The 57,671-nt window shown below is 58.9% G+C and carries 56 protein-coding genes and 1 tRNA gene (1 of these 57 running past the window's edge); 17 read left to right on the forward strand and 40 right to left on the reverse strand.

Annotated features, from left to right (window positions below; all coding sequences use genetic code 11):
• Positions 1-124: 124 nt before the first annotated feature.
• Entirely contained in the window at positions 125-853 is a 729-nt protein-coding gene (locus HY962_01240) for a hypothetical protein (GenBank protein ID MBI5645528.1), read from the reverse strand.
• Between the two features lie 469 nt (positions 854-1,322).
• Here HY962_01240 and bshC point away from each other — a divergent pair, with 469 nt between their 5' ends.
• Positions 1,323-2,951 (forward strand): bacillithiol biosynthesis cysteine-adding enzyme BshC, encoded by a 1,629-nt coding sequence (bshC, locus tag HY962_01245; protein MBI5645529.1) that lies wholly within the window; start codon positions 1,323-1,325, stop codon positions 2,949-2,951.
• Positions 2,952-3,053: 102 nt separating this feature from the next.
• Here the strand turns inward: bshC and HY962_01250 are convergent, their stop codons facing one another.
• The 10 genes from HY962_01250 to HY962_01295 form a co-directional block, all read right to left on the reverse strand.
• Positions 3,054-4,157: a glycosyltransferase gene (locus HY962_01250; protein MBI5645530.1), complete on the reverse strand. Its 1,104-nt coding sequence runs from the start codon at positions 4,155-4,157 to the stop codon at positions 3,054-3,056.
• A 5-nt stretch (positions 4,158-4,162) separates the two neighbouring features.
• Complete coding sequence (locus HY962_01255) at positions 4,163-4,810, reverse strand: polysaccharide deacetylase family protein (protein MBI5645531.1); 648 nt, start codon at positions 4,808-4,810, stop codon at positions 4,163-4,165.
• 70 nt (positions 4,811-4,880) lie between these two features.
• Positions 4,881-5,747, reverse strand: coding sequence for a DUF1207 domain-containing protein (locus HY962_01260; protein MBI5645532.1), 867 nt, complete (start codon positions 5,745-5,747; stop codon positions 4,881-4,883).
• The gene (locus tag HY962_01265; protein ID MBI5645533.1) at positions 5,747-6,004 is read right to left on the reverse strand and encodes a hypothetical protein; all 258 of its coding nucleotides are present in this window, start codon (positions 6,002-6,004) and stop codon (positions 5,747-5,749) included. Before HY962_01265 ends, HY962_01260 begins: the two co-directional genes overlap by 1 nt.
• Positions 6,005-6,103: 99 nt before the next feature.
• Positions 6,104-7,309, reverse strand: coding sequence for an ABC transporter permease (locus HY962_01270; GenBank protein ID MBI5645534.1), 1,206 nt, complete (start codon positions 7,307-7,309; stop codon positions 6,104-6,106).
• A gap of 32 nt (positions 7,310-7,341) precedes the next feature.
• Complete coding sequence (locus HY962_01275; protein ID MBI5645535.1) at positions 7,342-8,568, reverse strand: ABC transporter permease; 1,227 nt, start codon at positions 8,566-8,568, stop codon at positions 7,342-7,344.
• A gap of 12 nt (positions 8,569-8,580) precedes the next feature.
• Positions 8,581-9,315 carry an ABC transporter ATP-binding protein gene (locus HY962_01280; protein ID MBI5645536.1) on the reverse strand — a complete coding sequence of 245 codons (735 nt, stop codon included), beginning with the start codon at positions 9,313-9,315 and terminating at the stop codon, positions 8,581-8,583.
• Complete coding sequence (locus HY962_01285; protein ID MBI5645537.1) at positions 9,308-10,606, reverse strand: efflux RND transporter periplasmic adaptor subunit; 1,299 nt, start codon at positions 10,604-10,606, stop codon at positions 9,308-9,310. Before HY962_01285 ends, HY962_01280 begins: the two co-directional genes overlap by 8 nt.
• An 11-nt stretch (positions 10,607-10,617) precedes the next feature.
• Complete coding sequence (locus tag HY962_01290; protein ID MBI5645538.1) at positions 10,618-11,973, reverse strand: TolC family protein; 1,356 nt, start codon at positions 11,971-11,973, stop codon at positions 10,618-10,620.
• Positions 11,974-12,054: 81 nt separating this feature from the next.
• Complete coding sequence (locus HY962_01295; protein MBI5645539.1) at positions 12,055-13,542, reverse strand: HD domain-containing protein; 1,488 nt, start codon at positions 13,540-13,542, stop codon at positions 12,055-12,057.
• Positions 13,543-13,844: 302 nt separating this feature from the next.
• On the opposite strand from HY962_01295, the gene HY962_01300 reads away from it, so the two are divergent.
• The 3 genes from HY962_01300 to HY962_01310 all read left to right on the forward strand — a co-directional run bounded on the left by HY962_01300 (position 13,845) and on the right by HY962_01310 (position 16,545).
• Complete coding sequence (locus tag HY962_01300) at positions 13,845-14,282, forward strand: Hsp20/alpha crystallin family protein (protein ID MBI5645540.1); 438 nt, start codon at positions 13,845-13,847, stop codon at positions 14,280-14,282.
• A 52-nt stretch (positions 14,283-14,334) separates the two neighbouring features.
• Positions 14,335-16,230 (forward strand): molecular chaperone DnaK, encoded by a 1,896-nt coding sequence (dnaK, locus tag HY962_01305; protein MBI5645541.1) that lies wholly within the window; start codon positions 14,335-14,337, stop codon positions 16,228-16,230.
• 102 nt (positions 16,231-16,332) lie between these two features.
• A complete protein-coding gene (locus HY962_01310) occupies positions 16,333-16,545 on the forward strand; it encodes a hypothetical protein (protein MBI5645542.1) in 213 nt (70 codons plus the stop codon).
• Here HY962_01310 and HY962_01315 read toward each other — a convergent pair whose 3' ends face one another.
• The 5 genes from HY962_01315 to HY962_01335 form a co-directional block, all read right to left on the reverse strand.
• Positions 16,546-17,469, reverse strand: coding sequence for a transketolase family protein (locus HY962_01315; protein MBI5645543.1), 924 nt, complete (start codon positions 17,467-17,469; stop codon positions 16,546-16,548).
• Between the two features lie 7 nt (positions 17,470-17,476).
• Positions 17,477-18,319 carry a transketolase gene (locus HY962_01320; protein MBI5645544.1) on the reverse strand — a complete coding sequence of 281 codons (843 nt, stop codon included), beginning with the start codon at positions 18,317-18,319 and terminating at the stop codon, positions 17,477-17,479.
• A gap of 38 nt (positions 18,320-18,357) precedes the next feature.
• A complete protein-coding gene (locus HY962_01325; protein ID MBI5645545.1) occupies positions 18,358-18,705 on the reverse strand; it encodes a hypothetical protein in 348 nt (115 codons plus the stop codon).
• Positions 18,705-20,069 carry a DUF1446 domain-containing protein gene (locus HY962_01330; protein ID MBI5645546.1) on the reverse strand — a complete coding sequence of 455 codons (1,365 nt, stop codon included), beginning with the start codon at positions 20,067-20,069 and terminating at the stop codon, positions 18,705-18,707. Before HY962_01330 ends, HY962_01325 begins: the two co-directional genes overlap by 1 nt.
• 113 nt (positions 20,070-20,182) lie before the next feature.
• The gene (locus HY962_01335) at positions 20,183-20,623 is read right to left on the reverse strand and encodes a hypothetical protein (GenBank protein ID MBI5645547.1); all 441 of its coding nucleotides are present in this window, start codon (positions 20,621-20,623) and stop codon (positions 20,183-20,185) included.
• A 132-nt stretch (positions 20,624-20,755) separates the two neighbouring features.
• On the opposite strand from HY962_01335, the gene HY962_01340 reads away from it, so the two are divergent.
• Positions 20,756-22,168 carry an MFS transporter gene (locus tag HY962_01340; GenBank protein MBI5645548.1) on the forward strand — a complete coding sequence of 471 codons (1,413 nt, stop codon included), beginning with the start codon at positions 20,756-20,758 and terminating at the stop codon, positions 22,166-22,168.
• 33 nt (positions 22,169-22,201) lie between these two features.
• The gene (gene bfr, locus HY962_01345; protein MBI5645549.1) at positions 22,202-22,666 is read left to right on the forward strand and encodes a bacterioferritin; all 465 of its coding nucleotides are present in this window, start codon (positions 22,202-22,204) and stop codon (positions 22,664-22,666) included.
• A 67-nt stretch (positions 22,667-22,733) separates the two neighbouring features.
• Here bfr and HY962_01350 read toward each other — a convergent pair whose 3' ends face one another.
• The gene (locus tag HY962_01350) at positions 22,734-25,256 is read right to left on the reverse strand and encodes a T9SS type A sorting domain-containing protein (GenBank protein ID MBI5645550.1); all 2,523 of its coding nucleotides are present in this window, start codon (positions 25,254-25,256) and stop codon (positions 22,734-22,736) included.
• Between the two features lie 56 nt (positions 25,257-25,312).
• On the reverse strand, positions 25,313-27,931 hold the full coding sequence (locus HY962_01355) for a T9SS type A sorting domain-containing protein (GenBank protein MBI5645551.1): 2,619 nt from the start codon (positions 27,929-27,931) through the stop codon (positions 25,313-25,315).
• A 151-nt stretch (positions 27,932-28,082) separates the two neighbouring features.
• Here HY962_01355 and amrA point away from each other — a divergent pair, with 151 nt between their 5' ends.
• The 3 genes from amrA to HY962_01370 are packed head-to-tail and all read left to right on the forward strand — an operon-like array spanning position 28,083 to position 30,397.
• Complete coding sequence (gene amrA, locus HY962_01360) at positions 28,083-28,658, forward strand: AmmeMemoRadiSam system protein A (GenBank protein MBI5645552.1); 576 nt, start codon at positions 28,083-28,085, stop codon at positions 28,656-28,658.
• A gap of 16 nt (positions 28,659-28,674) precedes the next feature.
• Complete coding sequence (gene amrB, locus HY962_01365) at positions 28,675-29,511, forward strand: AmmeMemoRadiSam system protein B (GenBank protein ID MBI5645553.1); 837 nt, start codon at positions 28,675-28,677, stop codon at positions 29,509-29,511.
• Between the two features lie 4 nt (positions 29,512-29,515).
• Entirely contained in the window at positions 29,516-30,397 is an 882-nt protein-coding gene (locus HY962_01370) for a DUF2520 domain-containing protein (GenBank protein MBI5645554.1), read from the forward strand.
• 33 nt (positions 30,398-30,430) lie between these two features.
• Here HY962_01370 and HY962_01375 read toward each other — a convergent pair whose 3' ends face one another.
• From HY962_01375 to HY962_01405, 7 genes are all read right to left on the reverse strand, one after another.
• A complete protein-coding gene (locus HY962_01375; protein ID MBI5645555.1) occupies positions 30,431-31,558 on the reverse strand; it encodes a glycosyltransferase in 1,128 nt (375 codons plus the stop codon).
• Positions 31,559-31,570: 12 nt separating this feature from the next.
• Complete coding sequence (locus HY962_01380; GenBank protein ID MBI5645556.1) at positions 31,571-32,497, reverse strand: PorV/PorQ family protein; 927 nt, start codon at positions 32,495-32,497, stop codon at positions 31,571-31,573.
• A 1-nt stretch (position 32,498) separates the two neighbouring features.
• A complete protein-coding gene (locus tag HY962_01385; GenBank protein MBI5645557.1) occupies positions 32,499-33,539 on the reverse strand; it encodes a hypothetical protein in 1,041 nt (346 codons plus the stop codon).
• Positions 33,536-35,074, reverse strand: coding sequence for a hypothetical protein (locus HY962_01390; protein ID MBI5645558.1), 1,539 nt, complete (start codon positions 35,072-35,074; stop codon positions 33,536-33,538). The genes HY962_01385 and HY962_01390 overlap by 4 nt, the downstream gene beginning before the upstream one ends.
• Before the next feature lie 46 nt (positions 35,075-35,120).
• Complete coding sequence (locus HY962_01395) at positions 35,121-35,948, reverse strand: hypothetical protein (protein ID MBI5645559.1); 828 nt, start codon at positions 35,946-35,948, stop codon at positions 35,121-35,123.
• A 161-nt stretch (positions 35,949-36,109) separates the two neighbouring features.
• Positions 36,110-37,036, reverse strand: coding sequence for a site-2 protease family protein (locus tag HY962_01400; GenBank protein ID MBI5645560.1), 927 nt, complete (start codon positions 37,034-37,036; stop codon positions 36,110-36,112).
• Positions 37,037-37,232: 196 nt separating this feature from the next.
• On the reverse strand, positions 37,233-38,045 hold the full coding sequence (locus HY962_01405) for an HAD-IB family phosphatase (protein ID MBI5645561.1): 813 nt from the start codon (positions 38,043-38,045) through the stop codon (positions 37,233-37,235).
• On the opposite strand from HY962_01405, the gene HY962_01410 reads away from it, so the two are divergent.
• On the forward strand, positions 38,040-38,327 hold the full coding sequence (locus HY962_01410; GenBank protein MBI5645562.1) for a (2Fe-2S)-binding protein: 288 nt from the start codon (positions 38,040-38,042) through the stop codon (positions 38,325-38,327). The genes HY962_01405 and HY962_01410 overlap by 6 nt on opposite strands.
• 38 nt (positions 38,328-38,365) lie before the next feature.
• Here HY962_01410 and gatA read toward each other — a convergent pair whose 3' ends face one another.
• Genes gatA through HY962_01445 form a run of 7 tightly spaced genes read right to left on the reverse strand, consistent with a single transcriptional unit; the run spans position 38,366 to position 43,256 of the window.
• Positions 38,366-39,799 (reverse strand): Asp-tRNA(Asn)/Glu-tRNA(Gln) amidotransferase subunit GatA, encoded by a 1,434-nt coding sequence (gene gatA / locus HY962_01415; protein ID MBI5645563.1) that lies wholly within the window; start codon positions 39,797-39,799, stop codon positions 38,366-38,368.
• Between the two features lie 51 nt (positions 39,800-39,850).
• Positions 39,851-40,039, reverse strand: coding sequence for a twin-arginine translocase TatA/TatE family subunit (gene tatA, locus HY962_01420; protein ID MBI5645564.1), 189 nt, complete (start codon positions 40,037-40,039; stop codon positions 39,851-39,853).
• A 3-nt stretch (positions 40,040-40,042) separates the two neighbouring features.
• Entirely contained in the window at positions 40,043-40,768 is a 726-nt protein-coding gene (gene purQ / locus HY962_01425) for a phosphoribosylformylglycinamidine synthase subunit PurQ (protein MBI5645565.1), read from the reverse strand.
• Position 40,769: 1 nt separating this feature from the next.
• Positions 40,770-41,027, reverse strand: a complete 258-nt coding sequence (purS, locus tag HY962_01430) for a phosphoribosylformylglycinamidine synthase subunit PurS (protein ID MBI5645566.1) — start codon at positions 41,025-41,027, stop codon at positions 40,770-40,772.
• Between the two features lie 14 nt (positions 41,028-41,041).
• Positions 41,042-41,818, reverse strand: a complete 777-nt coding sequence (pssA, locus tag HY962_01435; protein ID MBI5645567.1) for a CDP-diacylglycerol--serine O-phosphatidyltransferase — start codon at positions 41,816-41,818, stop codon at positions 41,042-41,044.
• A gap of 37 nt (positions 41,819-41,855) precedes the next feature.
• Positions 41,856-42,518 (reverse strand): phosphatidylserine decarboxylase family protein, encoded by a 663-nt coding sequence (locus tag HY962_01440; GenBank protein MBI5645568.1) that lies wholly within the window; start codon positions 42,516-42,518, stop codon positions 41,856-41,858.
• 9 nt (positions 42,519-42,527) lie between these two features.
• On the reverse strand, positions 42,528-43,256 hold the full coding sequence (locus HY962_01445) for a phosphoribosylaminoimidazolesuccinocarboxamide synthase (protein MBI5645569.1): 729 nt from the start codon (positions 43,254-43,256) through the stop codon (positions 42,528-42,530).
• A gap of 176 nt (positions 43,257-43,432) precedes the next feature.
• On the opposite strand from HY962_01445, the gene HY962_01450 reads away from it, so the two are divergent.
• Together HY962_01450 and lpxB are read left to right on the forward strand one after the other, a co-directional pair.
• Complete coding sequence (locus tag HY962_01450; protein ID MBI5645570.1) at positions 43,433-44,008, forward strand: isoprenylcysteine carboxylmethyltransferase family protein; 576 nt, start codon at positions 43,433-43,435, stop codon at positions 44,006-44,008.
• A 2-nt stretch (positions 44,009-44,010) separates the two neighbouring features.
• Positions 44,011-45,132 carry a lipid-A-disaccharide synthase gene (gene lpxB / locus HY962_01455; GenBank protein MBI5645571.1) on the forward strand — a complete coding sequence of 374 codons (1,122 nt, stop codon included), beginning with the start codon at positions 44,011-44,013 and terminating at the stop codon, positions 45,130-45,132.
• Between the two features lie 211 nt (positions 45,133-45,343).
• Here the strand turns inward: lpxB and HY962_01460 are convergent, their stop codons facing one another.
• The 3 genes from HY962_01460 to def form a co-directional block, all read right to left on the reverse strand.
• A complete protein-coding gene (locus tag HY962_01460) occupies positions 45,344-46,087 on the reverse strand; it encodes a glycerophosphodiester phosphodiesterase (GenBank protein MBI5645572.1) in 744 nt (247 codons plus the stop codon).
• Positions 46,084-46,989 (reverse strand): methionyl-tRNA formyltransferase, encoded by a 906-nt coding sequence (locus HY962_01465; GenBank protein MBI5645573.1) that lies wholly within the window; start codon positions 46,987-46,989, stop codon positions 46,084-46,086. Before HY962_01465 ends, HY962_01460 begins: the two co-directional genes overlap by 4 nt.
• Positions 46,990-47,144: 155 nt before the next feature.
• Entirely contained in the window at positions 47,145-47,759 is a 615-nt protein-coding gene (gene def, locus HY962_01470; protein MBI5645574.1) for a peptide deformylase, read from the reverse strand.
• A gap of 101 nt (positions 47,760-47,860) precedes the next feature.
• Between def and HY962_01475 the strand changes: the two genes are divergently transcribed.
• The 4 genes from HY962_01475 (at position 47,861) to HY962_01490 (ending at position 51,380) form a co-directional block, all read left to right on the forward strand.
• Entirely contained in the window at positions 47,861-48,649 is a 789-nt protein-coding gene (locus tag HY962_01475) for an SDR family oxidoreductase (protein MBI5645575.1), read from the forward strand.
• 3 nt (positions 48,650-48,652) lie between these two features.
• The gene (locus HY962_01480) at positions 48,653-49,816 is read left to right on the forward strand and encodes a metallophosphoesterase (GenBank protein MBI5645576.1); all 1,164 of its coding nucleotides are present in this window, start codon (positions 48,653-48,655) and stop codon (positions 49,814-49,816) included.
• A 177-nt stretch (positions 49,817-49,993) separates the two neighbouring features.
• The gene (locus HY962_01485; protein ID MBI5645577.1) at positions 49,994-50,410 is read left to right on the forward strand and encodes a hypothetical protein; all 417 of its coding nucleotides are present in this window, start codon (positions 49,994-49,996) and stop codon (positions 50,408-50,410) included.
• A 235-nt stretch (positions 50,411-50,645) separates the two neighbouring features.
• Positions 50,646-51,380: a four helix bundle protein gene (locus HY962_01490; protein MBI5645578.1), complete on the forward strand. Its 735-nt coding sequence runs from the start codon at positions 50,646-50,648 to the stop codon at positions 51,378-51,380.
• A 113-nt stretch (positions 51,381-51,493) separates the two neighbouring features.
• Here HY962_01490 and HY962_01495 read toward each other — a convergent pair whose 3' ends face one another.
• From HY962_01495 to HY962_01515, 5 genes are all read right to left on the reverse strand, one after another.
• Complete coding sequence (locus HY962_01495; GenBank protein ID MBI5645579.1) at positions 51,494-52,522, reverse strand: WG repeat-containing protein; 1,029 nt, start codon at positions 52,520-52,522, stop codon at positions 51,494-51,496.
• Between the two features lie 194 nt (positions 52,523-52,716).
• A complete protein-coding gene (locus HY962_01500; GenBank protein MBI5645580.1) occupies positions 52,717-52,878 on the reverse strand; it encodes a GIY-YIG nuclease family protein in 162 nt (53 codons plus the stop codon).
• A 77-nt stretch (positions 52,879-52,955) separates the two neighbouring features.
• A tRNA-Met gene (locus tag HY962_01505) sits at positions 52,956-53,028 on the reverse strand.
• A 248-nt stretch (positions 53,029-53,276) separates the two neighbouring features.
• Positions 53,277-55,085 (reverse strand): S8 family serine peptidase, encoded by a 1,809-nt coding sequence (locus tag HY962_01510; GenBank protein ID MBI5645581.1) that lies wholly within the window; start codon positions 55,083-55,085, stop codon positions 53,277-53,279.
• A 252-nt stretch (positions 55,086-55,337) separates the two neighbouring features.
• The gene (locus HY962_01515; GenBank protein MBI5645582.1) at positions 55,338-57,350 is read right to left on the reverse strand and encodes a PAS domain S-box protein; all 2,013 of its coding nucleotides are present in this window, start codon (positions 57,348-57,350) and stop codon (positions 55,338-55,340) included.
• Positions 57,351-57,574: 224 nt separating this feature from the next.
• Between HY962_01515 and HY962_01520 the strand changes: the two genes are divergently transcribed.
• Positions 57,575-57,671, forward strand: partial view of a PLP-dependent cysteine synthase family protein gene (locus HY962_01520; GenBank protein ID MBI5645583.1) — the 5' portion only. 1,001 nt of this gene lie beyond the right edge of the window; the window shows 97 of its 1,098 coding nt (coding positions 1-97); the start codon lies at positions 57,575-57,577; its stop codon lies beyond the right edge, outside the window.

The raw sequence follows: 57,671 nt of genomic DNA on the forward strand, positions 1-57,671 counted from the left end.
GAGACGTTCCCGAGACGTTCTGCAAGACGGAGCAATCCGAGTTTGTTCCCGATGAGTTTCTGTTGCGTGGTCATCGTCACACGGTCCTTTCATGTGGTGGTTGATGATACGCGTCTGTCAGATATTATCCTAACTTGTACAACTCATCGGTTCGTAAGGAATCGTATTCCCATATCTCGTTAGGCGCATCGGCTGCCCAGTTCATCGCAATACAATCGTCTTCGGTGTAGTTCGTTTGACAACAATTACGGATGACACCTTGTCCGAATAATCTCTCGAGAATCGTACAGCGTGCATGATAACGATATGTCGTATCCGCAGGCGTTCCTAGCCAGGTCTGTTGACCAGTGACTTTGGTCAAAGTCACGTCTCGTACGCGTACTTTATAGATGCCGATAACACCATGCGAGATAAGTGCCGCCAAAGATGTGTCTTCCTCGGTCAAAGCGTGATACCGTTGTCCCACAAAACCAAGAGCGGTTGCAATGTTTGTCTTATAGGTTGGCCGCACTTCGGGAAAAAGTCCCGCCGTGGAATATTCATGACGCATTCTGAGATAGAGCAACGCGTCGTAGTCTATCGCGCGGGCCAGGTATTTGTAAAACAGTCGCAGGCTATCCAACGACGTCACCTTGTCGAGACTGTCTGCGATCTCCCATCGTGTCTTTGCCCTGCACGCGCTGTCGAGTGCCCAATAGAAGTACGACACATCAAGCGGGATTCCAGGCGAAACATACGTGAGTGGGCCTGTTGCGTAGAAATAGGCACATGTGTCTCCCGCAAAAATCTCCCCGTGCTGGGCAAACACCACCGGCGTTGCCAACAGCATAAGAAAAACACATAGTCGTTTCATGTGCACTTCCCACAGATTTGTGGCATCCCTCACTCCGGCAGCACTGTCACGAACTCCACAGTCAGATCTTCGCCCCCTTCCAGAGTCCGCCGAACTCGCCCGTGCGGGCGTCGTACACGGTCTGCAGCCAGGGATTGCGCATGAAGCCCACGCGGCGCACGCGGCTGCTGCGCATGCGCACCTGTCAGAAGCAAAACCGCGGCGCAGATCATTCCCACGCGGCGGCGGGCCGTGTAACGCGTGACTGGGAGGTCGATCATGGTATATCCCCTGCTGTGTGAACCACACTGTGTTTCCCGGACAGAAAAACGTGGCATGCGCCGCATGACACCAGACGAGCAAATGGCGCATATGGTACTCCGAACTTGTGGAATAGCCGGCGCAAAGTCAAACGTGACGGAATGGAAACCGGAGTGGGGAAGGCATCGATGTCCCCGCTTTCGTATATTGGGGTTTTCCCCCAGGCACGATGATTACACTTCCCTTTTCCTCGCTCCCCGGCACGACCGATCTCTTCAACGACTATTGCGCCGGCCTCCCCGAAACCCGCCGCTACTTCGTCGGGCACTTCACGGATCCTCTCGCTTACGAGACGCATCTTCAATTGCTCGAAAGGCGCACCTACTTCCGCGGAGAACTCGCGGACGCGCTCTATGAGCAGAACCGGACGTGGGGAGCCGGCGAAAGGACCATGCAGGCGATCGAACGCCTGAGAAACTCGAACACCGTATGTGTAGTGACGGGACAGCAGGTATCGCTGTTCACCGGTCCGCTGTACACCATTTACAAGGCCCTGACCGCCTGCAAGATGGCGCTATGGCTACGCGAACAGTTCCCCGCCTACGACGTCATCCCGGTGTTCTGGCTTGAATCCGAAGATCACGACCTCGATGAGGCGGGCACGACGGCGCTGATCGACCGTGAGAACGACTTCCGACGCCTGGTGTACGCGGAGCCCGACCCCGAAGGGCAGAAGAACACCGCACCCGTAGGATCCATGCCCTTGGGCGAGCGTATCGAGTCGCTGCTCGAGGAACTCTCCACGCTGCTCCCCTCCACGGACTTCACGGCCGATGTCGTGAACATGATGCGCGAGGCGTACAAACCCGGGAACACCTTCGCGACGGCCTTCGCGACGATGCTGCATGCGTTATATCCCGACGCCGGGCTCGTCTGTGTGGATCCCTCCGATCCGGAAATCAAGAAACTTCTCGCCCCCGTCGTTCTGCAGGAACTCGAAACGTTTCCGACCTCGGGCGAGGAAGTGATAAAACGCAGTGCGGAACTCGAGGAGCGGTACCACGCGCAGGTGAAACCACGCGCGGTGAATCTGTTCTACCTCCACAAGGGCGGACGCTACCCCATCGAGCCGAACGAGGACGGATTTTTCCTGCGCGGATCAAGGCAGCGCTTCACGTCGGAGGAATTGCTCGAGATCGCCAATGTGCAACCCGAGCTCTTCAGCCCGAATGTGCTGCTCCGGCCGATTTTTCAGGACTACCTCTTCCCCACCGCCGCCTACATCGCCGGGCCCGCCGAGGTCGCGTATTTCGCGCAGCTCCAACCCGTGTACGATCACTTCCAGATACCGATGCCCGTCATCGTGCCGCGCGCGAGCATCACGCTGGTCGAGCAGAAGATCACCAAACTATTCAACAAGTTTTCGCTGCAATACGCATCGATGTTCGACAGTCCCGAGGTCTTGTACAGGGATCTGCCCATTTCGTCGGAGAACGATACGCCGGGAGCCGGCTTCGCGGCCTTCAAAGCGGGGATGGCGGAACTGCTCGGTACATTGCCCGGAATCGCGGCCGACACACAGCAGCAGCTTGTCGATCCGGCCCGCGCAACAGTGCAGAATATCGAGAAGTACATCGCGCTGTTCGAGGAGAAGTTCACTACGGCACGCCGCGAGAAGGATTCGACACTTCTCCGTCAGCTCGAGAAATTACACGTGTACCTGGCCCCGGAGGGCAAGCCGCAGGAGCGCCAGTACAACATCACCACCTACCTCAATCGGTACGGCCGCGACATACTCTCGCGCATCGAGACGCATTGCCAGCCCTTCCCCGCGGAGCATCGGCTGCTCATGGTGTGAACGATGTAGCAACGTGGGAAAGTAGCAAAGTGGAAACCAACATTACGTCGTTGTATACTTTGTCACCTTGCTACTTTTCTACTTTGATACTTTCGCCATCCGTCAGAGTTTCCGCCCCTTCCACACTACCTTGCCCGTGAGGAACACCACAAAGGGCAGCAGGGTCACGTACACGAGGTAGTAGAGTTCAAAGACGGGGAAGTAGCGGAAGAGGCGCTGCTGGCCTAGCTGCTTCAAAGGGAACGACAGAAGAAACGCATCGCCGAGACACTTGCCGGCGAATGCCGCGCACCAAGCCCAGAACGGTATGCCGAAAAACGGGAGCACCAGCAGCGCGGCGTTCATGAAGAAGCCGATGCTCATGATCGCGAAACCGAGCGGGTGAATGTCCACTCCTCCGCGGCCCCAGCGTTTTTTCTGCCTGTAGAGTTCCTTCGCGTCCGCGCACGGTTCGCTCCAGACCAGCGTGCTCGCCCGCACCGGATATCGGATCTTCCAGTCCGATTTGTAGCCGATGCTTTTAAACAGGGCGAAGTCCTCCGTGACACTGAAACCTACGGCGGCATAGCCGCCCACGTCGGTATACGCGCGTTTCCTGAACGACATATTGTTGCCCACCGCGCTGAGCGGACGTAACCATCCCACACCCGCGGATGCGATGGTAAGCAGGTAGGCCCAATCCACCGCCTGCATGCCGGCGAACCAGTCCGCGCCGCGTATGAGAGTGAAACCGCACACGCAACCCACCTCGGGGGTATACTGGCGCACGGTTTCCAGGACCCATTCCTCGGGCACCGCACAGTCCGCGTCGGTGGTCAGTATCACCTCGCCGCGCGCGTGTTCTATGGCTTGCGCCACGGCATTGGCCTTTCCGCGCATGCCGTGTATGGTGCCTTCCGTTTGCAGGACGCGTAGGGACGGCATGCGGGTCTCCCAGACGCGCATACGCTGCAATGTGTCGTCGGTGGACTGATCGTCGATCACCAACACCTCGAGCAGGTCCGCGGGGTAGCGCAGGCGCGACAGCGATTCGATACACCGGTCGATGTTCCCCGATTCATTCCGCGCTGCAACGATCACGGTCACCGACAGTGATGTATCGGCTGCCGCGGGCCTGCTTGCCCTGCGGGCGCCGCTCCAGAAAAAGAGAATTTTCAGGAGGTACAGCGCGAGGAGTATGAAGGTTGCCGGAAGTATCCAATCCATGGTGCTTACTGCCAGATGGCGCGCGGTTCGGCTGTGCGAAGGTGCTTGAGATGCAGAATTTCGAAGAAGGCTGCGGTCAGTGCATCGAGACGTGAGTGAGTTCGGTCGTTTTCGTGTAACACCACGATGGCGCCGCCCTTTATGTGCCTGCGTAGGAATGTGCGCATCTCCGGCACGGAGCGTCTCTCGACAAAATCGTATGGCATGCAGTTCCATGCAACGGGATGTAATCCGAGAGTTCGTGTGATGACACGCGCGCGCCGCGGAAACCGGCCATACGGCGCCCTCACGAGGTGCGGACGGCCGCTGTCCAAATCGTTGAGCAGCGCTTCTGTCGCCTCGATCGATTCCCGTATCTCGGACGCGGAAAGTCCCGACCACCGCGTGTGCCGGTAGCCGTGGTTCGCGACCACGTGCCCCGCATCGACGATGGCACGGGCCTCGGCGGCATAACGGACTATAAGTTCTCCGTTCAGAAAAAACACGGCGTGCGCGGAATGCGAGGCAAGTATGTCGAGAAGCAAGGGCGTCGTACGCGGATGCGGACCGTCGTCGAACGTGAGCAGAACCTCGTCCCGTCTGCCAATCCGTCGCGTCCCGATATTCACAAATACGGGCGCCAGCGATCCAAGGCTCGCAGTGATGCAGCGCACGGTCCGAAAGTGGTTCAATCGCGAACAGAAAGTCGCGGTTGCCCGCGGATGCGCGCTTGCGGGATCCACGTCAGAACGTCACGGTGAAACCATAGCCCCACGTTGTCCAACGGAGGTCATGGTATTCGCCGTGTTCACTGTTGCCGCTGAACCAGCTCAGGAAAAGGTTCACTCCCCTGCCGCCCCAACGGCCGATACAGACACCCGCCTGTACGGAATGAGATGCAGCGTACGCGCCGATGTCCACGAGCCATCCGTCGTATGCGACGTACGGTGTCACATTTCCATCCGCGAAGGAGATGGGATACACCTCGATGCCACCGTGTGGCGCGAATCGTCCGAGATGTGGCGGATCAACATGCACGAGGTACTGTGCTCCCGCGTACACGCGGTAGGCGCTGTTGCGTTCGTACGCGACAACAAGGTCGAGAAACTCGCGGCTGTACACACGTGGCAGGCGTCCGTCACGCCAGGCGCCGTCGATCTTGTCGAAGCTGCCATCCACGAGATGCGCGCTGATGTGGCTGAAACGCAGCCGGCCTGTGAGAGCGGACTGCTCGTCGAACCGCGACACATGGCTGATGTTCACTCCAAAGAGATAGTCCACTGCGTCAACGGGAAAGTGGAAATCCGCCGCCTGGCGCAGTGATGTCCACGTAAAAAAGTCCGCGCCGAATGTCCACGCTTCCGCGTTGCCGTCCCTGTGTCGCAACGCAAGAAGATCCGCTGTGGCGCCGATGTCGAGACGCAGGCGGTGCTCATTGCGCAGAGTGTTCATGCCCATGCGGGCTTCGACCGTGTGTGCAATAAGCGGACGGAAAGCGGGTGACCCTTCGGCCCAATCGATATTCCATTCCTGCGCCGTCATTGCTGCCGGAAACAGGATCGTAAAGACCAATACGTGCCGCCACGCACGTGCTGCGCGACGGAGCGTCATTACAGGGCCTCGTCCTCGTCGAAGAGTGCGCTGCCTTCGCCGCCCGGTTTTGCGATGAAGAGCCGGGAACAGATGTCCCCGTCAAAATTTCCCGTCCGTTCACAATTCTGGAACCGTTCGCGCAAGGCGTCCACATTGTCGGCCTCACCGCTCGTGGCGACATCATCGATGTCGTCGCAGTTCATGCAGAATTTGACCTCCGTTTTTACGGGAAGATGCACGGAATGGTCCAGATCTATGTCACGCTTTTTGATCATGTGTACGCCTTTCGACTTATCCGAATATAGAACACAAACACGGAAACCATCAATCTTGTTTCCGATCGGACAAGAGAAAAACGAATTGCGCGACCTGCCCTATTCGTAGCGCAGTGCTTCTATCGGATCGAGATTCGAAGCCTTCCACGCGGGGTAGGTGCCGAAGACGATGCCGATGAACACGCAGGACGCCAGACCAAAGAGCACCCAGCCCGGCTGCACAATCGCCGGGATTTCGAGGGCGAAAGCGAGCGCGTTGCCCGCGCCCAGGCCGGCCGCAATGCCAAGCACACCACCTATCAGCGAAATTCCGACGGATTCATGAAGGAATTGTGTGACGATGGATCTGCGCGTTGCGCCGACGGCCTTGCGGATGCCGATCTCACGTGTGCGTTCCGTGACCGACACAAGCATAATGTTCATGATGCCGATGCCCGCCGCAAGCAACGCCACCGCGGCGACAGCCATGGTTCCGACACGGACGTACAGCGTCAACTGATTGAATTCCGTAATCACCGATTCGTTCGAAAAAATGGCGAAGTCGTTTTCTTCACCCGCGGGCACATTGCGGATTGCGCGCAGCGCGCCGGTCACATCGTCGAGCACCGCATCGTAGGTGTCGCGCGAAGGCGCCTGCACCATGATATGAATGCTCCGGTTTTTGCCGAAGGTTTCGAAGAACGTGGTGATGGGGATGATAAAGTAGGAATCGCGACTGCCGAAAAGTCCGCCCTGCGCCTTGAGCACGCCGATCACATGCCAGGGCTTCCCGAGCATGCGAACCGTCTGGCCTATCGGATCCATGCTCGGTGGAAAGAGTTTTCGCGCGAGACTTTCACCCAACACAACAACAGGACGGGTCAGGTCGAGATCGGATTGTGTCAGACCGCGTCCGAGTTCCACTTCCCACTGATTGGTTGGGAGGCCGTCGGGATTTTCGCCCGCGATTGCGATGTTCGGATCCGTCCGCGTATTGCGCCACGAGACCTCGTGTCCGAAGGTCCAGACCTCGAGCCCGATGCGCTGCGCGCCTGTACGCGCGTCGATGAGTGCGAGGCCTTGCGCGTAGGTCAGATCCTTCCGGTTGCGCTCGCGGTCGCGCCAGCCGGGCTCGCCACCCATGTTACGTCCGTGTTTCTGTATCTGGAAGGTGTTGGCTCCAAGCTGGCTCAGCCCCGATTCTATGCTTTGCTGCAACGCGCCAAGCGCGGTCATCACGGCGATGATCGAGAACACGCCGATGGAGACGCTCAGCACCGTCAATGCGGCGCGCAGCCGATTTGTCCGCAGTGTGCGAACAACCATGCGAATATTTTCCATCAGGGCCATGATGTCGCTCACTCGTAGCGCAACGCGTCGACGGGATTCATGCGCGCGGCGGTGTAGGCGGGAACGATGCCCGAGATGAGCCCCACGGTGATCGATATCGTGAGTGAGAGTCCGACGACCCACAAGGGCATGCTCGATGGCAGAACCTTGTCGATGATCAGACTGAGCGGATACGATAGCCCCAATCCGATAAGCCCGCCGATGAGGCACAACGCAGCCGCCTCGATGAGAAACTGCGTGAGAATGGTGCGACGTCGCGCACCGAGGGCCTTGCGTGTGCCTATTTCCTTTGTGCGTTCCTTCACCGATACGAACATGATGTTCATGATGCCGACACCGCCGACGAGCAGGCTCAGCGACGTGATAAGGAAACCGATGATGCCGATTGTGCTGACGACATTGTCGAAAATGGACTTGAGGAATTCCTGCGTATTGATGCCGAAGTCGTCTTCCTTCCAGGCGGGCACACGCCTGATCTTCCGGAAGGCGCCTATCAATTCCGTTCTCGCCTCCTCCTTGTCGATCCCCTCGAGCATCTTCACGTGTATGTCGAAACTCCGCTCGCCTCCGAACACGCGCAGGAAATTGTTGAGCGGGATGAAGGCCTGGGTATCTTTGCTGAACATGCTGGTGCCGAGGAAGTCACCCTCCTTCTCGAGCACACCGATGACGCGATAGGTGAATCCGCCGATCTTGATGAACTTGCCGATCGGGTCTTCTTTTTCGAAGAGATTATCCGCAACATCATGTCCGATCACGCAGACAGGCCTGCCGCTGTTGCTCTCGAGATCGTTGAAGAAACGTCCTTCCTGCGGCACGACACCGGAGGTCACGACGTATGCCTCCTCGGTTCCCAGCACATTGCCGCGCACGGAGCGGTTGCCGTACTTCATGGTCGCCTGCCACGTCTGCACGACGGGCACGACGGCCTCCGCGAGTGTGAATCGATCCTTGAGCTGCCGGGCTTCCAGCAGGGTGATGTCGCGGCGATTGCGCGACTTCCACCATTCGTCGCTGAACCAGTCCCACTTGCTCACATAATACACGTCGGCACCGAGCGACTTGATACTGTTGTCGAGCGCGGAACCGAGCCCCTCGATCACGGTCGCCATGAGGGTCACAACCACGATGCCGATGACAATGCCGAGCGTCGTGAGCACGGAACGCATCTTGTTGGCGACGATGGCGGCAAAGGCGATGCGCAGTCCTTCACCCAGTTCGAGAAGTCGATGCATGGCGGGCGCGATTTAGAGCTTCGAGGGATAACGCCGCGGATTCTCCACGTGCACGTCGCTTGCGATCTCTCCGTCGAAGAGCCGCACGATGCGATGCGCATGCGAGGCGATGTCCTCCTCGTGTGTGACGAGGATAAGCGTGTTGCCCTGCGTGTGAAGGTCGGAGAAGACCTGCATGATCTCCTCTCCGGTTTTCGAGTCGAGGTTGCCGGTTGGCTCATCCGCAAGGATGATGGAGGGATTGTTGACAAGCGCGCGCGCAATGGCCACGCGCTGACGCTGCCCGCCCGACAATTCATTCGGCTTGTGATTCATGCGGTCGGCGAGGCCCACCGCGGTCAACGACCGAGCGGCCCGTTCGCGACGTTCGGCTGTGCCGACACCGGCGTAGATCAGCGGAAGCTCCACGTTGTGCAGAGCCGTCGAACGCGCGAGGAGGTTGAAGGTCTGGAACACAAATCCGATCTGGCGGTTCCTGATCGAGGCCAGTTCATTGTCGTTCATCTCGCCGACATTCGAGCCGGTGAACATGTAGAGGCCCGACGACGGCGTGTCGAGGCACCCGATGATGTTCATCAGTGTGGACTTGCCCGAGCCCGATGGTCCCATGATCGCGACATATTCGTTCCGGTAGATGTCGACGGAGGCGTCACGGAGAGCATGCACTTTCTCGGCCCCCATGTCGTATGTCTTCGTGACATTCTTGATGTGGATGAGCGGCGTGTCTGCCGCGAGCGGACTATTCATCATTTGCCTTCACGGAAACGGCCTTGTTGTCGATCCTCACGCGTGAACTGTCGTTGAGTTCGCGGGAGATGGCCCTGTAACTGCCCTTCACGACAGACTCGCCTTCCTTGAGTCCGTCGGTTATCTCGATGTACTCGTCGCTGCTGATTCCCGTCTTGACCACGCGTTTGCGCGCGAGATTCTTGTCGACGATGAACACCACTTCGTCCGGTTTTTTCCGTTCCTTTTCCTTGGCCGGTTCCACGTTTGCCGCGGTCTCCTCGGCCTCGGGCGGGGTTTCCTGGTCCTGCTTCTTTCCTTCACGCGTGGTGACGCACTGCAGAGGCACCGCCAGCACATCCTTCTTTGTTTCAGTTTCTATCTTCGCGGAACACGACATGCCGGGACGGAATTCGACGTTCTTGTCGAGGAGCAGGAGGCGCACCTCGAAATTTGTCACCTCCTCCTGGGTTCCGAGCCCCTTGGTTTTTGCAGTGTTGGCGATCTGATACACGGTGGCCGCGAAGCTTCGGTTCGGGTAGGCGTCCACCTCCACGCGTGCGGTGTCGCCCAGGCTGATGAGTACAACGTCGTTCTCGTTCACCTCGACGCGGGCTTCCATCATGTTCAGATTGCTCACGGTCATGATCTCGGTGCCCTGCATGAAGCTGGATCCCGAAACACGCTCGCCGAGCTTGGAGATGAGTTGCGACACGACACCGTCGATGGGCGAGAAGATGGACGTCTTGTTCAGGTTCTCTTTCGAGCGGTCGAGGAAGGCCTGCGAGTTGTCGACCTCGTATTTTGCCGCGTCAACATTGGCCTTCGCCACATCGTACGTGTTTTTGATGGATTCGAGATCGGCTTCGCTGATGAGCCCCTTCTCGAACAATTGCTTCTGCCGCTTGAACTCCGATTCGATTTTCCGGAGGTCCGCCTCGCGCTGTTGCTGGAACGATTTTGCGCGATTCACGTTGGCGACGGCCTGCTGCCTGTCGGCGATGTATGTGTCGGGTTTGATGCGAACGAGAAGCTGCCCGCGTTTGACACGGTCGCCTTCCTTGATGGGAAGCTCGATGATTTCTCCCGACACCTCGGCGTTGATTTTCACCTGTGTCTGCGGCTCGATCTTGCCCGTCGCTTCGACGATCTGTGTGATGGTCATGCGTTTGACATTCTCGGTCTGCACAACCACGATGTTCTCGCTCTTCCCGCCGAAAATGATGACGAGCACGAGCACGATGACGATGAGCCCGATCCCCGAAAAAATGTACAGCTTCTTCCGGTTTTTCTTTTTCGCGTTGGTGGCCATTGGATGCCCTGTTATCGTTCAGTGGGAATGGGTGTGGTGCCGACCTGGTATTCAAGCGCCTTGCGCGCGATCCGGTAATCAAAGGTCGCGTTCACAACGTCGCTCTGCGCGGCGGTGAGATTCGTGTTTGCGACGATGAGATCCAGCAGTGTGCCCGCGCCAAGTGTATAGCGCTCGTTCGCGATACGCTGGTCCTCCTGCGCGGAGGTCAACGTGCGATTCGAGATCTCGAGATTTTTCTCCGCCAGCGTCACGGCGTTGTAGGCCTTCTGCACGCTGCCGGAAATGCTGCGCTGCAGTTCCAGCTTGTCTGTCTCGGCGTTCATTCGATCAACTTCGGCGAGTTGTACGGCCGATGACACGGCGAATCCGTTGAACAACGGAACGGAGAGCTGCAGGCCGTAGGAAAAGGTTCCGTAGTCCTCGCCTGTGAAGTTCTTCAACTCGATGTTGCTCCACGCATATCCTGCGGACGCGGTGAGTGAGGGATAATGTCCTGCACGCGCGATCGACACGCTCTTCTCCGTGCTCCTCACGGCCACGTCGGCCGCGAGAAAATCGCTGCGGGAGCGCATTGCCTCGAGCGCGAGTTTGTCCGTGCTTCCCAGTCCGCTTCTATACGAGGCTACCTCGCCCGCGTCCAGTGGAGCGGCGCTGTCGCCGGGATCGATGTCGAACTCCGCATCGGGTTTGACACCGAGAAGCGTCTGCAGATCGATAAGCGCGTCCTCGTACGAATTCTGCGCCTGCAAAAGACGAAGCTCGTCCTGTCCTACCTGTACCTGCTGCCTGTACACATCCGCAAGCGGCACGCTCCCCACCGCATTAAGTTCCTTGATACGCTCGAGCTGCTTCTTCGAACGCTCGTGGTTGCTCTGATTCACTTTCACGAGCTGTTGCAGTCGGAGCGCGTTGTAAAAATCCTGCTGCACGAGGAACACAGTGCTCTGCTTGCTCCGCGCAACACCCATCTCGGCCGACTGCATCCCGAGCACGCTTCTGTCGGCGGTGTGGATGTTTGCGAGACCGTCGAACAGTGTCAGGGATGATCCGATCGAATAGGAATACGAATCCTTCGACGTGAGTGTGGCCGTGGGTGAAATCGTGCGGACGGCTTCCTTCGATGATCGTGTCCAGGAGCCGTTCGCATTCAGCGAGGGGAGGAAGCCGCCGAAGGCCTGGCGCTTCACGGCGGCCGCGCGATCGATATTTTGGACGGACCGGCGCAGGCCCGCGTTGTTCGCGAGGCCGGTCTGTATGCATTGCTCGAGTGTGTACTGCTTCGCGGATTGTGCAATTGCCGCGGACGAAAGAACCGCCGTCAGCAGAATCGCCGATGCGAGATGTCGCGAGAATCGTCTTGCCATGGGATCGAAAACTCCAGGTGTGACCGGCTGTCTGCCGGATTGAGAGAACCGTGATTCAAACGGAATTGCTATGCAAAAGTTTCAGACTCGCAGCTCCGGTGGAAGCTCGGCGAGCATGCTTTTTCTCGACTTCGGTTTTTCCAGACGCGGCGCCGAGAGCACTTCATCCTGTATGTTGCGAAGATACTCGATTGCCGCGTCACGATCGTTGGGTATAAGGCCGTCGAGGATCGCGTCTTCAATGCGAGTTTTTAAAACCCCCACGACGATACCCGCCTGGACGCCGCACAGTCGCATGATGTCGTCGCCGCTGAGAGGCGGCTGCCACGATCGCAGCCGGTCCTTCTCCTCCACTTCCTTCAGCTTCTCGACGAGGGACTCGTAGTTGCGCAGATACTTCTGCACGAGCTTCGGATTCTTTGATGTGATGTCGGCGCGGCAGAGCTGTATCAGCGCGTCGATGTGTTCCCCTGCGTCGAAGAGCAGACGGCGCATGGCGGAATCCGTCACACCCTCATCCACCAACGCCATGGGACGCAGATGCAATGCGACTAGTTTTTCAATGAAGTGGATATCTTCGTGCGGAAGGCGCAGGTGCCGGAAAATCCGCTTCACGCGGCGTGCGCCGATTTCGGCGTGCCCGTGAAAGGACCAGCCGTGTTCGGGGCTGAACGACTTTGTCTGCGGTTTTGCGATGTCGTGCAGCAGCGCGCTCCACCGTAGCCGGAGATCGTCACTCACCTTGGCAACATTGTCCACAACACGGAGCGTGTGATAAAACACATCCTTGTGATGGAAGTTGCGCGTCCCGTCGGGATATTCTATGGATCGCTGGTCCACGCCCGCCAGTGCGTGCAGATCGGGAAGGAAGTGGCGCAGCAGGCCAAGCTCCATCAACAGTGCGAGCCCGATGGAAGGTTTGGGCGCAGCAAGTGTCTTTTGAAATTCGTCTCGGATACGCTCCATCGAGACGATGGAGATACGCTCGTTCATGCGTTCGATACCGTGACGCGTTGTTGCGGAAAGATGAAATTGCAATTGCGCCGCAAAACGGCATGCGCGCATCATACGCAGCGGATCATCGCTGAACGTCGTCTCCGGATCGAGCGGCGTGCGCAGAATCTTTTTCTCGATATCCGCAACTCCATTGAAGGGATCACGGAGAGTGCCGTAGTTCGCGTCGTTCAGTGCGACCGCCATTGCGTTCACCGTGAAGTCGCGGCGCCGCAAGTCTTCGTCGATGGTGCCGTTCGACACGACCGGCTTTCGCGAAGCCTCGTCGTACACTTCCGTGCGTGTGCCGACCGTCTCGATTTCCACGCCCCTCACCTCGAGTCGTGCAGTGCCGAAACGTTCGAAGACGACGAGTTTGCTTCCATGCAGCACGTTCGCAAGCAGGCGGGCAAAGGCCACCCCATCGCCAACGACGGAAATGTCGATGTCCTTCGTGGCACGCCGCATCAGGACATCCCGCACGTAGCCGCCGACAAGATAAATTTCGAAACCGCTTGCGTCGGCCGCCTCTCCTAATAGACGAGGCAGCTCGTCATGTATCTCGAGGTGTTGCATTATCAGTCAAATCTTCTCGAATTGCGAAATGTAGCTAATCGGCTTCACTGAATCAAAGGCGGACCGCGGAGTGCCTGATTCCTGATTCGGGATGCACACAATCCGGCGAATACAGACTAGCCGGTGAGTCTGACTTTATGGCAGACTCTTTTCGGCAATAACCCGCCAAAATTGGTCACCGCAGTGTTGTTTCGATTTTTGACTGCAAAAAATGTCCGCTATTTGTTGATATAAGGCAATTCCGTGTCTGGTACGCGGTTTGATATACTGCAGGGGATACCCATTTTTCAAGGAAGGAAAACATGCCACATTTTCGATTTGAACCCGCAAAAGACTTCGAGAACTTCGCGCAGAAAATGAAGAAGTTCATCGACGAGTTCCCCGAAACCTTCTCCTTCGAGCTGGGGCGCGGATTCGAGCCGCGCGTCGACGTGTTGCACGACGATCAGCGCGTGTATGTGTACGTCGAGCTGGCAGGAGTGAGGAAGGAAGATCTCTCGATCTCCTACAAGGACGAATCGGTGACAGTGAGCGGCACCCGCATGCCCGCATATAATCCCGAAGAAGTGGTGCCGACCCGTGTCGAACGAGCCTTCGGGTCATTCACCCGCAAGGTCGCTCTGCCCTGTGATGTCAAGCCCGACTCCGTGCAGGCACGGTTCAACGACGGTGTATTGCTTGTGACATTCGACAAGGTCAAGGCGGCCGCACCCAACGAAATCAAAATCGACATCCAATAAAACCGACAGCACCCCCGCAGCGCGGGGCGTCTTTTCAAGGAGGACAGCACACATGAGTAAAATCATCGGAATCGACCTGGGCACGACAAACTCCGTCGTTGCGGTGATGGAGGGAACCACCCCGGTCGTCATCCCGAATTCCGACGGCGGACGCACGACGCCATCCGTCATCGGTTTCAAGAAGGATGGTGAACGCGTGATCGGCAACGCCGCAAAGCGTCAGGCCGTCACGAATCCGCAGAACACCGTGTATTCGATCAAACGCTTCATGGGACGTCTGCATGGTGAAGTGGCGACCGAGATAACCGAGGTCCCTTACAAGGTTGTCGCGGGCGAAAACGGTTCCGCGCGTGTCGACATTTCCGGGCGCATCTATTCCCCGCCCGAAATCAGCGCGATGGTGCTGCAGGCATTAAAAAAATCCGCCGAGGAATACCTCGGCCATACCGTCACTGAGGCCGTCATCACTGTGCCTGCGTACTTCAACGACGCGCAGCGTCAGGCCACGAAGGATGCGGGCGAAATTGCGGGACTCACAGTGCGCCGCATCATCAACGAGCCCACTGCAGCGGCGCTCGCCTACGGTCTCGACAAAAAGCGCGAGAACGAAAAGGTGGCCGTGTACGACCTGGGCGGCGGCACCTTCGATATATCGATCCTCGAACTCGGCGACGGTGTGTTCGAAGTGAAGTCCACCAACGGCGACACCCACTTGGGCGGCGACGATTTCGACAAGCGGCTCATTGATTATCTCGCGGACGAATTCCACAAGGCCGAAGGCATCGATCTGCGCAAAGATCCGATGGCCCTGCAGCGGCTCAAGGAAGCGTCGGAAAAGGCCAAGATGGAACTGTCGACACTGTTGCAGACTGAAGTGAATCTTCCCTTCATCACTGCTACAGCCGATGGCCCCAAGCATCTTACTACCACCATCACACGCACAAAATTCGAACAGCTCGTGGACGATCTCGTTCGGCGGACTGTCGAACCCTGCAAGCGGGCTCTCACAGACGCAGGTCTGACGCCGAATGATATCGACGAGGTCATTCTTGTGGGCGGCTCGACCCGCATTCCCAAGGTGCAGGAACTGGTCAAGAGTCTGTTCGGGCGCGAGCCCCACAAGGGCGTAAATCCCGATGAAGTGGTGGCGGTCGGTGCGGCGATACAGGGCGGCGTTCTCTCGGGCGACGTGACCGATGTGCTTCTTCTTGACGTCACTCCTCTGTCGCTTGGCATCGAGACCCTCGGCGGCGTGATGACCACGCTCATCCCCGCGAACACCACCATTCCGACCAAGAAGAGTGAGATCTTCTCAACCGCCTCCGACAGCCAGACGTCGGTCGAGATCCACGTGCTGCAGGGTGAACGGCCGATGGCGGTGGACAACCGCACCTTGGGCCGCTTCCACCTCGATGGCATACCGCCCGCGCCGCGCGGCGTGCCGCAGGTTGAAGTCACCTTCGACATCGACGCCAACGGTATCCTCCACGTCTCGGCAAAAGACAAGGCGACAAACAAGGAACAGTCGATCCGCATCACGTCCTCGAGCGGCCTGAACAAGGAAGAGGTCGAACGGATGAAGCGCGACGCAACGGAACACGCGGCGGAGGACAAGAAGCGGAAGGAAGAGATCGACCTTCGCAATCAGGCGGACAGCCTCGTGTTTCACACGAAGAAGCAGCTCGAGGACTTCAAGGACAAGCTCGATGCAGGCATGATCGCGCGTCTCGAAGCCGACTCCGCAAAACTCGAGGAGGCGCTGAAGAGCGGCGTGGCGGCGGACATACAGCCTGCCATGGACGCCTTGAACAAGACGTGGAACGAGGCCTCGACGCAGATGTACCAGCAGGCATCCGCGCAGCAGCCACAGGGCGAGCCGCAGCCGGGTTCGGAGGGCAAGAAAAACGTCGAAGACGCCGATTACGAAGTGGTGGACGAATCAAAATAATCGGACCAACTCATCCTTTATCGATGCCGGCCCCAGGGCCGGCATCTTTTTTTCGCGGCGCCAATTGAGTACATTTTATTTTCTGAACAAGGAAAACAGAACATGGTCTCACAGAAATTGCTCGACATACTCGTCTGCCCCATGGGCAAGGCGCCACTGCGTCTCGAAGGAAACACACTGGTGTGCGAGCGCTGCGGCCCGCGATTCCGCATTGAAGACGATATCCCCATCATGCTCATCGACGAGGCGGAACTGCCCTCCGGGATAACACGTATAGAGGAACTCCCCTGCATGAGGGGCGATCAGCACTCCTGATCAGGCGATAAAGGCGCGTATCTGCGCGGCGATGCCGTCGGCATCGAGCTGGTGCTTGCGGTAGAGTTCCGCAGGGGATCCGGATTCGCCGTACACGTTACGGACACCGATGCGCAGCATGCGTGTGGGCTGCTGTTCGCCGAGGACCTCCGCAACCGCTCCGCCCAGACCGCCGATGATGCTGTGGTCCTCCACGGTCACGACGCGGCCGGTCTCGCGCGCCGCGGCAACAACAGCGGCTTCGTCCAGCGGTTTGATCGTGTGCATGTTGAGGACACGCGCGTCTACGCCTTCCACGGCGAGCAGCTCGGCCGCGTGCAGCGCGTTTGCAACCACGGGACCGGACGCCAGTATGGCCAGGTCCTTTCCATTGCGCAATTGATCGGCCTTGCCGAATTCGAAGGCGTACTCGCTCCCGTGCAGATCAGGGAGCGCCTGCCGGGTCAGCCGCAGAAATGAGGGAGCGGGATTGTCGACGAGGAAGCGCACGGCGGCGCGAGCTTCCGCATCGTCGGCGGGCTGAATGATGCGCATGTTCGGCAGCGTGCGCATCAATGCCACGTCCTCGAGCGCCATCTGACTGTAGCCGTCCTCCCCCACCCCGATACCGCAGTGCGTGCCGACGATGGTGACGTTGGCCTCGGAGTAAGCGATCGACATGCGAATCGTCTCGAAGCGGCCGACGACAAAGGTGGAAAACGAACAGATGAACGGTTTCTTGCCGCACAGCGCCATACCCGCGGCTGTGCCGATCATGTTCTGCTCCTGTATACCCATCTCGAAGAATCGATCCGGATATTTGGATCCGAAAATCCACGACTGTGTGGATTTTGCCAGATCCGCGTCGAAGACGACAATATCGTTGTGGGAAGCGCCGAGGGCGGCTATTTCTTCACCGAAGGAAACGCGGGTCGCTTTGCTCATGGGTGGTTCAGTTCAGGTCGCGGAGGAAAGTCTCGATCTCGTGAATGGCGGTTTTCGTCTGTTCGGCGTCGGGTGCCTTGCCGTGCCAGTCGACAGTGCCTTCCATGAATGAAACGCCTTTCCCCTTCACTGTGTCGGCGATGATGAAGCTCGGCGCGCCGTCACCCCGGCGCGTGCGGCGAAGTGCCTCATCAATGGCCGCAAAATCGTGTCCGTCGATTCTTTGCACATCCCAGCGGAAGGAACGGACCTTGTCGAGCACGGGATCGATGTCCATCACCTCGGCGGTTGGACCGTCGATCTGTCCCTTGTTGTAATCCAAAATCACGGTAAGATTGTCGAGACCGAATTTCGGGGCGGACATCAGCGTCTCCCACACCTGGCCCTCCTGAAATTCACCGTCGCCGATCAGGGCGTAGACACGGGCGCCGTTACCGTCGAGTTTGGCGGCCATGGCCATTCCCTGCGCCATGCTGATGCCCTGCCCGAGAGATCCTGTCGACGCCTCGACCACGGGAAGCACCGCGTTTACCGGGTGTCCCTGAAGTGGCGACCCGAGGCGGCGCAGTGAGAGCAGTTCGTCGGCAGGGATGATGCCCAATCGCGCGAGCACCGCGTATAAACCCGGAACCCCGTGACCTTTCGACAGAACAAAGCGGTTCCTGTCCGGCGCGAGGGCGTTTTCGACGGTACGGTCGAGGTGACGGTAAAAAAGGACCGTCAGGATGTCGATCAATGAGAGTGATCCGCCAGGGTGGCCGGAACCGGCAGCGTGCAACATGCGCAGGATGTCAATGCGCATTTCATACGCGGCGCGGCGCAGATCCGTGAGCGAAAATTCCCGGGTCATTGTGTGTGTTTCGGCGGCAGGGACGGCAGAGGTCATAATCAGGGTTTCGGTGAGAGGGCTTCTTCTTCGATGACAAGTTCCATTCGCAGCATTGCGGAGCTTAGCGTCTTTCCCTGCGCGTCATTTTTTAATGACACGGTGCCGCCGCCGCCAAGCGTGTTGTGCAGAATAAAGTTCAAAGCCAGGAGATTCGGGAGTTCGTAACGGTCAACTTCACCGAGACAAATGCCCTCGAAGTGCCGCTTTACACGATCCGTCGTAAGCTCTTTCATGAGAATGGGATAATACTCCGGTCTTCGTGCAATCACACCAACGTTTGCGGCATCACCCTTGTCGCCGGAGCGTGCGTGTGCTATCTCGATCAGACGAATTTTTATCTGTGCCATCAGCCGATTCCCTCCACAATAACCTCGGCCTCTACAAGGCTTTTTGTCAGGAGCGCGGGCCAGTATGCCACGACTTCGCTCGGTTTGGGTCGACCACCGGCGAAACCCGTGACCGAAGGCGGACCCGTCAGAATCAGTGGTGCAATCTCACGGCCGAAGCGCTCGACCGCCTCATACGAGGCGCTTCGCACGCCGATGCGGAGAACGAGTTCATTAATTTCGTCTGGAATTGGCGCCAACGGACCGTGGCACGAGTTCAGCCCCACAAATTCCGTCCGGATCTCCTGAAATTCCAGCCCCAGGGCATCAAGCCGCGCGCGCAGAATTGCATCCGCTGCGCGGGCTTTTTCCAGAGCTTCGGGCCAGGCATATGTCAGCGTTCCGAAGGCCGAGAAACCGTCCAGATACGACATCGAAACTTTGTAGGAATCGGTGGCGGGCTTGCCGGTGATGCCGGACACTCGCACCCTGTTCTCCCCTTCCTGCGCGAGATGGATGGAGGTAAAGTCGGCGATACAATCGGGTGTGATGTACATGGCGGGATCGCCAATTTCGTAGAGCAATTGTTCCGATACCGTCGCGACAGAAACGAGGCCGCCGTAGCTTTCGTGTTTCGTGATATAGACGGTTCCGTCGGGATGGGCCTCGGCGATAGGGAAACCAATACGGGCCATGTCGGGGACGGATTTCCAGTCACCGAGAAAGTTGCCACCTGTCGACTGTGCGCCGCATTCAAGAATATGGCCGGCGACCGTGCCGGCCGCCATCTTGTTCCAATCCGAGAGCGACCACCCGAATTCATGAATCATAGGGGCAAGAGTAAGCCCCGTATCCGTTGTCCGCCCTGTAATCACGATATCAGCGCCCTGGCGAAGGGCTTCCACAATCGGCGCAGCCCCGAAATACACGTTTGCGCTGAGCAGGCGATCGCGGACAGTCGCAAGCGTATCGCCAGACTCCATATTTCGCAGTTCGGCGCCACGCTCCCGCAACTGGTCGATGCGGTCGAGGATATCATCCCCCATGACAACACCAACCTTGAGATTCCGGATTCCATGTGCAGCGGCAACGGCAAGAATCGCATCACGGCAGGCAATGGGATTCACTCCGCCGCCATTCGTTATCACCTTGATCCCCTTTTCAGCGAGAATCGGCAGGATACGTTCCAATTGCGTCACAAGGTCGCGTGCGTACCCGAGTGACGGATTTTTTCGTTTCTGCTTCTGGAGGATCGACATCGTCACTTCCGCCAGATAATCCATCACCAGGTAATCCACCGGTCCCCCGGTCACCTGCTGGTACGGCGCATCCACGAGGTCGCCCCAGAAGCCCTGGCCGCTAGCGATGCGAATGAATTGTTTCACGTTGAGTCCGGGAGGTGGGAGGGTGAAGCAGCGCTTCGTTCAGACTCCAAATGTACGATCCGACGATGCGAGAAACAATCTCGACATCCGGAGTCCCATATTTCACAGGGCTATTACCAGCCCTGTGGCAGCATCGCGACACCGAGCACTACGAGGGCCGCAGCCACTGCAACGGCAAGCAGCGATTTCTTTGCCCGTTCCGGCGATCCAAGAGCTTTCCACCTCCGCGGGAGATGTCCGAGCAGGCCTGCTATGAGCAGCAAGACGCCGTGCTCCACACGGTACAACGGCAAGAAATCATTGGCCACCGCATCCCACACAAACATCACCAGACCCAGTAAAATCTGCACATCGAGAAGAATGGTGAAAGCAAGGAGGAGTTTCTCGTCGCGCGGAGTAAAAGCTTCTTTCTTCGAGAAAAGTAAGTACAAACGCGTCAGCACTGCCACAAAAGCCAGCACAAGCAGCCAGCGCAATCCGGAATGGGCTTTAAACATCACAAACAGCATCATTTCTCCTGACAGAAGTGAAACGATGTAGCGGCGTTCAGACACACCAACTACGGGAGGGTGCGGGGAGTTCCCGATGAAATTATGAAGATCGCGGGTAATATCCGTATTTTCTTCAGCCCTCCTCCGGAGGTCCCCACTACGCAGTCCCCACTTCACAATGCAGACGAGAGACGCATGACAGAAGCGACGCTGAGCAAGCCGCGGTTGAAAGACTATCCGCCCACTTTCTGGCTCGTGATCATGTTCGAGTTTTTCGAACGTGGATCGTATTACGGCATGATGAGCATATTGTCGGTGTATCTCACCGATCAGCTCGGCTTCGCGAAGGAAAGCGTGGGTGTCATCAAGGGCACTATACAGCCGTTGTTGTACTTCCTTCCGATTCTGACAGGCGCGATTGCCGACCGCATGGGATACCGAAAAACGCTCATGGTCGCATTTGCGTTGCTGGGTACGGGATATTTTCTGACAAGCCAGACCACCGATTATGCCGCTGTGTTTGCGGCGCTGGTTGTGATGGGACTTGGCGCCGGCACATTCAAACCCGTCGTGTCGGGCACAATTGCAAAGGTGACCGACGAGCGCACCAGCACACTCGGATTCGGCATTTTCTACTGGAGCATCAATCTCGGCGCCTTCCTCTTCCCGCTCATCCTGGTGCCGATGCTCAAGGCCATCTCGTGGAATCTCGTGATGATCGCATCGGCTATCTGCACGGGCGCCATGCTGATCCCGACCATTTTTCTGTTCAAGGAGCCCGCGCGCGCGGCAGCCGCGAAGGAACCCCTCGGAAAAATGCTGGCGGGGATCTTCACCAAAATTCTCATGGTGGTGAAGGACTGGCGTTTCATCCTGTTCATCTTCATATACTCCTGGTTCTGGATCCTGTATTTTCAGATGTTCGACAGCGTGTTGTGGTATGTAAAGGACTTTGTCGATGCATCCGCATTGAATCAGTCCGTCAAATCGATCACCGGTCTCGACTGGTCCTTCGATATCGAACATGTGACCGTCATCAACGCCATGACCATCATTCTGCTGCAGATGGTGGTCTCAGCGATCGTATCAAAATGGAAGGCGCTCCCGACCATGATCGCGGGTGTGTCACTTGCCACCATCGGCATGGCGATTCTATCCATCAACACCAATATCTGGGTGTTCCTCGCGGGCATCGTGGTGTTCTCGATCGGCGAGATGACAGCGCACCCGAAATACATCAGCTACCTGGGCCTGATTGCACCGCAGGACAAGAAGGCGACATACATGGGCTTCGGCTTCCTGTACGGCGTGTTCGGTTCGTTCATCGGCGGCATACTCGGGGCGAACCTCTACGTCCGTTTTGTCGATAATCCGATGATCGCGTTTATCCGCGACACCTTTGCGGCACGCGGGCTCGCTCCGCTCGCCGCCGATGTCAAGGTTGCCGACGCACTCAAAGCCGCCGAAGCCGCGGGTCTGACCCGATCCGAAATCGGCGCACACGCGTTCACATCGGAATTGTGGCTGATCTTCAGTGGTATCGGCGTCCTGTGCATCCTCGGTTTGTTGCTCTTCCAGAGATTTGTAGCTTCAAAATCGCGCTACTGACACCACACCTCATCCCCATTAGCAGAGATTCCGATGAAAGGCAACGAGAAAGTCATCGACGCCATTCAGAACGTCCTCACGGCGGAACTGATCGCCATCAACCAGTATTTCCTCCACGCCGAAATGTACGAGAGCTGGGGGCTGGAGAAGCTTTCGAAGCAGACAAAGATCGACTCGATCGAGGAGATGAAACACGCGGAAAAATGCATGGAACGTATGCTGTACTTCGAGGGCATGCCGAACATGACGAAGGACATGCGGATAAATGTCGGCGGCACCGTGCCCGAGATGCTCGCGCACGATCTGCAGCTTGAATACGACGCCGTCGCCCACCTCAACAAGGTCATCAGCGTGGCCGCCGAAGCGGGCGACAACGGAACCCGCGACATGTTTCTGCTCATTCTGAAGGACGAGGAGGACCATGTGGATTTCCTCGAGACACAGCTTTCGCTTATCGAGCAGATCGGCCTGCAGAATTATCTGGCCGCCCAGGCCTGACGTACTTCATGAAAATGGAAACGGCGCTCCTTGGAGAGCGCCGTTTTTTTTTGCCGTCGGAATTACATCAGCGGACCACGGTCAGCTTCTTTGTGACCTTGGCTGCCCCGCTGCGCAATTCGACAAAGTAGAGACCAGGCGGCACGGACGCCGCGGAGAACTCGGCTGTGTGCTCCCCTGCCGGAATTTCCGCGTCACGAAGAACCGCGACCGTGCGTCCCGCAGCGTCGTGAACGGTAAGTCTCACATGTGTCGCACGAGCGAGCGTAAACGGCACGCGTGTGACATCGCGTACAGGATTCGGATAATTCTGTCCGATGTTCAGTGCCAGCGGCAGATTCTCAGGCCGATCCGTCGGCAGCACCGAGCTTGTCGCCCACATGCCGCGTCCGTGGCTTCCGACGATAATGCGGTTGTCGGGGGCGATGATCATGTCGTAGGCGATGAGATTCGGCAATCCGGATCCGAAGCGTTTCCAGTTCGTGCCTCCGTTCGTGGTGAACCAGACACCAAAGTCGGTCGCGGCGAACAAGGTGTTGACATCGGTGTTGGAACGCACGACGGAACCGGCCGGTAGATCGGGAAGGTCGCCGCTGATGTCGATCCACTGCTGCCCCGTGTTGGTCGTCTTGAACACATGCCCGGTGCCATATCCCGACGCAGCGACATAGGCGGTGTTTGGATCGTCCTGATCGACAAAAACCTTCGACAGCCAGCGGTTTGGGAGACCCGTGGAGATGTTGGTCCACTGCGGATCGCCGGAGCGGACATCCTTCGAGATCCATGCGCGTCCATTAGCAGTCACGGCATACATCCAATCCGGCTCCTGCTTCGGCACTGCCAGGTCCACAACAACGGAGCTGCCGGAGAGGTCGGGACTGATGATCTGCCAGGTTGGAGTTGAGGCGGTGCCGGGATTCTTCACACGGTACACGTACTGCGAGGAAGTGAACAGCAAGGTTCTGTCTGCTGGGTGGAGCATCATCGGCCGCCACCAGAACTGCCGGTCTGCTGCGGGGCCGGCCCCCAGACCGTTGGTGAGATCTGAAAAACTGCTGCCGCCGTCCGTGGTGCGACGCGGGTTGCCGTTGACGGAGATGAAAATGATCTGCGGATTCACCGGATCCACCGCAATGGAAGAACCGTCGCCGCCGCTGAGATACGACCAGTTTTTATCACCGGCTCCATTCTGTCGTTGATTGCTCTGATCCTGCGTACCGCCGTACACCATGTACGGAGTGCGGCTGTCGATATTCACAGCGTAGTATTGCGTGGTGATCATCTTGTACGTACGCATGGACCAAGCAACACCACCGTTGGTCGACATATGCACGCCACCGTCCGAGCCGACAAAGATCGTGTTCGGGTCGCCGGGTTTGAAGACAATGGCGTGCTGGTCGGCATGGACATAGCTGCCACTGTTCGGATTGGTATTTCTGAGCGACCAGTCAGTTCGCTTCGAAAACGTCGTGCCTCCGTTGGTGCTGCGCCACCAATCGACAGCACCGAGAAACACGGTATTCGCATCGGTGGGCGAGACGCCGATGGTGAGCGTGTAGTATGCGATGGTGTTGGTGAAGCTTCTCGAGATGGCGTTCGGACGGCGTTCCCAGGTCTCGCCACCGTTTGTGGAAACGAGAACCATGAAGAAATCGTTCGAGCCGTTCATAAGTGAACGGTTCAGCGCCACGGCAGCATACACACGGTCGGGATTCGCGGGCGAGATCGCCATCACGATACGGCCGGTCGAATCGGGATCAGGGAAATTGGTTGTGAGTTTCCGGAATGAAAAGTTCCTGCCACCAGCATCCGATACATAGACGCCATTTGCGCTGCTTCCGTAATCGCGGCCGATTGCCGCGTACACGCGCGACGGGCGGCCGGGTGTGTACAGGACATCGGTGATGACGCCCGTCAGAAGACGGCTCCACGCCTGACCACCGTTGGTCGATTTCCATAGATCGCTGGTGCTCGCGGCAAACAGTGTGTCGGCATCCGCGGGATGCAGGGCGATGCGATGAATCGCACTCTTCCCGTTCGGCCACGGCATGACCTCCCAGCTTGCGCCTCCGTTCAGTGTGCGGATGACACCGACACCGAGATACGCGGGAGAATACGTTCCGTGGCTGTTTCCAGCCAGACCCGTGGGCTCACCGGTGCCGATGAAAATCCGGTCGGGGTTGTTGGGATCGATGGCGATTGCGCCGTTCGCGAGGGATGGGAGGTCGTCGGATATGGGAAACCACTCCGAGCCCGAATTCGTGGTCTTCCACACACCACCCGAAGCCGAGGCGGCGAACAGGGTGGAGGGATTGCCCGGATGAATTGCCAGACCACGCACACGTCCGGAAATGTTCAAGGGACCAAGACTCTCCCACGCATTGTCCGCCGAGACATTGCCCTTGCTCAGCGCATCCTGCGATGTGCCGGCAACAGCCGAATACACCGCGAGGGCGCGGTCGAAAATATTCACATCGCCCGAGCCGTACAGCCGTTGGGCATAAAACAATTTCATCGACTCCGGAGAGTCCTTTTCGCGTCCGCTGTCAATGGCCGCCTCGGGATCGCGATGCGGAAAAAGGAGTACCATCCCCGCAACTGCGAGGAGGAGAATACCGGAGCGAGCAGAAATTGTCATCAGCAACCTCATCGGACAACGAGCAACTTCCGCGTCGCGCGGGATGAAGGTGTTTCAAGCGTGTAGAAATATGCGCCCGCGGGGAGTCCCGTCAGATCGAGGTGCAAAGTATGGGAACCGGGTTCGTATGTATTCTCCGCCAAGGTCCGCAAGACGCGGCCCTGCGCATCGTACAGCTTCATCACAAGCGCGGAACGTCGAGCAACCGAAAACGGGATGAAGGTGCTGCGGCCGGGCATGCCCGCGGGGAAATTCTGACCGAGCTGGAAATCAGGTGTTGCAACCTGCGACGGATCGAGTCCGAGAATGGAACTCGTGGTCCACATTCCGCGGCCGAAGGTGCCGGCAAGCAGAACATCGTTCGGAAGAATTTTCATATCGTAGACCACCACATTCGGAAGCCCTGTTCCAAACGGCGCCCATGTTGAACCGCCGTCGAGTGATACATAGACCCCGATATCGGTCCCAACAAACAGCGTGTTTGCATCCTTACGAGACTGCACGATGGCATTTGCGGGCAGATCCGGGAGATTGCCGGATATGTTCGTCCAATTCACTCCGGCATTGACAGTCTTGTACACGTGGCCGCCGCCATAGCCGGAGACGGAGAGATACGCCGTGTTTTCGTCGTTCCAATCAACATTGATGTCCGTAATCCAACGGCCCATCGGGAGTCCGGTCGAGACCTGCGTCCATGTCGGCGCGCGGTTCGAGAGATTTGTCGTCGTCCACACGCGGCCCGCCTGATTCGCCACGTACATGCGTTCGGCGTTTGTGGGAGCGACAACAGCGCGGGTAATCACACCGCCGCCGCCGAGATCACCGGACAGGATCTGCCACGACGGCGTGCCGCCGCCATCGGGGTTTTTCATCACATAGAGATACTGCGTTGCAGTGTAAAGGCGCGTACGATCAGCAGGGTGGAAATAGATAATGGGCACCCAGGTAAAGCGGTCGGCATTGTCACCCGCACCCATGCCCGTCAGCAGTCGCAGCGGACTGCCGATGCCGGTTCGCACAACAGGCCTCAGCCATTGCCCCGAGGTCTGGTCGATATTCAACGTCGTGACGTAGCGAACAGTCGACTTCGACGGGTCGACCGCGACATTGCCTCCGTCGCCGCCGTACAAATAGCTCCATTGCGATGCGGTACCGAATTTTCCGAAAGTGCCGTTGTCCTGTGTGCCTCCGAGATATGTCGCGAGGTTGGAAGGATCGTAGGCGCAGCCGTAATACTGGATGGTGCCCAGATTTGTGTTCTTGGTCGTATAGGTGAGTCCGTTGTCAGTGGTCTTGGCGATACCGCCGTCGCCGCCGATATAGAACGTATTGGTCTGTCCCGGGAGATACGCAAAGTGATGGATATCGACGTGTACATACTTTGGATCCGTGGTAGCCAACTCGCCTTTTGAAATACGGCCGAAGCTCGAACCGCCATTGCTGCTGCGCCACACATCGAGTCCGCCCAGAATCACCTGATTTTTATCCGCAGGCGATACGCCCAGCGCGAGATCGTAATAGGCCTGTCCCTGTGTGAACGTCGTGGGGATCGCGTTGATCTTGCGCTCCCAGGTTTCACCGCCGTTGCTGCTGACCATCAGAAGGAGGAAGTCGGTATCGGCATTCGGCATGATGCGCCGGTTGCGCGACACGGCCGCGTACACGCGGTCTGGATCGTTGGGCGAAATCGCCATCGCGATGCGACCGCAGGAATCGGGCGCGGGGAAATTCGTCGTCAGTTTGCGCCAGGAAAAGCTCTTGCCGCCCGCGTCGGAGACATAGATGCCGTTCGAGGATCCGCCTTGATCGTACCCATACGCGTAATACACGCGGCTCGGGCGCGAGGGTGTATAAATGACATCGGTGATGACACCGGTTGCAATGCGCGAGAAGTTGTCGCCACCGTTGGTTGTCTTCCACAGGTCGTTCAGCGTGGCGACAAGAAGGGTGTCGCTCGAAGTCGGATGCAGGGCGATGCGATGCACGCCGCCCATGGTCCCGGCCCATTTTTTTGTGACCCAGCTTCGTCCGCCGTCGTCGGAACGAAGGAGGCCTGCACTGCGCGAGTACAGGGCGGAGGCGTTCACACGCATACCGCCGTATTCATTGTAGACGGGCTCGCCCGTGCCGGCAAAGATCTTGTCGGGATTCGAGATGTCGATTGCGACGGCTCCGATCGGCAACAACGGCAGATAATCGGTGAGCGGCGACCAGGTATCACCGCCGTTGGTTGTTTTCCAGACTCCCCCTGTAGCTGCTCCGGCAATCACGATGTTCGGATCCGTTGGATGAACGGCAATGCCGCGCATGCGTCCCGCAAAATTCCATGGTCCCTGCTCCTGCCACTGATTCGCAATAACGGACGACTTCGACATACCGGCGCGCTGTTGATTCAGCCGGGCCGCTTCCTGCTCGATACGGAGATAGATGTCGACGTCGGGATTGTTCTGCAAACGCTGAAGGAAGAAATACTCGCGCATGACAGCGCGATTGAGTTTCTCAAGCTGGCGAGTGGACTGTGCCTTGACCTTTTCCGTTTCGATACGCGGACCGGCAACGGGCAGCAGCCACATCGCCGCGGCTGTGACGAAAATGAGCGTCCCTGCCATTCGTATACGTCTGTTCATGATCGTGCTTCCTTCGGGCATCTGAAAATGTGCGTCTATCCGATAAACATCGGTGTTTTCAAACCTTACAAGATAGACGGGGACCCGCAAAAAGACAACCGCATTCGCCGGTACCGCCGCCTGCAGATTGCGCGCGCCGTCGATTTTCGGTATGTTCCGCCATTGCACCACCGCGTCTTCTCCCCACATGAACGACACGCAGCGTCACACACTATTGCGTCTCGCGCGCGAGACCATTATCGCCGCGGTTCAGGCGATCCCGTCTCCACGCGCCGACTCCCCCGCGAGCGAAGTGCCGCATGAAGGAGTCTTTGTCACAGTGCGTGTCGGAGCGTCATTACGCGGCTGCATGGGCAATCTCGATCCCAGCATCCCGATTGAGGAGGCGGTGAGGCGTGCGGCGACACTGGTGGTGACAGCCGACAGGCGCTTCCCCGCACTCCGTCCCGACGAACTCCCCCACCTGACTATCGAGTTGCACGTGCTCAGGAATTTTGAACGTTTCACTCGTGAAAACGAGGTGACACCCGGCATTCACGGCCTCCTGATCGAGCATCTCGGCAGACGCGGGCTTCTACTTCCGAGCGTGGCGACCGAACACGGCATGGACGCCGCCGCCTTCCTCGATGCGGTGTGCGCAAAGGCGGGTCTGCCCGCACGTGCATGGAACGACGCAGACGCGACACTCACCCGTTTCCTCGACGAGTGCATCATCGATAGACCATAGGCCATCCACTTCCACGATGCTCATACGCCCGCCCGCAGTCAGCGGCACATTTTATCCCGACGATCCAACCCTGCTCACGCTGCAGGTGGATCACTTCCTTGACGAACATGCCGCGAAACATATTCCTGGCACGGTGCTCGGAGTGATCGTCCCGCATGCGGGGTACAGGTACTCGGGCTTCACTGCCGCCGCGGCGTACGCGCAGTTGCGTCACAGGAAGTTCAGCACGGCTGTCATCATTTCTCCCAGCCATCGCGAATATTTCAACGGCATCTCGATCTTCGACGGCGACGCCTACCGCACCCCATTGGGGCTCATCGAAACAGACACGACGTTGCGCGAAAAATTGCGCGCGCACAAAGGGGCATTCACGTTTTCACGTTTCGGGCACAGGACCGAGCATGCGGTGGAGGTGCAACTTCCCTTTCTCCAGCGTATCAACGACGAAGTGCGTATACTTCCGATCGTGATGGGTGACCAGCGCCCCGAGCTGTGTATGCTGCTCGGCCGTATTCTCGCGGATGAAATGGATCCGGTGAACACCGTCATCATCGCGTCGTCGGATCTGTCCCATATGCATCCGCAGCACGAAGCGCGCCGACTCGACACCATCGCGACCGAAGCCATACTCGCCCTGTCACCATCGCGGCTGCTGCACGAACTGGCCGCAGGGTCCACCGAGGCGTGCGGCGGCGGTCCGATCTGCGCGTTGCTCCAGACCTGCATACTCCACAAGGCCGACGGCGCACACGTGCTGCACCAGTGCACCTCCGGCGACGTCACCGGCGAGGAATCCCGCGTTGTGGGATATCTCTCGGCGGCAATCACTCGATCACCCCGCTACCAGGACTGAACTCATGCCTCCTGCTTTCCGCGATATCGTGGTCATCGGCGCCGGCAACGTCGGATGCACACTCAGCAGATTTTTTTACACGCGGGGCCTCACGGTAACCGCCCTGATCGAGCGCGACAGCATGAAACTCGAACAGGCGCGTTCGGCTGTGTTCGCGAATGGATTCTCGACGGAACTCGAGAACATCCCGAGTTCGGCCACGGCCATCATCATTGCCGTGCAGGATCACAAGATCCTGGAGCTCGCGGAACGGCTCGCCTCGATGCGGCGGCAGTTCGGGCACGTCTTCATCGCGCACACGTCGGGTCTGCGCACCGCCGACGACCTTGCGCCGCTCGCGGCACAGGGAGCCGTGACAGGTTCTCTCCATCCCATCCAGTCCTTCCCTTCGCCCTATCTCGACGTGCAGCGGCTCGACGCGATCGGTTGCGGGCTCGAGGGCAACATGACATTCATAGAGCGCGCGCGCGATCTGACAGCCATTCTCGGCTGGCGGCCTCTGGTGATTTCGAAAGAGTACAAGGCCATGTACCATCTGGCCTGCGTATTTGCGGGAAATTTCCTGACGACACTGGCTGCTGACGCGTTGCGAATCCTGCAGGAAGCAACATCACCCGGCGTGGATGTATCGCCGTTGATGCCCATGATCCGCAGTGTGTTGAAGGAAATCGAGCAGGGCTCACCACGCAGCGCGTTCACGGGCCCCGTCGCGCGCGGTGATGCGAGCACCATCGACTCGCATCTGGATCAGCTCAACAAGACCCTTCCAGAACTCATCCCCGTCTATTCCGATCTGGTGCGCCGTTCTTTGTCGCTCGCCACGATCTCTGAAAGCAAACGGACGGAGATACTCACGGCACTCACACGTATGGACAAGGGCGAGTAAAACGCGCAACGCCCTGCCGCGCATGCCGGACAATTATACTCCTGCGTGAAGCAGGTCGCTGATGACACGGGTCACGCGATCGTGTTCGGCGTCGGCGTCGTAGTTCCGCGACGCGCGTGCGGCCGCCGCTGCAAGCTGCAAGCGGGTGTTCCGTGAACCGGCAAGATCCCTGAACGCCGCCACGATGGTGGTCTCGTCCGAAGGATTCACCAGCACGCCGCACTGTCCTTCGTGCACGACACGGCTCAATTCAGGGAAATTACTGGCGATGACAGGCAGCCCTGCCGCAAGATACTCGAACAACTTGTTGGGCAGCGAAAGGTAGTAGCTGCGGCCTCTGTTTTCGATGACACAGAGACCAACATCGGCACGGGCCGCCGTCGCGACCACCTCGGCCGAAGGAACGGCCGGCAGGAAATGGACACGTGGCTCGACCCCCAATACGCGCGCTTCCTCCGCAAGCTGTCCGGTATCGCCCTGCCCCAGAAAAAGGAGGTGCGCATCCGATACTTCGCGCATGGCACGAAGATAGAGCGAGGCCCCTCGGCCGTCCTGAACACCTCCCAGCGATAGAAAAAGGACGGCCTCGGCCGGCACACCGAGCGAAGCACGCACATCGATGCCCGGCAACCTGGATGACGAGGACGGGTAGTTGCGCGCCAGTTCGACCGGTACACGCGGATAACGGCCGCGCAGTATCTCGGCGATGGAATCGTTGACGGTAAAGATGGTTTGCGCACGGGAGGCGTATCGCTGCTCGACGGCACGCCAGAAGACACGGGTGACGGGTCTGGCGACGAGGGAGGCAATCGAGGGATACAGCTCGCGCGAGTCGAAACACAGCGGCACACGATTGCGCGCCGCCGCGCGCGCCGCCGCGGGAAGCACGTAGAGGTCCGACGCCAGGCAGAGTCCGGCGGCGCGCGCGGCGGGCGTCCCGGGCGCGTGCTGCCAAAACCAGGCGAGCCGACGTCGCAATGATCCGCGCGGTGCGGCCATGGTCTGCAGGTGTATTCCCGGCTCCAGTTCGCGCTCGGTTTCGGAATCACCCGGCGCAAGAACGGTCACCCTGCCGAAGCTGGTGAGCACCCGCGCAAAACGCAGGCAACGCGAGTCTGTTGTCGCATCACCCGAGACAAGGACGCAGGAGCGGAAGTCCACGCCCGCTCCGCGTCAGAGGGACAGCGACAACGCGAATGTGTGCGCGGTGCCGAACGTTTCCGTGTAGGGCACAAAGGAGTAGTCGAGGTTCAGCGGACCGTACACAACTCCGAATCCGCCCGACATACCCTTGATTTCGGAACCAGTCATGTATCCGACACGCAGAGCGACAAGCTTGTCGTATTCGAACTCGAAACCGGCGTGCAGGTTTGTGCTTTTTTCCTTGAACACCGACACTGCATCGACGGCAACACCAAAGTTCATTTTATCGAGACCGCCCGTTGTCTCATACGCAGTACCCGCGCGCAGCATGGTCGGGAGTGTGGTCGACTCGACGCGCATGGCGCTCATGTCGCCCATGTTCAGCACGGCCGCGCCAAGACTCACGTCGCGCAGCGCTCCAGCGCCAAAGGGTCGGACACGCAAACCGAGATCGAAGGCATACCCCGAGGCGTCGTCCACATACAGTTTCTCGTACAGGAATTTTGCACTGAGTCCGGCGGTCACATTGTCGGCCACGGGAAATCCCGCGGACAGGCCCAGCATGAAGTCGCGCGAGGAAAAATCGCCCTGCGCCTCACCTGGCTGCAGTCGCGTTTCGATATTGTCGACCGACGCGAGATGCATCGCGGCGCCGAGTGTCCAGCCACCGAGCGGCAGCACCAGTCCGACGTATTGCGAGGTCACATCCTGCACCGAAATCTCGTGTGCGATGGAGAGGGCTGCCCTGTCCTGCGCTCCGAGCAGTGCGGGGTTGTAGAACGATGCAAAACCGAGCCGCGCGTCGGCGGCGCCCGTTTCGCCCAGCGCGATGCCGCGCGCTCCCACGCCGTTCTTGAGCACGCTGAGGCCTGTGGCTCCCGTCTGCGCATGCACGGGATGAAGCGCGGCGAACAGTGCGAGAAGCGCGGGAAGGAGGAGAAGTCGGTATGTCCGCATGTCAGAAGGTCAGTGCGAATGAGAGAACGTGTGTGGGAGCCGGTGCCACCGGCTCGAGAATAAAGGCATAACTGATGGTGGGATGAAACACAGATACGGGCTGTGTGAAAGAGACGCCGAAGCTCGGTCGCGGATCGATGCCGTCGCCTTTGAGCGCCATGCGATCGAGGCCGGCGCGCACGGTCAACTGTTCCACCAGCGCCACCTCGGCACCCGCGCGGAGAAGCACCGCGTCGCTGCCGTACAGCTCCGCTTCGACAGCCACCACGCCGCCATGCATCACGTCGACGGTGGAGGCGGCGGCCAATCGATATATTCGGATGAATGGGTCTTCTGTCGATTTCCCGTTCTCCGGTCCGTACAGCGCGCCCGTATCCCACTTGTATTTCGTGAGCAGTTCCTGCGCCACCATCGCGATGCTCAAGCGCTCGCTGAGCGAATACAGTATGCCAATGTCGACGCCAAAACCGGAACTCGTTACATCTTTGTAGAGTCCCGCGTAGTAGAATTTGACGTTGAATCCGCCCGCCATTCTCGGTGTGAATCTGTTTCCGAAATTCAGGAAGAACTGATTCTCGAACACGCTCATCTTTTCGGTCTGGAAGCCGTCGCTGTCGTACCCCATCACATCGGCATCACCCGCATTGGTCCATCCCGCGGAGACACCCGCGATGGACAGGGCGTCGGGGTCGTCGGGAAACTTGTTTGCGCCATTTTTCCTGATGGTCACCCGCTGCGTGTAACTGATTTGATTCAGGGCACGATCCAACGCCAGCACCGAGTAATTGCCGTACACCACGCGGTCGCTCTGAAAAGGCGTCAGCGCGGGATTGTAGGTGGACGATATCGCGCCGCTCGTGATTGCGCTCATGGCATTGCCCATGCCCATGCCGCGCGCGCCAAAGCCCAGTCGCGTAAACGCGCCGGCTTTGCCGCCCTGCGCTAAGACTTGGCCCGGCATACATAAAAGCGCGGCGAGGAAAAGTGCGACGGCTGCAACGCGCCGCACATGTATGGTTTCGGATCCGCGTTTCATGCTCATTGCAACACCACCACTTTTGTCCAGACCGGATCGGCATCACCGACCGTGACCTGGATGTAGTACAAACCGTTCGCCACCTGCGTGCCCGCATCATCTCTGCCGTCCCATATCTCGTCGAGTTCCATATTGGCCGGACGCGCGGCGTTCTGCACAAGCACGCGGACCGGGAACATCGCGAAGTCGTAGACGCGAATCGAAACCGTCCCTGTCCCGTCGCTGCGGTACCGCACGCGGCACACTTCCGCGGCGGGTGAAAAGGGATTCGGATAGGCGTAGGTTTTTACCGACTCGGTGAGCGGCTGTGCAGCGCGGAGGATGGTCCAGTTCCTCCCGAACGGCTCGTTTGGCGAATCGATGGTGGTCACGAGTCCGTCCGCAGTGGCGAGCCACACGCGTGATCCCTGCGAGGCCACCGCATAACAGCGGCTGTCGGTGATGCGCGCGCGGTTCACCTGGTCGACGAAGACGGACTGATTCAGCCAGGTCCGGCCGCCGTCATCGGAACGGAACACACCGGAATTGGTTCCGGCATAGACGATCGAATCCAGAAAACCGAAATTATGCGTGAATTCGCCGCGCAGCGCAGTCGTCCAGGTGTCCCCACCGTCGACGGTGTAACTCACCGCGCGGAATTCGAGTGCCTCGAGGGCGTTGATGGTCGATGCCCAGATACACTCGCGCCCGTTCACCACATTCCGTCCGAGCGCCACGACGAAGTTGCCTGATATCGGGGTGCGCTGATTGGCGTACGAGAATTTTCGCCACGATCGCCCGGCATCCGTCGTGCGATTGACGCCGCCCGCGGTGCCGACCCAGACGGTGCTGTCGTTTACGGCGAGCACGGAAAACACGCGGTGATTCAGACTGCCGCGTAATCCCTTCTGCGTGCCGGCGGCGTTCCAGAAGTCGGGCCTGTCCACGGGGGACAGAGCAAAAGACAACGTGTCGTCGACATCGATGGAATCGAGATTGTCGGGCGGCAATACCACAGGCTGGAAGGTCAGACCGCCGTCGGACGAGCGACGCAGACCTCCGGCAAAATTCGCCGTCCAAATATCGGTGCCGGTCACTGCAACGTCGTAGGTGATGTTGTTGATCGGTGTGGTGATGGCGAGTCCCTTGATGCGATTCGCGCCGTATTGCACTGTGATCGTGCTGTCGCCCTCCGCCTCCTGCGGTTGCATGATACGTCGCCAGGTGGCGCCGTTGTCGGTTGACACTGCGAGGCCGAGTCCTTTCGGAAGTCGGGTGCCGTCGTCGAGTTCTTCTGAACCGGCGAGCGAAGCCCAGAGTACGGGACCGTGTCCGTCAAGGGCGGCAATATCCTCCTTGTCAAAGGGCGCGGCATCCCCAAAATGTCGCCACGACGCGCCGCCATCGGTGCTGAGATCGAGTCCTTTGCCGCCTGCGACCCACACGCTGTCGCCTCGTATCAGGAATTCGATGGCGCTGTTGCTCAGCGGAAGTGAGCCCTGACCGAGCTGCGGAGATGAAGGAAACATCTGCGCGCTTGCGCGCGGAAGAAGGAGTGTCATCACACATGCGACGACCGGGAGATACCCACAGCGTGTTCTCATGCGCCTAACGGAGATAAATGTTTCGCGCTTCGAAGGCGCTCAGATTGCTGAGATCGTACACAAAAAATTCGAAACGATAACGGCCGCGTGCTGCGGTCGAGGGCAACTGCACGTCGATGGTGTACGTGCCGTCCCCCGCAAGCGCGTCGCCATGTGTGCCGTCGTCGAACATGATGAAAGGGTTGCTTACGGATGCCTGGCCATTGGGCAGATAGGAATTGAACAGGACGCGTTTGATATCGCCCCGACCGCTCGAATCGGTCACACATGCGGTGATGCGCAGCACCTGGGATCCCTCCGTCGGCACGTCGACGGTGTCAGGAGTCTCGATGCCGCAGAAATACGGCGGCCGGCTGCCTGAGGTCACAGACACCTTCGCGTGAACCTGCGCAGCGGACCTGTCCGCCGCGTCACTGCCCTCCACATTCAAACGATAGTCACGCACGTCGCCCCTGCTGATGCGCAACTCCACCAAACCCTCGAAGTACCCGTTCGAAACGCGGCGCAAATCCGCGCGCGCGAGCGACTCCGAGCGTCCATCCACAGTGACGTTCGCCCATGCGCGCGTAACGCGTCTGGTCTGATCGGCCTGTGTGGTATCCGTGTGTACGGAGAGGGGGATCGGGATGACGATCGGATCGGACGGCGATTTATCACGCCCCGCGACAATCGACATGGTGTCGGTGTCGAACGACGACGCCGGGAGCGAGAGTTGGAAAAAGCTCTGCTGCTGAGGTGGAAGCTGTGTGTCTACCAGCGAAGTGTCGTCGCTGCAGGAGTAAAGGAAACACGAGAGAACAGCGAGCGCGGCAATACGCGAGACAACTATCATTTACACGATTCCTATGCTGAAGTATGACGAAGCCGGGGCACCAATTGGTTGCATGCCCCGGCTTACAGTCACACTATCAAGGAGGCAGAACAAACATACCCAACCGATTTTTAAAAGTCAATCCGGCAGGATGTCCGGTTTCATTTTTTCCATGAAAAAAATTATTGGAAGAAGATGGGAGCGGGTACTGCACATAAAATGAACATCAGAAAGGCGAAAAAGCCAAGAGCCCGACGACGCGTATCAAGTTCTTGATATTCATCGACTTGCGGATGATCGACCTTGATCACAAAGAGAATGATGAGGGACCAGAGAAACCACCCCGGCCAAAAAACGGAATAATAATTGCTGAAATTTTCAACGATGTAGATCGCCGTATCCTCGAAGTTGAGATACGCGAGAATGGTCGGGAGGAAGCCCATTCCGCCAAGAATGGCGAGCAAAATCACCACTCCGCGGGCGATAAAACCATGCAGTTTCGGGAACATCGCGTACAGAATATGGCCGCCATCGAGCTGCCCTGCGGGCAGAAGATTCATCGCTGTTACCAGCAGGCCAAACCAGCCGGTGATGAGCAGCGGATAGTGATACATCTCCCACATCGGCGGGACATACGCACCTGCTGGTGCAAAAATACCCTGCATGAGAGTGTACATCGCGGGCATGCCGAAGGTCATGGTTGTTCCCGGCGGAAGACCGGGAACGTTGTTGATCACAAAATCGAAGTCCGGATGTATTGCGAGAAGAAAATCGGTGCCAGGGAGTGTGAGGAAACCGACCGCGAGCACCAGCAGGCTCGCGATGAATCCCGCGATAGGACCCGCGATACCGATATCAAAAAGCGCGACAACGCTGCTGATGCGTCGTTTGGTGCGGATCACCGCACCGAGTGTTCCGAAACCGACGATGTCGACAGGCGGCAGCGGAATGAAGTACGGAAGCGTGACCGGCACACGATGATGCCGCGCGGCGAAATAATGTCCGAACTCGTGCGATGCGAGGATAAAAAGCAGTGCGATGCTGTATGTGAGGCCGAGTTCGATGTTGACGAGATCCGTTTCATTGCGCCATAACATGCCCGCTATCATCGTCGTGAAAAACGTGACCACAAAAAAGATCGTGTGTTTGAGTATCTGCACCGGCGCGAGAAGCGGGTCACGCGCGGGAAGATCTGTCGTGTCGAGAGGATTCATGGAGTGGTCGATGTTTCGATGTCGTCGGTGTCTCTGTGCCCGTGTATGCGGATCTGTGCACGCATCTCCTGCCGCGATGTTGGGTGTATGCTCATTCCCCCGCCCATACATCCGCGCGTGCAAGCGCGGCGCGCCGCGGTTTGCGGATGCGCTTCCTATCTGCCAACGCAGTGAGCTGCGCGCGGATGTTGTCGAAAGAGGAGAAGCGGCGGAATGAGATGTTCTCGCGTTGGCAATACGTTTCGAGTGCGTCCCTTGCGAAGACGATGTCGGCATACTGCGCCGCACAGAAATCAGAAAAGCCGTCACCGATGAGCACGATAATATCGTCGTCGGGGGTCAGCGTGAGCATTCGATTGCGCTTGCACGTGCCGCAGCGCGCGCAGAACTCGTCGGCCCAGGGCCGCCGCACGATGCAGCGTCCGCCCTCGCGATACACGAGCCGGTTCGCGTACACGGGCACATCAACCGACGCGGCGAGCAGGATCGGCAGGATGTAAGCATCGAGTCCGTCACTGACAATGCTCAGCGGATATTCCTGCGCGGCACACCAGTGAACAAAATCAACAAAACCGGGTTCGACGGTAAACTGCGCACTCCACGTATCGACATGCTCGGGAGTTATACCACGCATCCTGTCCGTGTACCGCGTAAACACTTCATCGATGGTGATGTCGCCCGCCATGAACGACGCGTTGTCATTCCACATCTCGGGTCCGGAAAACGTCGAAAAAAATCTGTCGCCCACATCCTCGCGTACGATGGTGCCGTCGAAATCGCAGTAGATACGCAGCCGATGGTATTCCCGCGTTGCGGATTGTTTGTCTGAGCGTGTATCTGCAAGTTGTCGATGCGCTGTGTCCCCTCCCGCCAGCGTCGACAGATCCGGATCGGCGACATGCACACCATCACCCTGCTCCCTTTCAACGTCAGACTTCTCGCACACGAAGACGAAACGGTCTTCCACACGATCAGGCGACACGGGTATCCGATCGCATCGTCCTGTGATGGCGACGGTGTCTGCGATAAATGCCGTCTGCGTATCGTTGCGGGTGCCGACAATGTGACCGCCCCGAACGACACCGAGCGTCGCTTCATGCGCGAGCGTTCCTTCGACGACGGCGAACGTATGGCGTGCCAGATCCGTTGCACCGGCGACATCTCCGTCCGCACCACGTACTGGTAACCGTTCACGCGGCTCCCCCGCTCTCCCGCTCATGTACATCAGGCGTCGAGTCCCGCTTCCTCGCAGAGCCGCGCTACCAGCAGCAGAATCTCTTCGCCGAAGGCCGGCGCGATACACTGCACACCGATAGGCAGCCCCGCATCGTCGCGGCCTGCAGGGACACTGAGCGCCGGAAGCCCGGCGAGGTTCACCGACGCCGTGAACAGATCCGACAGGTACATGGCGAGCGGATCGCCCGTTTTTTCCCCGAGACGAAACGCCGTGCTTGGAGTGGTCGGAGTCAGCAGCATCGTCACATCCCTGAATGCGGCATCGAAGTCCTCGCGAAGCAGGCGCCGCACACGCTGCGCCTTGAGGTAATAGGCCTCGTAGTATCCGGCCGAAAGGGCGTATGTGCCCAGCAATATGCGTCGCTTCACCTCGTCGCCGAAGCCCGCCGCACGCGACATCACGGTGGAATCGACGGCCGAGCGCGCGCCGTCCACACGCGCACCATAGCGCGCTCCGTCGAAGCGCGCAAGATTCGAGGAGGCCTCGGCAGTCGCAATGATGGAGTACACCGCAATCGTGTCCTCGAGCCGCGGCAGTGATAGCGGCACAATGTCCGCTCCCGCGGAACGAAATACTTCGCAGGTCCGCTCAACCGCACGCCGGATCGAAGGCGCGAGCGCGTCGCTCATACACTCGCGCGGAATGCCGATGCGCGCGCCCTGCAAGGCCGCGGCATACCGCGTTTCCAGGAACGGGGCCACGTCCGTGGCCGCACGCTGCGCCGTCGTGGCGTCGTGCGTATCGTGTCCGCTGATGGCATCAAGCACAAGCGCGGCATCCATCGCGCTGCGCGCAAAGACGCCGATCTGATCCAAGGACGAGGCAAAGGCGACAAGTCCGTGCCGCGAGACGCGTCCGTACGTCGGTTTGAGTCCGAGCACACCCGTAAACGCCGCGGGCTGCCGCACAGAGCCGCCGGTCTCCGACCCGAGCGCGACATGGGCCATCCCTGTCGCGACTGCGACGGCCGAACCACCACTGGATCCGCCCGGCACGCGTGAATGATCGTGGGGATTGTGTGTCGGTCCGTACGCGGAATTTTCGGTGGAGGAGCCCATGGCGAACTCGTCCATGTTAGTCCGCCCTGTAAACACGGCCCCGGCAGCACGCAGGCGCGCGATGGCGGTTGCATCGTACAGGGCCGTGAATCCCTCGAGTATCCGTGACGCACAGCCGAGCCGTTTCCCTTGCACGCTGATGTTGTCTTTTACCGCAACGAGCATTCCTTCCAACGATGCCGCATTTGAGGAAACGAAGGAAGCGTCGGCTTTCGATGCATGCACCGCGCTGTCCTCATACTGTTCGAGGTACGCGTGCAGGTGTGACAGAGCTTCGGCGCGGGCTGTGCTTTCGGCGTAAAGCTGCGCGCAGGTGGTGCCGCCCGAGAGCAGGCGCTCCCTGTCGATGGTGTACGTGTTCATACTGACGAATCCGCAGACTCCGCCTCACCGGGGAGCCGCGCGGGAGCGGACTTACTTCTTCTCGTCGAGCCGCTTGTCGTCGACCGTGATGTCTTCCTGAATATCCTTGGTCGCCTTGCGGAATTCGCGCAGGCCCTTGCCGAGTCCCTGCGCGAGTTCCGGGATCTTCTTCGCGCCGAAAAAGACCAGGATGATCACGAGGAGAATGATGATTTCGCCGGTGCCGATATTGCCGAACATTGTTTACTCCTGAGGCAGCATGGGTGTCTCCACGCCGATTGATGTAACAAGAGATTGGAAGACGCCGATGCCGTCCGCAGATCCGAGCAGGTGTTCCATGCTGCGTTCGGGGTGCGGCATCATGCCGAGGACATTGCCGCCCGCGTTGACGATGCCCGCGATGTTGTGCAGCGAGCCGTTCGGATTCGCGCCGGACGTCGTGTCGCTCTGCGCGTCGCAGTAGCGGAACACGACGCGGCCGCTGTCTTCGAGCGCGGCGAGGGTCGACGAATCAGTATAATAATTTCCCTCCCCGTGCGCAACGGGAATGCGCAGTACCGCGCCTTCGGTGAAGGCGTTGGTGAAGTCGGTTTGTGCATTCTCGACACGCAGATGCACGGTGCGGCACACAAACGAGAGTGAATCGTTCCGCAGCAACGCGCCGGGAAGCAGACCCGATTCGCACAAGATCTGGAAGCCGTTGCAGATGCCGAGCACACGCCCGCCCCTTTTTGCGAAGTCGACCACCTCGCGCATGATCGGCGAGAAACGCGCGATGGCGCCGCAGCGCAGATAATCGCCGTAGGAGAAGCCGCCCGGTAGTATGACCGCGTCGAGGTCGCCGAGGTCCGACTCCTTGTGCCACAAAAACCGCGCGTCCTGCCCGAGCACATGTTTCACGGCATGGTACGCGTCGTGGTCGCAGTTCGAGCCGGGGAACACGACGACACCGAATCGTGCAGCACCCATGTCAGGCTCCCGTCTCGACGATATCGACCGTATAGTCCTCCATCACCGTGTTGGCGAGAAGGCGCGATGCGGCTTCATCCGCAGCGGTCCGGGCCGCGTCCGCATCGGTCGCGTCCACAAACATCTCGATGCGTTTGCCCACACGCACGCCGGAGAACGCGCCGATGGCCAGCGCGCCGAGCGCGTGCTCGATGGCCTTGCCTTCGGGATCGAGGATGGTGGGACGAAGTGTGACGGTGACCACGGTCTTGAATCGCATATCGCGTCTCGTGATTATGAATCGATGGGAAATGGATCGCTGGAATCGGCCTCGTCGTGCGGTTCGAGTCTTCTGACCCGGGGCCGCCGCAGCAAGCGCCACAGCGCGAGCAGCACACCCGACAGCACGACACCGCCGAAAATGAACAGAAGGCCCCGGCCTTGCGTGACGATGAGCACGGTCAGTCCGCCGAGCACCACAACGATCGAGAACGGCTTCTCGCGGAAATATCGCAGCGAGGGTTTGGGCAGCACGGGATAGCGGATGGTGCTGACCATGAGCAGTCCGCAAGAAATGACAACACCGATGAATATGTGCTGCAACATCGTGTCGGCGATGATGGCCTCGGGCCCGAACCAGATGATGTAGGACACAAGTGTGAGCGCCGACAGTGGTATGGGCACGCCGACAAAATAGTCCTTGCTGAATCCCACAAGCTGCACGTTGAAACGCGCGAGACGCAGCGCTCCGAACACCAGTTGTGACGAGGCGACAAGCATGCCGAGCGGACCGTACGCGTGCAGAAACAGCGCGTGCAGGAGCACCGAGGGCGCGGCGCCGAAGCTCACCACATCGGCGAGCGAGTCGAGTTCCACGCCGAATTCGCTGGCCGAGCGCGTCAGACGCGCCATAAAGCCGTCGAGCGTGTCACAGATCGCCGAGCAGAAGATGTAGATGCCCGCAAGCAGGAAACGTCCCTCCATCGCATTGATGATGCAGAGGAACCCGAAGAAAATGTTCAGCACCGTGAACAGGTTCGGGATGATCGATCTGCTGAGGCGGATTCTCACGGGGTTGCGATGGAAGTGGGTAAAAGGATTCGCGGGCTCAGGGTGTGGGCCTGCGAAGCCGCGCGAGCACGGTTTCGCCGGCGGTCACGTGTTGTTCGAGCGACACAAGCACCTCAGCATCGGGCGGCATCAGCACGTCGACACGCGAGCCGAACTTTATCATGCCGAAGCGGCGGCCGACAACAGCCGTGTCGCCCACTCGAAGCGGACACACGATGCGGCGCGCGACGAAGCCGGCGATCTGTTTGAAGAGGATTTTTTCACGGCCGGTATTGATGCCTATCAGCGTGCGCTCGTTCACTTCCGACGATTTGTCCTCGAAGGCCACCATGTACTTGCCCTCGATATGACGGAAATACTCGACGGTGCCCGACACCGGGAAACGGTTCACGTGCACATTCAGCGGCGACATAAAAATGCAGACCTGTTTGGCCTTGCCCCCGATGAACGCGGGTTCATCAACTTCGGAGATGCTCACTACTTTCCCGTCGGCGGGCGAAATGACACCGTCGTCCATCGCGGGAGTCGTCCGCTCGGGATCGCGGAAAAAATTGGCCGTGAAGAGAAAGACAAAGGCGCCCAGCGCCAGGAAGATGATTTTGAGCGGCAGATTGGAGATAAAGAAGGCGCCGATGATGATGAGCAGCGACACCACAAGAATGGGTATCGCGACATCGAGGCCGTATTTGGTGAGTCCCATGATGCTCCGTCAGGTGGTCAATCGTTTGTACAGCGACACGTATTGCTCGGTGAATTCCCCGATGCCGAGGCGAAAGATCGAGCCGTCGTAGAGGTCGCCTGTTTCGCTGTCAAGTATACGCATCGTATCGGGGGTGATGGCGTCGGCGAGGTAAACGTCCTTGTTCCCGCGCCCGAATTCGAGCCAAAGATCTGCCAGGCGCATGCGGCGGCGCTCCATGAACGAGCGCAGGACGGCATTCGTTTTTGTGGCGATGCGGACCATGGTGCGGATCTCCTCCGGCGTCGAGACACCGAAGGCCAGCACGTGCGACTCGTTCACCATCGGATAGTCGAGGAGGCGGTTCCGATACATCAGCTCGACGATCGGAAATTCGAGTTCACGCGATTCCGAGATGCCGTATTTTTCGCAGAGTGATCCCGCCGCGATGTTTCGCACAACAATAGCCACTGGAATCATTTCGAGGCGGCGGACGAGAAGCATCGACTCGTCGTGCCGTGCGATAAAATGATGCGGAATACGGAAACTCTGCAGATACGCAAAGATGTGCTCGGCCATCTGCGAAGCGAGTCGGGGTTTGCCCTTGACGTTTCGGGCACCGGTGCGGTCACGCTGCGGAAACTCCGATTTGAATTCGAGGAGCACCTGGTCGGGCTTGTTCGTCTCGAAGACGCGTTTCCATTGGCCTTCATACAACAGCCGCCCGCGTTTCAGCGTTTGTTCTGTCTTTTTTTCCAAGGGGTTATGCCAGCGTGATGGGAAGGTGACCGTCCCGCGGAGTTCGTCGCGGATTCAATGACAATCTGCTAATATACACAACCCGGGCTACATTTGCCTTCTTTGGTCCGTCGCCGCCTCCGGCGGTTGGCAAAGCGGCCCGATCGTGTTAGTTTGTTTCTTTTTCAGGCATACGCATGACACTCGGACAATTCCTTTTCAAATACCGCAGCTACGCCCCAATCCCCTGGGTCATCGTGATGATCGTTTTTGCGACGCCCACGCCCGCGAGTCTTATCGCAGGTTTTCTGGTGGCCTGTGCGGGTGAATGCCTGCGGGCATGGGGTGTCATGTACGCCGGCAGCGAAACCCGCGTCACGGGCAGCGGTGTCGGGGCGAGCCGTCTTGTCACCTCCGGCCCTTTTTCGCACACGCGCAATCCGCTGTACATCGGCAACATGCTCATATACACGGGCATCGGGGTCATGTCGTACGCCCTGTTTCCCTGGCTGCAGCTCGGCGCGCTGTGCTGGTTCGTGTTCCAGTACTCGCTGATCGTACGCGACGAGGAGGCATTTTTGCGCAGACAGTTCGGCGCGGAATACGAGGCCTACGTACGCGCCGTGCCGCGCTTCTTTTTCCGCCTCACGCGCTACACCCCCCCGGTTGTGATCACGATCGACTGGAAGGCGGGCTGGCATTCCGAGCAGCGCACGATACAGGCATTTGTGCTTGCCAGTGCCATCGTGTTTGTGCTCTGGCTGATCCGGTAAACATGGCACACGCCTTCATGCTGCTCGCCGGCGAGGCGTCGGGCGATCAATACGGGGCGAAGGTGATAGGCGCGCTGAAGGCGCGATTCCCCGGCAGCACGTTTTTCGGAATCGGCGGCGACCGCATGATTGCGGAGGGCTTCGAGGCGATTTTTCACATTCGCGAGACCTCGATCATGGGCTTCATCGAGGTTGCAAAAAACATCGGGACGATACGCGCGATGTTCCGCCGTTGCAGCGAGGCGCTTGCAGCGCGCGCGCCCGCGGCGCTGATACCGATCGACTATCCGGGATTTAATCTGCGCTTCGCAAAAAAGGCGCGCGCCGCGGGGGTGCCGGTCGTGTATTACATCAGTCCGCAGGTGTGGGCCTGGGGCAAGGACCGCGCGCGAAAAATGCGCGGGACCGTGGATCACATGGCGGTTGTGTTTCCCTTCGAGACATCGATATACGAACGGCTCGGTATACCCGTCACTTTTGTCGGCCATCCTCTCCTCGAAATATTGCCTTCAATAGACCGGGCAGAATTTCTACGCGAGACAGGTCTGCCTGACGCCCCGGTGCTGGCCTTGCTTCCAGGATCACGCGTGCAGGAACTCGAGCGCCTGCTTCCTCCCATGGCCGAGGCCGGGGCGCGCATCGCGGCACGCACGGGATGTTGTGTGGCCGTGGGCGCGGCACATCTGCCGGACGAGTACTACGCGCCCCATCTTGCGCGCTACCCCGGCATACACGTGCTGCGCGGACGAACACATCAGTTGATGCAGCACGCACACGCGGCCATCGTCACGTCGGGCACTGCCACTGTCGAAACAGCGTACTACGGCACGCCGATGGTGATCGTGTACAAGACTAGCCGACTCAATTACGAAATCGGCAGGCGGCTTATCAACGTGTCCACCATCGGCATGGCGAACATCCTTGCCGGAGAAACCGTGGCGACGGAACTGCTGCAGAACGACGTCACCGCCGAAGCGTTGGAGACGCAGGTGACTCCGTTTTTTGAAGACGCTTCCCTTCATGCCTGCACACGCGAACGCCTTCTGCTCGTGCGTCAGGCTATGGGCTCGGGGTCGGCCTCCATGCGTGTTGCGGAAATTGTTGCAGGGGTGATGCGGCTGTAGATGGGTAGATAGTAGTTGGTAGTTGGTAGATGGTAGGATAAGACATGTGGGATCTACCTTGTTCGGTGTAAGGAGGCAGGAGACAGGAGACGATCCATGACTCCTGTCTCCTGTATCCTGTCTCCTTACACGACCTTTGGAGATCGATCTACCGTCTACCAACTACCGTCTACCAACTACCAACTACCATCTACCATCTACCGACGAGCGGTCATATTTCGAAAAAAGCATGCGCCTCTTCCAGTCGGTCGGTGATGACGTAATCGACAGCGCATGACCGTGCATGGGCGAAGGCGCGGATCGAATTGGCCGTAAACACGCCGCTGCCAATGCCATGTTCGGCGAGTCGACCTGCGAGCCGGCGCGACATGGTGAGGACATTCTGAAAATAGAACGTCGCTTGCACGTCCTGCAACTGCGATATCAGTGATGGACGAAAGACGGAGCGGTGCCCGAGAAGACCAAGACGGACACGCATGTGATGGGCGCGGATGGTCTCGAGCACTGGCAGGGAAAACGACGTGATGATGGCGCTTCCAATCCGATCGTGGGTATCGATCAGGTCGAGCACGTCTCTGCAGAGCCGCCTACCGGTCGAGCCGCGTCCCGCGGATGGTTTGATCTCGATATCGAGTGTCACCTCGCGAGGAACGGTTGACAAGACGTCCTCGAGCCGCGGAACATGCTCCCCGCAGTATTCCTGCGAAAACCAGGACCCCGCATCGAGTGTGCGCACCGTGGCGTAATCCACCGCGGTAAGACGCGCCTTGAGTGCCGTGGTGCGCGCCAGGGATGTATCGTGCAGGACTACCGGCACGCCGTCGCGTGTGGCTTGCACGTCGAGTTCTATCCACGCAGCATGATGGGCGCACGCGAGGCGAAAGGCACTGAGCGTGTTTTCGGGTGCGCGCGCCGCGTATCCGCGATGCGCTATGATAACCGGCTGCGCGCTCACTGGAAGCGCGCGCCTTCCTCGAAGCTGAAGCCGCGCAGGAAGACGTCGGCCTCGAGCAGCTTGCGGCCTTCCTGCTTCAGTGCGAGGATCTCGAGATCACGATCGGCGCAGGACACGTAAATGTGATGCTTGTCCGCCGTGACACAGCCGGGTTCCGCACGCTGTGCCGCATCAATGCGGGTCTGATACACTTTGATGGTTTCACCGTTGAGCGTGGTCCACGCCGCGGGATAGGGGCTCAGTCCCCGCACATGATTGTGTACGGACGCGGCATCACGCGCCCAATCGATGCGGCAGGTGTCGCGGAATATCTTTGGCGCCGGCGTCGCGAGCGTATCGCTTTGCGGGAGGGCTCGTGCGTCGCCACGCGCGATCATCTCCACGGTTTCAACAACTTCGGAGGCGCCGAGTATCGCCAGCGCGTCATGCAATTGTCCCGCGTTGGTATCGGGTCCGATCGGGATTCTGCTCTGGCGCAGAATGGCGCCCGTATCCACTTTCTCCTGAAGGAAAAACGTGGTCACTCCCGTCTCGCTCTCGCCATTCATCAGAGCCCAATTGATGGGAGCTGCGCCGCGGTATAGGGGCAGAAGTGATGCGTGGAGATTGAAGGCGCCGAGTGGTGCGAGCGTGTAGACCGATGGGGGCAGTATGCGGAAGGCGACAACAACAATCACGTCGTGCGGAATCGAACTCAGCGCCGTGGCAAACGTGGGATCCTTGAGTGATTCTGGTTGAAGCACGGGCAACCCCGCAGCTTCGGCCACAACCTTGACAGGAGTAGGAGTCACTTTCTGGCCGCGTCCGCGCGCCTCGTCGGGCGCAGTCACCACAGCGGCTATCGTATGCCGCGAGGCCAGGAGGGCTTTCAACGAGGGCACCGCAAAGTCGGGGGTGCCCATGAAGATGAGGCGGAGCGCCGGAACTCCCCCTGCCCCCTCTTGAAAAGAGGGGGAACTCGCCTTTTGTATTTCCTCTGTCGGATTCAAGTCCAGATTCGACTCGAAATCTTGGGCGATGGCGGAGATGGTCTTCGATGACTCCTGCGCTTTGAAGGTCATTCGATGATATCCTGCACGCGCAGGGATGCCAGGGGATAGTCGGCCTCGACATCACCGCGCTTGATTTTACGCAGCGCGGGGATAACGAGGCGCTTGCGGAGTCCGCGCAAGCGGTCGGTAAAAAATATGCCCTGGAGGTGATCGTATTCGTGTTGAATGACACGCGCCAGCAGGCCGCCTGCTTCGAGTTCCATCTCCTCGAAATTCTCGTTTCGATAATGAATGAGGAGGCTTTCAGGCCGGATCACTTCGTCGCGCAGATTGGGCACGCTCAAGCATCCTTCCTCGAAGGCGATGTCGTCACCCGCAAATCCTTTTATCTCGGGATTGATGAAGACAAACGGCGTGCCGGGGAGCAGAGGTCCGTCCTCCGCCTCCTCGTTCTGTTCATCCTCTCCCTCCTCGTCCTCGTAGGGATTGCCGAGATCGATCACAAAAATCGAATGCCCCCTCCCCACCTGGTTCGCGGCGAGTCCGATACCGCGCGCCGCGCGCATCGTCTCGAACATGTCGCTGATCAGGCGTTGTATCTCTTCGTCCGGACGTTCGACGTCGCGGGTTTCCTCGCGCAGTACACGCGCATCGTAGGTATAAATCGGAAGTATGGCCATGATTCGTGTTTCTCGGAAACGTCTTGTTGTCTAGATTTCGCCGCGCGCCTCTCATCAAAACAACGGGCGTGGATAAAACATTCACACAGGAGCACAAAGGTATGAATTTGGGTCTCAGCGGAAAAATCGCGCTGATCGCGGGAGCCAGCGACGGACTCGGCCGCGCAGTTGCGGAATCGCTCGCGGCGGAAGGCGCGCGTCTCATCCTGTGCGCTCGCAGAGCCGAAGTACTTGCCGATCTCGTCGCCGCATTACGCGCCACCCATGGTACGGATGCGGAATATATCGTCGCAGATCTCGACACGCCCGAGGGGGTGGCCCATACTACGGCCGCGGCGCTGTCGATGTGGGGCCGCGTCGATGTGCTCGTGACCAACAACGGCGGACCCGCGCCCGGCTCCTTCGAGGAGCACGACGACGAGAGCTGGGAGCGCGCGTGGAACCGCACGCTCATGAGCGCCGTCCGCTTGATACGCGGCGTGCTGCCTTCCATGCGCGCGCAGCGGTTCGGACGCATCATCAACATCACATCGATCAGCGTACGGCAGCCCGTAGCGCGCCTGCTGTTGTCGAACGCGTACCGCGCCGCCGTAACGGGCATGGCCAAGACGCTCGCCGACGAGGTGGCCGCCGAGGGAATCACAGTGAACAACATTGCGCCGGGTTATGTGGATACTGCGCGTCTGGCTCATCTGCTCGAAGACCGTGCTGCACGTAACGGCAGCACGCCCGAGCAGGAGCGCGCCGCCCTGTACGCTGTGACACCCATGCGGAGGCTGGGACGCCCGTCCGAAGTCGGCGCAACAGCCGCCTTCCTCGCGTCGGATCAGGCCGCGTATATCACGGGCTCAACACTGCTGGTGGACGGCGGCTTGTACCGCGGCGTGTAGTCCATGAAAAAACAATTCCTGATATTCTTCGGCATAGTGATTCTGATCTTCGCCGCCCTGCAGTGGTATCTGTACACGAAGGGCGCGGCGGCGTTTGCAGACTATCCACAGGCGCGTACGTGGTACACAGTGATCTTTACCGTTTGCGCATGGGCGTACCTCGCGGGACGTGTGCTCGAACGTGTCATGTACGGACGACTGACGAGTGTCCTTGTTCATATCGGATCGCTGTGGCTCGGCGCGATGATCTATCTCCTTCTCCTGTGGCTGTGTGTCGATGTGATCGGCCTGGTGATGGATCTTGCCTCTCTTCAGCCGCCGGAATTTCTGCGTTCAACGATAACACCCCTGTCGCTGTTTCTCGTGATACATGTGCTGGCCGCAGGTCTCGTTGTGTATGGTTGGTGGAACGCGCGCAGTCCGCATATCACAACCCTGACGCTTGACGTGCAGAAGAAGTCGTCACTACCTTCGATCGTGTTCGCAGTGGCGAGTGATATCCATCTGGGAACGGTGATCAGTCACAGGCGTCCTGCGAGAATCGTGGAGTGTATCAACGGCATCGAGGCCGACTGCGTGCTTTTGCCGGGCGATGTGATCGACGAGGATCTGCGTCCGGTGGTCGAGAACAATCTCGGCGAAATGCTGCGCACGATCCGCGCGCGTCACGGTGTGTACGCGGTGACGGGTAATCACGAATTCATCGGAGGGGCCGACGCCTCCGTTGCGTATCTCGAGGAACACGGGATCACCGTGTTGCGCGACTCGTGCGTGCTGCCGGGCGGCCTGTTCACTCTCGCGGGTCGCGAAGACCGCAGTGTTCGCCAGTTCGCGGGGCGCGGCCGCGCGTCCCTCGTGGAGTTGCTCCGCGATGTCGATCACACACTGCCGCTTGTGCTGATGGATCACCAGCCCTTCCGACTGAGTGAGGCGGTGGAGGCGGGTGTGGATCTCCAACTATCCGGGCACACGCATCACGGGCAGCTCTGGCCTTTCCATTGGATCACACAAAAAATCTTCGAGGTATCGTGGGGCTACCGCCTCCTTGGTCGCACACACGTGTACGTGTCGAGCGGCGCGGGTTTCTGGGGACCACCCATGCGTATCGGAAACACTCCGGAAGTTGTGAAGGTCACGCTGCGTTTTGTTGGGTCCGCTGAATCTTGAAGTCCGCACATCGAGCACTGCGCGGTTCTTCAAAGTGAATCCGGTATGTGACGGGGACAAATAAATATTTTCTCCATTATTTGTCTTAATCTTACTTCTGTATATATTACATCAAGATCCATGGCACGTGTGTCGACACACGCCCCCCATTCACGTTTCATTTCGAAGAGGACCCGCATGAAGCACGTTGTAATGCTGTTTTTCGTCGCCCTCCTGTTCAGCGCGTGCAACACCGAAGCGCCGGTCGATCCGGCCGCCTCGCAGTCGCCCGCACCCGAATTTATGATCTCGACCGATCAGACGTCGAGCGGCGCCGATGTGGCCGTGACCGATGAAAGAATCGATCAGCGCGTGCGCCTCGAGGTCCAGCAGCTTACACGCCTCCTGTCGCTCACGCCGCGTCAGCAGCTTGCCATCGCCGACATTCTGAAGAAGAAGTACGAGACGCAGGCGCAGCTCATGCGCCGTCTGCAGAACGATCCTGTGGCGTTGCGCCGCGCCCTTGCGCAGCTTGAAACACGCGCGAACCAGGCCATCATGAATCTGCTTACACGCGAGCAGCTTCTGCGCTGGAGACGGTTTAAAGGTCTCTGATCCGCTGCACGTGTATCGCGGTACCTGTTTTACAGCGCCCTCCGGGGCGCTTTTTTATTATGCGCCCACTGCTTCCTCCATTTGAAAGAGCGCGGTCGGGCTATGTTGTTCATTGAACGCTGCGTACCAGGCACCGATCACTCGTATATAATTTTCCAGAGTGGTACATTGTCGCTACGAACCGATTGGAGCGGTTCGTCATGATGACACATATTTCATACGATGGGTTTCCACCATGGATGAATCCCTCATTCCCTTACACGGCGGCTATCGGAAGCTGAAAAGTTTTCAGCTCGCGCAATTGGTGTACGATCTCACTGTCCGCTTCTGTGACAGATACATCAACACCCGCAGCAGAACACACGATCAAATGGTGCAGGCAGCAAGGTCCGGTACGCAAAACATTGCCGAAGGAAGTCAGGTGAGCGGCACATCGAAAAAGATGGAGATGAAGCTCACAAGCGTTGCACGCGCAAGTCTCGAGGAGCTGCGCCGAGATTATGAGGATTTCCTTCGTCAGAGGCGGCTCGCACAGTGGGGTCGGAACGATCAACGACGAGCTTCACTGATTGCCGCGCGTCCTCAAAGCGCTGACGATGTTGCTCGGTGGGCCAAACAACTCTATGAGAGGCAGCGTGATGTGTCGTTGTACTCGCATGGACACAATGGACAACATGGACGAGCCGAAGAGCAGGCATGCACTCCTTCGGAGATGATGATAGATGGTGCAGACCCCCGTTCATCGGGATCATCCTCCATCTCGTCCAGCAAGTCCACCAGGCCTGAGCCCGTTACAGTTGCGCCCATGCCGGAAATAGCCGCCAATGCCGCACTGACACTTCTTGCAGTGGCCTGTTCGCTGTTGGATCGTCAGATTGCGGCTCAGGCACAAGCGTTTACCACCGAAGGAGGATTCACCGAACGTTTATATCAAACACGCAAGAATTTCAGAGAGGGACGCAAGGGGTAAATCGTCGTGAGCGGAGGTGCTTCTGAAAAACAGTAGATATCCTGCGTGACGAGCCCAGATTCGGGAGTACGGCTGTTCGCTTCGGAGAGACGGCGTGCCCCCGATTTCAGGCTTCAGGGATGTGTACCGAGAATGACTCCCTGAAGATTGATATGTCCGGCACGATGACCGGTATGGATCGCGAGAAATCCACCAGAATAGCTTCCAACACTGTAGTACTTCATCGGTACCACGATGTTCCCTGTCCGGTCAATAATACCGCGATTTATCCATGAACCGTCGCAAACGCACATCATTCCGACCGACGCGTACCCATTGACGAAATCACGCCCGGAGTCGAACCCGAACAGTGCTGTTCCACTTCGATTAATATAGCCCACGCTTTCAACACCGGCCCAATGTTTTGCTGCAATCCCGTCGTGGAAATCACCAACGTACGGTGCGATATCCGAAATGACAGTGCGTCCGTTCCTGTCGATAAAACACGGCCACGTCGAACCGAAGCGGCAAACCGCGGCCAGGCCTTCGGAGAACTGCCTGCATGTGCCCCGCGTGCCGAGACTGTCCATGTTAAGCACTGTCCTCCCTGCAGCATCGATGTACTTCCAGGTGCCGTCGAAGGAACGCACTGGAGCTAGACCTTCTGAGAACGATCCACCCTCCTTGTAGATCGTCGGGATGATCAACGATCCGTTTCTATCGATGTAGCCGATTCTGGCGCTGTCATCGGCGACGCACGCGAGGTTCTCCGAGAAGTCCCACGCCGAGGAAAATCGCGGCTGAACGATCCAGTTCCCCGCGACGTCGATGAAACCATATTTGCCGCTCTTGCTCGGCTTCGCGACAGCCACACCTTCACTGAATCCTCCGATATAATGGAAAGAGGGCGCCAGCACTGTTTTGCCATCCTTGTCCATGATGCCGTACAGTACCTGGGCACTCGCATCGAGCGATCCGGTGTGACACACAACAACCCCGTGATGAAAGCAGTCACCGCCCGTGTAACGTCCTGACCAGAGATAGAACGTGTACGGCGTTGTGTAGAGCAGCGTTCCAGTCGTGTCGATCACGCCGTAGTTGCCGTCCAGCTTCCGTATAACGGCGAGCCCTTCGGAAAAATCTCCCACTTCCAGGTACTGCAAGCCGATGTCCACTGAAGCGCATTCGCAAGGAGCGGTCGGACTCTCGTCCTGGCACCCTGCACAGAGCACGAGAAGAAAGGCAATGATAGGGACGTTCGTTCGGTGCATGAGCGTCATTATTCGGGCGAGTACCATACTTCGGCGTCATCGTTGAATCGCGTATGCGTGCCACTGGTTGAGGCATCATACGCCGTTCATGCGAGAGATGCAACGGTATAGATCACACGCCAGTTCGTGCCCTTCTTCGTGAAATGCGTCGTGTGTTCACGATGGCGTTGGAGCCGAAGTTCGAGATCCTCGGTAGATCCCGTGTAGTGGAATCCTTCATCGCTGATCAACACGTAAGTTATGTACATGACCTTCAAGCGTACAGTATCAGCCCCTTCCGGTGCACGATGCAAAGACCCCTGGGGATGCCAGGGGTCTTTTCTTGTAGCGGGGCTAGGACTTGAACCTAGAACCTTCGGGTTATGAGCCCGACGAGCTACCAATTGCTCCACCCCGCGATCAGATTACAAGTATACGGCATGGATCGGAGAAATGCAAATTTCAGCGAGTGAGTTTCTCTTGTGATGGTGCGTGTGCCAACCCGGCAGAGATTTATTACCATAAATACAACCTCCCCCGCCGGTGCAACACACCGCGCGGGGGAGGGTTTTTGACAGCAGGAGAGGTCTACGACTTTCTACTTTCTACTTTCTACTTTCTACCTATCTACCATCTACCACCTACCTATCTACCAGCATCCTCCGCATCAGGGCCGGTTCACCGAAAGCTGCGGCGGATTGTGCGTGTTGGCGGAGCTGAGGTAGATGAAGCCGCTGCCGCTGAGATTCGTGACAGACATGGTGATGCTGCCCACGGTGTTCTTCAGCTTGTTGGTGCTGATCACACACTGGCCCGCGCTGTTGGTGGTTGCGCTGCGGCTGCCGTTTGCACCACCGCTCCACGAGACGGAGACGGTGACACCCGACTGCGGCTGATTCGACGCGTTGTGCACGGTCACGGTGAGATCGCCATACCAACCGCCGTTCTGACGCCGGGCCGAGATCGACAGATCCTGCTCGTGCACTTCACGCTTTGTGGTGGCCGACGCGACGGTGGTCCACGACGAGTAGCCGTTGGCATTTCCCGCGCGCACGCGATACCAGAACGTCGTGCCCTGCGCGAGACCGGTGTTCGAATACGACGTGGTGTTCGCCGCTACATCTGTTAGAGCCGAGAAACCTGTGGTCGCGCTGGTCGTGGAACGCTCGATGTAGAAGCGGTCCTCATCGGTGGAATTGTCGGTCCACTGCAGATTGATCGCCGTTGCCGACGCGGCCGTGGCGGTGAGATTGCTCGGTGCCGCAGGAGCCGCGGGGGGAGGCGGCGTGCCGGTGATCTGATTGTACAGAAGTTTGTTCGGCGAGCCGGTGCCGATGCCCGTGAGCACGCCGTTTGTCGCGCCGTTCACGATGGCGCTCACAACCTGCGTGACCGTGGCGCTGGGATTGGCGCTGAGATACAACGCCGCCACACCGGCCACATGCGGCGTAGCCATCGAGGTGCCGTTCCACGAGGCGTAGGTGTTGGTGCCCGTCATGGTGGACGAATAGATGCTGGAGCCGGGCGCGAAGATATCGACACAACTGCCGTAATTCGAGAACGAGGAACGCGCGTCGCTGCTCGTAGTCGCGCCAACCGTGATCGCCGATGCAACACTCGCGGGCGAATAGTTGCAGGCCACGGCGTTGCTGTTGCCCGCGGCCACCGCGTACACCACACCCGAGGAAATCGAATTCGCAACCGCAGTGTTGAGCGCGCTGGAATACCCGCCGCCCAGCGACATGTTCGCTACCGATGGTCCGCTGTGATTCGCCGTCACCCAATCGACGCCGGCAATCACCTGGCTGTTGAGTCCGCTGCCGTTGCAGTCGAGTACACGCACACCGATCAGATTCACATTCTTCGCAATGCCCACGGTGGTGCCGCCCACTGTGCCGGCGACGTGTGTGCCGTGGCCGTGGCAGTCGGCGGTGTTGGCATCGTTGTCGATGAAGTCGTAGCCCGACTGCACACGTCCGCTGAATTCCTGATGGTCGGGACGGATGCCCGTGTCGATGATGTACACGTCCACATTCGAACCGTCGTTCGGATAGTTGTACGTCTGATTCAAGGGCAAGGCGTTCTGATCCACACGGTCGAGACCCCAGCTCGGCGGACTCGTCTGCGTGCCGTTCACCGACATGATGGCGTCGGCTTCCACGTACTCGACGTTCGGATTACGGCGAATACCCTCGAGCGCCTGCGCGGGAAGAGTCGCGGAGAAACCCTTCAGGGCGTAGCGGTAGCGCAGATGGATTTTTCCTCCGTGGGTCCGGATCAGTTCGTCGGCCATCGCGTCGGGATTGCCGATCGACTGTTTGAACACCACGATATATCGGTCGGTGAGATCGAACTCACTGCCCGATTTCGCAAAGGTCGGGCCCTGGCCGCCCGCGGGGGCGCTTAGCGGACTGGTCGGGCGTGTGTCGTCGCTGCAGGCCGCAAGAAGCAAGACTGCGGCCAGCGCCAAGTACATACCGGATTTCATAATGGCTCCGTATCTGGTGGAAAAGGAAATAACGAGGTTCTGACTGCGGGAAACGTAGAAAAATCGAGTGACATCGGCAAGACCAATTCACTTTTCCTCACATTTCGTATTGAAACGTACCCGCCCACGTGGAGCGGCGGAAATGTGCGCGGATCGATGCCGCCGTTTCCGGCGGTACCATCGGTCGAAGAAGGTGCAGATGTGAGAAGAAAAATCGGATCGTCATGAAGCAGAAGCGCGTCAGCCGGGCATTTCCCTGTTGAAGCGCGTGCGATCCGTATGCGGCCGCAAAAATGCCTGGCGTGGCGCTCCGGCCAGTGCGCGCGGAAGCCCCACTTCCACGATACTCCCTTCGATACAATCGCCTGTGCCCTCTGACGCGGGACGCATCCACGACGTCTCTCGTACCCACCGGTACACACCGTCCTTGCCGCAGAGGCGATATTCTAATTCGTGTGTTCCGCCCGGATGTTTTGTGTCAGTCTGTTCGAATTTCAGCAGCGATGCGTCGTCGGGATGCACCATGGCGATATACCCGCCGTCGCTTCCCGTGAATTCCTCGGTGGTATAGCCCAACTGGGAGATGTTGCGTGTGACAAGTTCCACCGTGCGGACGGCATCGTCACGCCATACGAGTCCGATGCTTTTCCCGCAGGCCAGAATACGATCGTAGGCATCGGCACGGAGGGCAGCGGCGCGGAATTGCGCCTCGCGGCGGCGTGTCTCGCGGAGATCGCGGAGTCGGAGCAGAAGCGTCGCCTCCTCGGCCGTGCTCCCGCCGAGTACTGTCGCCGAGAATTCCACATGGAGCCCATGCAATTCACCGATATGCAGCAACGTGCAGGCGGTCTCGGTGGTGCCGCTGGCCCAGGCGCTTTCAAGCATGACGCCGATACGCGCGCGGTCGGCCGTGTGCACGTAGTCCATCAGATTCTGTCCCAGCAGCACATCACGCGTGCCGATGCCGAACAGCGCGAGGGCGCGGCCACTCACGTCGAGAATGGCATCACGCGCGTCGAGCACAAGGATTCCGTCGTCGATGGACTCGACGATTTTCCGCATGGATTCGGAGGAGATGCGCAATTCCTCGGCGGCGCGGAACTCGTTTGTGATGTCGCGGAAGCTCCATACGCGGCCTGTGCGCGCGCCGTGTAATATCTGCGGCATGGAATGGCGTTCGAGGATGCGTCCATCTTTCAGGAACACGTAGTCCTGCGTGCGTGCCCCGGCGTCGCGGTCGGCCGCGTCGATGCTGCCGCGGAAGGCCTGCGCGTCGGTGCAACGATCCTCCATCGCATCACGCACATCCTGTGCGGCGCCCTCTGCGATCAACGATGGCGGAATCGCCCATATCTCCGCAAAACGATTGTTGCTCGAGGCGATTTGACCCTGTTCGTCGAGGGCAAGAATCCCCTCTTTGATGGAATCGAGCGTAGCCTGCAGCAGCGATAGCGACCGCGCGGTCGCGAGTTCAGCCGAACGCCGTTCAGTGATGTTGCGCAGCACGGCGAGATAGCAGCTCTGTTCACGGAACACAAAGGGTGTGATCGTGATTTCAATCGCGGCGCAGCTTCCGTCGGCGCGCGAGATTTCGGCTTCGAAGCGCGGAATACGCGCAGTGCCGTCGGGAACATTCGACATATGCGCATCGAGTTCGATGCGGCTTGCAGGCGCGAGCAGATCGCGAAGGTCAAGTCCGCGCACATCGTCCGCGCCCGCATGGCCCACAAGATCGCGAAAGGCCTGATTGCTGAAGTCGATCGCGACACCCTTCAGCACCGCGATACCGTCGTGCGTATGGCTGATCATCGAGAAGTATTCGCGCTCGATTTCGCGCAACGCTGTCTCGGTGAGGCGCCAGGAGGCGCGCTCCTCGGCGAAGGCCGCCTCTTCGAGGGCGAGCAAGGCCTTATTTTTGTCGGCCTGTTCTCGCGCATCGCGGAACATGCCCGCCGCAAGACCCGCCGTGGGCAGAAGGGCAAAAACCGGTATGAGGTGCAGGACGTCGGGCGGCACCGCGTGTGCGCCAAAGATGGCCAGCGCGGCGTGAATACCCACGCCGATAAAACCGGCAAGCAGTCCTCCCCTGATGCCGAACCACCATCCCGCGAGGGCCGCGGGTATAAGGAGGAAGAGTCCCGACACCACGCCGAAGGTAACGTTGCTCGGGACAAAGAGCAGGACGTGAATGAGCAATGCGGCGGCAACGGCCACCGTCCTTTGGAGTCGTGTGGTGATCTGTGGTCTGGTCATTAGGTATCGTACTTCATGGCTATTCTCTCGCACACAAGTTCGCACCATGCCGCAGGGGGGAAAACAGGAAAATGAGGCCGATGTGCAGGAATTTCATTCCCGCCCCCGGGCCGTGCTGCCGTGTTGATTATTGATTCGTGTCATCGAGTTCTCTATTTTCGGTCCCACTCGAACGGCCGAAGCGCCGCCGACTTCCCTCCCCCCATTTCCTACCCGGAAACCGCATGAATCTCGTCGCCACGCCCGAGCAAAGACTCGCGGAACTTGCACGTTTCTCCACGCTCCGCCACATCATCGGCAACACGCCGCTTCTCGCCATCG

Source organism: Ignavibacteriota bacterium, from assembly GCA_016218045.1.
Lineage (GTDB): Bacteria > Bacteroidota > Ignavibacteria > SZUA-365 > SZUA-365 > JACRFB01.

Excerpts from the sequence above, each read along its gene's own strand:
- HY962_01240 (MBI5645528.1), bottom strand. The coding sequence starts at position 853 with ATGAAACGACTATGTGTTTTTCTTATGCTGTTGGCAACGCCGGTGGTG.
- bshC (MBI5645529.1), top strand. The coding sequence starts at position 1,323 with ATGATTACACTTCCCTTTTCCTCGCTCCCCGGCACGACCGATCTCTTC.
- HY962_01250 (MBI5645530.1), bottom strand. The coding sequence starts at position 4,157 with ATGGATTGGATACTTCCGGCAACCTTCATACTCCTCGCGCTGTACCTC.
- HY962_01260 (MBI5645532.1), bottom strand. The coding sequence starts at position 5,747 with ATGACGCTCCGTCGCGCAGCACGTGCGTGGCGGCACGTATTGGTCTTT.
- HY962_01265 (MBI5645533.1), bottom strand. The coding sequence starts at position 6,004 with ATGATCAAAAAGCGTGACATAGATCTGGACCATTCCGTGCATCTTCCC.
- HY962_01270 (MBI5645534.1), bottom strand. The coding sequence starts at position 7,309 with ATGGTTGTTCGCACACTGCGGACAAATCGGCTGCGCGCCGCATTGACG.
- HY962_01275 (MBI5645535.1), bottom strand. The coding sequence starts at position 8,568 with ATGCATCGACTTCTCGAACTGGGTGAAGGACTGCGCATCGCCTTTGCC.
- HY962_01280 (MBI5645536.1), bottom strand. The coding sequence starts at position 9,315 with ATGAATAGTCCGCTCGCGGCAGACACGCCGCTCATCCACATCAAGAAT.
- HY962_01285 (MBI5645537.1), bottom strand. The coding sequence starts at position 10,606 with ATGGCCACCAACGCGAAAAAGAAAAACCGGAAGAAGCTGTACATTTTT.
- HY962_01290 (MBI5645538.1), bottom strand. The coding sequence starts at position 11,973 with ATGGCAAGACGATTCTCGCGACATCTCGCATCGGCGATTCTGCTGACG.
- HY962_01295 (MBI5645539.1), bottom strand. The coding sequence starts at position 13,542 with ATGCAACACCTCGAGATACATGACGAGCTGCCTCGTCTATTAGGAGAG.
- HY962_01300 (MBI5645540.1), top strand. The coding sequence starts at position 13,845 with ATGCCACATTTTCGATTTGAACCCGCAAAAGACTTCGAGAACTTCGCG.
- dnaK (MBI5645541.1), top strand. The coding sequence starts at position 14,335 with ATGAGTAAAATCATCGGAATCGACCTGGGCACGACAAACTCCGTCGTT.
- HY962_01310 (MBI5645542.1), top strand. The coding sequence starts at position 16,333 with ATGGTCTCACAGAAATTGCTCGACATACTCGTCTGCCCCATGGGCAAG.
- HY962_01315 (MBI5645543.1), bottom strand. The coding sequence starts at position 17,469 with ATGAGCAAAGCGACCCGCGTTTCCTTCGGTGAAGAAATAGCCGCCCTC.
- HY962_01320 (MBI5645544.1), bottom strand. The coding sequence starts at position 18,319 with ATGACCCGGGAATTTTCGCTCACGGATCTGCGCCGCGCCGCGTATGAA.
- HY962_01325 (MBI5645545.1), bottom strand. The coding sequence starts at position 18,705 with ATGGCACAGATAAAAATTCGTCTGATCGAGATAGCACACGCACGCTCC.
- HY962_01340 (MBI5645548.1), top strand. The coding sequence starts at position 20,756 with ATGACAGAAGCGACGCTGAGCAAGCCGCGGTTGAAAGACTATCCGCCC.
- bfr (MBI5645549.1), top strand. The coding sequence starts at position 22,202 with ATGAAAGGCAACGAGAAAGTCATCGACGCCATTCAGAACGTCCTCACG.
- HY962_01350 (MBI5645550.1), bottom strand. The coding sequence starts at position 25,256 with ATGGTACTCCTTTTTCCGCATCGCGATCCCGAGGCGGCCATTGACAGC.
- HY962_01355 (MBI5645551.1), bottom strand. The coding sequence starts at position 27,931 with ATGAACAGACGTATACGAATGGCAGGGACGCTCATTTTCGTCACAGCC.
- amrA (MBI5645552.1), top strand. The coding sequence starts at position 28,083 with ATGTTCCGCCATTGCACCACCGCGTCTTCTCCCCACATGAACGACACG.
- amrB (MBI5645553.1), top strand. The coding sequence starts at position 28,675 with ATGCTCATACGCCCGCCCGCAGTCAGCGGCACATTTTATCCCGACGAT.
- HY962_01370 (MBI5645554.1), top strand. The coding sequence starts at position 29,516 with ATGCCTCCTGCTTTCCGCGATATCGTGGTCATCGGCGCCGGCAACGTC.
- HY962_01380 (MBI5645556.1), bottom strand. The coding sequence starts at position 32,497 with ATGCGGACATACCGACTTCTCCTCCTTCCCGCGCTTCTCGCACTGTTC.
- HY962_01385 (MBI5645557.1), bottom strand. The coding sequence starts at position 33,539 with ATGAGCATGAAACGCGGATCCGAAACCATACATGTGCGGCGCGTTGCA.
- HY962_01390 (MBI5645558.1), bottom strand. The coding sequence starts at position 35,074 with ATGACACTCCTTCTTCCGCGCGCAAGCGCGCAGATGTTTCCTTCATCT.
- HY962_01395 (MBI5645559.1), bottom strand. The coding sequence starts at position 35,948 with ATGATAGTTGTCTCGCGTATTGCCGCGCTCGCTGTTCTCTCGTGTTTC.
- HY962_01400 (MBI5645560.1), bottom strand. The coding sequence starts at position 37,036 with ATGATAGCGGGCATGTTATGGCGCAATGAAACGGATCTCGTCAACATC.
- HY962_01410 (MBI5645562.1), top strand. The coding sequence starts at position 38,040 with ATGCACACCATCACCCTGCTCCCTTTCAACGTCAGACTTCTCGCACAC.
- gatA (MBI5645563.1), bottom strand. The coding sequence starts at position 39,799 with ATGAACACGTACACCATCGACAGGGAGCGCCTGCTCTCGGGCGGCACC.
- tatA (MBI5645564.1), bottom strand. The coding sequence starts at position 40,039 with ATGTTCGGCAATATCGGCACCGGCGAAATCATCATTCTCCTCGTGATC.
- purQ (MBI5645565.1), bottom strand. The coding sequence starts at position 40,768 with ATGGGTGCTGCACGATTCGGTGTCGTCGTGTTCCCCGGCTCGAACTGC.
- purS (MBI5645566.1), bottom strand. The coding sequence starts at position 41,027 with ATGCGATTCAAGACCGTGGTCACCGTCACACTTCGTCCCACCATCCTC.
- HY962_01440 (MBI5645568.1), bottom strand. The coding sequence starts at position 42,518 with ATGGGACTCACCAAATACGGCCTCGATGTCGCGATACCCATTCTTGTG.
- HY962_01450 (MBI5645570.1), top strand. The coding sequence starts at position 43,433 with ATGACACTCGGACAATTCCTTTTCAAATACCGCAGCTACGCCCCAATC.
- lpxB (MBI5645571.1), top strand. The coding sequence starts at position 44,011 with ATGGCACACGCCTTCATGCTGCTCGCCGGCGAGGCGTCGGGCGATCAA.
- HY962_01465 (MBI5645573.1), bottom strand. The coding sequence starts at position 46,989 with ATGGGCACCCCCGACTTTGCGGTGCCCTCGTTGAAAGCCCTCCTGGCC.
- def (MBI5645574.1), bottom strand. The coding sequence starts at position 47,759 with ATGGCCATACTTCCGATTTATACCTACGATGCGCGTGTACTGCGCGAG.
- HY962_01475 (MBI5645575.1), top strand. The coding sequence starts at position 47,861 with ATGAATTTGGGTCTCAGCGGAAAAATCGCGCTGATCGCGGGAGCCAGC.
- HY962_01480 (MBI5645576.1), top strand. The coding sequence starts at position 48,653 with ATGAAAAAACAATTCCTGATATTCTTCGGCATAGTGATTCTGATCTTC.
- HY962_01485 (MBI5645577.1), top strand. The coding sequence starts at position 49,994 with ATGAAGCACGTTGTAATGCTGTTTTTCGTCGCCCTCCTGTTCAGCGCG.
- HY962_01490 (MBI5645578.1), top strand. The coding sequence starts at position 50,646 with ATGGATGAATCCCTCATTCCCTTACACGGCGGCTATCGGAAGCTGAAA.
- HY962_01500 (MBI5645580.1), bottom strand. The coding sequence starts at position 52,878 with ATGTACATAACTTACGTGTTGATCAGCGATGAAGGATTCCACTACACG.
- HY962_01510 (MBI5645581.1), bottom strand. The coding sequence starts at position 55,085 with ATGTACTTGGCGCTGGCCGCAGTCTTGCTTCTTGCGGCCTGCAGCGAC.
- HY962_01515 (MBI5645582.1), bottom strand. The coding sequence starts at position 57,350 with ATGACCAGACCACAGATCACCACACGACTCCAAAGGACGGTGGCCGTT.